We start from the raw sequence: 55,417 nt of genomic DNA, 5'->3' as shown, positions 1-55,417 counted from the left end.
GCGGATCGCGTCGGCGCTGATCTCGTTGGCATGGGCGAAGGCGGTCGTCTCGCCCGATACGGCGCGCAGGCCGAAGCCCGACTGGGTATCATAGCTCGCGGTCTTCAGCCGACCGTCGTCGAAGCCGAAGGCCTCGGTACGGCGATACTGGAGATAGAGTTCCCCATCCTCGGCGCTGGCGAGCGCCTGGGCGGTCAGCTTCAGCGCGGTATCGGGATCAAGGGCGTCGCGGTAGAGCAGGCCGCGCGGATCGGTGACGGGATTCATCCAGCCGATATAGTGGCATGCGCGGCAGAGTCACGCCGCCGCAGCCCGCCGGATCAGAGGCTGGCGCCCGAGGCGATGTCGGGAAGCTGCGACTGGTCCGCGCCGTCGGCAGGTCCGCCGATCAGCACGAAGCGGCGATCACAATAGCCGCAATCGACATAGCCGTGCTCGTCGATCTCAAGGAACACGCGCGGATGGCCGAGCGCGGCGGGGATGCCGGCCTGCGCCCCGTCGCATGCGACGCGGGCGTGGCTGACGCGGGTGACTTCGGGCGGCGGAATCATCGCCGCGCGACTAGCAAAGCGGGGCGCGCGCGGCAATGCGCCACGTCACTCATCCTGCAACACCGCGGCAGCGGCGGAAACGCCCTCGACGCAGGAGCGCCCGGCGGCCTCGATCGCCTCAGCGCCCGCATCCGCGTCCACCGCGTTCAGCAGCGCGCGCACGGCCGGACCGTCATGCCGGCCGAACAGCTTACCGACGTAGAACATCATGATCCCGGCCATTTTCTCCGACATCGCCGGATCGCTGTCGGCCAGCGCATCGGACTTGTTCGACATGGCGAGCGTGCAGATCGCATCGGCGCGATCCTGTGGGTCGATCGCCTGGGGCGCGACGGGCGCGAGCGCGAGGACGAGCGCGGTAACGAACGGCATGCCGGTATTTCCTTCCCCCAAATGGTCGCCCGGTGGTGGCGGCTTGGCCGGGCGAAGGCAAGGGATTTGCTTGCCAAGCGCGGCGCGCGGCCTAATTCGAGGCGCATGACCGAAGCCGCGATCGCCATCGACCAGTTGTGCAAGACCTATGCCGGCGGCAAGCGCGCGCTGGACGGGGTGAGCTTCGATGTGCCGCGCGGGCAGATCTTCGGGCTGCTGGGGCCGAACGGCGCGGGCAAATCGACGCTGATCAACATCCTGGCGGGCCTGGTGAACAAGACGGGCGGCACCGCGCGCATATGGGGCTTCGACATCGATTCCCACCCGCGCAACGCCAAGGCATCGATCGGCATCGTCAATCAGGAGATCACCTTCGACCCCTTCTTCACCCCGCGCGAGACGCTGGAGATCCAGGCCGGGCTCTATGGGGTGCGCAAGGAGCGGTTCGACGCGATGGCGCTGCTGCGCGCGGTGCATCTGGAGGACAAGGCCGAGGCCTATTCGCGCACGCTTTCGGGCGGAATGAAGCGGCGGCTGATGGTGGCCAAGGCAATGGTCCATTCGCCGCCGGTGCTGGTGCTGGACGAGCCGACCGCGGGGGTGGACGTGGAGCTGCGCCAGCAGCTCTGGGCCTATGTGCGCGAGCTCAACGCGCGCGGCGTGACGGTGGTGCTGACGACCCACTATCTGGAAGAGGCCGAGGAGCTGTGCGATCGCATCGCGATCATCAACCACGGCCGCGTGATCACCAACCAGCCGACGCGCGATCTGCTCGCCATGGCGCAGGAAAAGGTGGTTGAGGTGACCGTGGACCGCGACATACCCGGCGCGCCCGCCGACACCTGTTTCCAGAAGATCGAGATGCGCGGCGCGCGCACGCTGGTGATCACCTATCGCAAGGACCAGGCGAACGCGGGCCAGGTGCTGGATGCCGTCCAGCGCGAGGGCTATGGCATCGTCGACGTCTCCACGCGCGAGGCGGACCTGGAGGACGTGTTCCTTAGCCTGACGCGGGCGGCGAATGGCTGAAGTGCCCGAAGCAATCCGGCAAAGCTTGGCCGCCTTGCCGCCGTCGCTGCTGGCTCGCTCAGGCTCGGTATTCTACAGTGGCAAGGAGGCATTCTCAGAGCACCGCGACCTTTATGTCGCTGGGCTAAATCCCGGTGGCGATCCCGTGCGTCAGCGCAACGAAACCATCGAGAAGCATATCGGTGATTTCTGGAAGCGCACTGCGCCTTGGTCCGAATATGTCGATGTATCTTGGGAAGGCGCACAGCCCGGAGCCTGGGGCATGCAGCCGCAGATGCGGCATATGCTACACATTCTGGGGCGCGATCCGAGATTGACGCCATCAAGCAACGCCATTTTTGTACGCTCGACCAATGAAGGGAGCCTAGGCTCAGAACGAGACCTGCTGCTGCAAGCCTGCTGGCCGGTTCATCAAGCGGTATTGGACAGCCTGCGGGTGCGTGTGGTGGTTTGCCTTGGAAAGACCGCTGGCGCTCTATTCCGTAAGAAGATGGATGCGCATAACCCTTTGGACGAAATTCGCGAACGCAACGCAAGAGGGTGGGCAAGCACAGCGCATCAGGCACCAGATGGCCGCATCGTCATCTCCGTAACCCATCCCAGCCGCGCGAGCTGGATTAATCCTGCTTCGGACCCCAGTCCGCTGGTGGCGGAAATGCTCAACATGGCGCGGCCGCGATGACTCGTACCTCCGACATCCTGATCATCGGATCCGGCGCGGCGGGGCTTACCGCGGCACTGAATCTGGCCGACCGGTTCAAGGTGACCGTGCTCGCCAAGGGGCGGCTGGACGAGGGATCGACCGCCTGGGCGCAGGGCGGGATCGCCGCGGTGCTGGAGGAAGGCGACAGCTTCGAACAGCATGTCGAGGACACGATCGTGGCCGGCGCCGGGCTGAACGATCGCGCCACAGTGGAGTTCGTGGTCGAGAACGCGCCCGCGGCGATCGCGCGGCTGGCGCAGCTCGGCGTACCGTTCAACACCGAGGGCAACGCGCTGCACCTGACGCGCGAGGGCGGGCACAGCCACCGCCGCATCGTCCATGTCGACGACGCCACCGGCGCGGCGGTGCAGGCGGCGCTGCTGAAGGCGGCGCACGCGCACCCCAATGTGACGCTGGTGCCCGACATGGTGGTGATCGATCTGGCCACCAGCCGCCACGAGGCGCGCTATTCGGGCGCGGGCAACGTCTGGGGCGTCTATGCCTTCAGCCGGGAGCGGCGGCGCGTGGAGCTGTTCACCGCGCGCGCCACGATCCTGGCGACGGGCGGGGCGGGGCGCACCTACCTCTTCTCCACCGCCCCGCGCGGCGCGACAGGGGACGGCATCGCCATGGCGTGGCGCGCGGGATGCCGCATCTCCAACATGGAGTTCATGCAGTTCCACCCGACCTGCCTCTACAATCTGGAGGTCAAGAACTTCCTGATCACCGAGGCGGTGCGCGGCGAGGGCGGGCAGCTCAAGATCCCCGGCACCGGCCACCGCTTCATGCCCGAATTCGATCTGCGCGCCGAACTGGCGCCGCGCGACGTGGTGGCGCGCGCGATCGACCATGAGATCAAGCGGCTGGGCTTGGATTTCGTCCATCTGGACATCAGCCACATGGGCGCCGATTTCGTGGCGCGCCACTTCCCCACGATCCACGCGCGGCTGCTGGACCTGGACATCGACATGACGCGCGAGCCGATCCCGGTGGTGCCCGCCCAGCACTATACCTGCGGCGGAATCGTGATCGATCGCGACGGCAAGACCGATCTGCCGGGCCTCTATGCTGCGGGCGAATGCACCCAATCGGGGCTGCACGGCGCCAATCGCCTGGCGTCCAACTCGCTGCTGGAATGCTTCGTCTATGGCGAAGCGGCGGCGAGCCACATCGCGGCGCATTGGGGCGATCTGGCCGCGCCGCCCGCGATCCGGCCGTGGGACGAAAGCCGCGTGGCCGATTCCGACGAGGAAGTCGTGATCAAGCAGAACTGGACCGAGATCCGCCGGTTCATGTGGAATTATGTCGGCATCGTGCGCACCACCAAGCGGCTGGAGCGCGCGGCGCACCGCATCAAGCTGCTGCGCGAGGAGGTGGCCGATTATTACGGCCATTTCCGCGTGACCCCGGACCTGATCGAGCTGCGCAACCTGCTCGAATCCGCCGACCTGATCGTGCGATCGGCGCTCCACCGCAAGGAGAGCCGCGGGCTGCACTATACGCTCGATTATCCGGACCTGCTGCCGCTGGCCGAGGATACGGTGCTGGTGCCCTGAGGCTGCGACCGGCTGCGGACAATCCGGAATTTCGCCGCCGCCATTTTCCTGCTGTTCACGCTTCGCCGCTATTGGGACGGAATTCGTCGCGGCGCGGCGATTTTTGGCTTGCTGCGGCATGCGCGTGCGCCGCATGATGCGATCGGGCAAGGGGCAGGTTAACGTGGTGATGTTGAAGCCGTTTTCCGATCTCGCGCGCGCGGTGCCGCTCGATGGGGTGGCCGCGGCATTCCGTCAGTTCGCGGCGCGGGGCAAGGCGCTGGCCGGCGATGCCGCCGCCAAGGGCAAGGCGCTGCCGCTGCGCGATTATGTGCCCGAGATGAAGCCATTCTCCACGCTGGAACGCGCGCTGACGCTGGGCGGGGTGGCGCCGGCGTTCCTGCTCGGCTGCGGCGTGCATGTCGAGCATCGCGAGCGCATCGTGCTGCCGCCGCCCGACTATAGCTATCTTTCGGGCGGACAATCCGCCCCGGCGGCGGCCCCGGCGCCCACCGCACCGGCGCCCGCGTCGCTCAAATCGTCGGTCGCCGCGCTGGTCGGCGGCTTCCAGGGCACCGTGGGCGTGGCGGTGACCAGCGTGGACGAAGGCTGGACCGTTTCCGCCAACGGCGACCGCAAGCTGCCGCAGCAGAGCGTGAGCAAGCTGTGGGTGGCGATGACCATCCTGGACCTGCGCGACCAGGGCCGGCTGACGCTGGACGACAAGATCACCATCACCAAGGCCGATCTGACGCTGTTCCACCAGCCGGTGGCCGCGCTGATCAAGGACGACGCCGGCTATACCGCGACCGTGGGCGAGATCATGCGCCGCGCGATGCAGATGAGCGACAACACCTGCAACGACAAGCTGCTGCGCCTGGCGGGCGGCCCGCAGGCGGTGCGCGACTTCATCGCGCGCAAGGGGCTGGGATCGATCCGCTTCGGCCCCGGCGAGCGCGACCTGCAGTCCGCCACGGCCGGGCTGAAGTGGAAACCGGAATATTCGATGGGCAACGCCTTTGCCCAGGCGCGCGCGCAGCTTGCCCCGGGCGTGCGGCTGGCGGCGTTCGAGGCCTATGTCGCCGATCCGCCCGATGGCGCGGCGCCGGAGGCGATCGCCCAGGCGCTGGCCCGGCTGAAGCGCGGCGAGCTGCTCTCGCCCTCCTCCACCGCCTGGCTGATCGCGACGATGGAAGAGGCCAAGACGGGCAAGGCGCGCGTGCGCGGCGCCGTTCCCGCTGGCTGGAGCTATGGCCACAAGACCGGCACCGGGCAGGACCTGCGCGGCCGCACGGCGGGATATAATGACGTGGGTATCCTGACCGCGCCCAACGGCAAATCCTATGCGATTGCGGTGATGATCGGCGACACGCCACGCCCGATCCCGGACCGGCAGCAACTGATGCAGGCGGTGGCGGCGGCGATCGTGGCGAGCCACGGCTGAGGCGGGGCCTCAGTCCTTCTTCACCCCGATCGCTTTCTTGAGCGCGGCGCTCAACCCGTCCTCATGATCGCCATAGGCTTCAGTCAGCGCCTTTAGCGCGAGCATCTCGTCCTCGGTCTCCAGCACGATCGCGGTGAGCAGGAACCGGTCCACCGCAGGCGCATCGATCACCGCCGCGGCCTTCACATGCGCGAGCTGGGCGGCAGAATAGCTGTAGCCATCCTGGATCCAGCCGAGATCAATGCGCAGCGGCGCGGGGACGGTCTCGTCCCCTTCGGCCGGCTTGGCGCCGAGCACGGCGTTGTCGGTCAGCCCGATCAGCAGCACGACATGCTTGCGCCCCCGCCCGCGCGAGGGCGCCGCGGTGCGGCCGTAGACCAGCCGCGTCGCCTGAAAATAGACCGCGATCTTGGCCTCGCCGTCCTCGCGCGTGCGCTTGAAGCGGATGCGCCCTTCCAGGTCGAAGCCCGGCATGCCGATCACGACCCCGTCGCCGTCCAGCACGGCGCGGCGCACGTGCAGCATGCCCGATTGCTCGCCGCCCTTCTGCTTCGGGAAGCAGGACTGCATCACCCCCACCGCGGACCACACCGCGTTGCGCTTGCGTTGGGCGTCCTCAAGAAACGCCTTGCCCAGCTTGACCACCGTATCGACCGCCAGGCCCGCCAGCTCGTCGCCCAGGCTCTCGATCTCGAAGCCCTTGCCGCCGCCGCAGCCGCTGACGTCGATCGAGGCCGCTTCGATCTCGGCCGCCGGCGGCGCCTGATCGGCATAGGGACGGGCGAGCGGCGCCGGGCCGCAGCCCGAAAGCAGCAGACCCAGCATGGCCGGCAACGCGAATCCGGAAGCGCGCAACGATCGATCGGCAGGACGCATCGTCATTCCCCCGCAGTAGGCCCGGCAGGGAGCGCCCGCCGGACGCGCTTGTCAATGCGGGGATCGCGCTGCGCGTTTTGGCCTCTCGTCCGGCCGCCCGGCGCCTGCTAATCCCCCGCCATGCCCCATCTCTATCTGGTCGACGGCTCAAGCTATATCTTCCGCGCCTATCACCGGCTGCCCCCGCTCACCAACCAGCATGGCGAGCCGGTGGGCGCCGTCTATGGCTATACCACCATGTTGTGGAAGCTGGCGGACCAGCTTCACAAGGCCGATGGGCCGACGCACCTGGCGGTGATCCTCGACAAGGCCGAGGAGACCTTCCGCAACGCCATGTACGATCAGTACAAGGCCAATCGCCCGCCCGCGCCCGAGGACCTAGTTCCCCAGTTCCCGATGATCCGCGACGCCACCCGCGCCTTCAGCCTGCCGTGCATCGAGGAGATCGGATGGGAGGCGGACGACCTGATCGCCAGCTATACCAGGGCGGCGCTGGCGCAGGGATGGCAGGTGACGATCGTCAGTTCCGACAAGGATCTGATGCAGTTGATGACCGATCCCGCGGTCGACATGCTCGATACGATGAACAACCGGCGGCTGGGGCCGGACGATACGCGCGAGAAGTTCGGCGTGGGGCCGGAGAAGCTGGGCGAGGTGCTGGCGCTGATGGGCGACAGCGTGGACAATGTGCCCGGCGTGCCCGGCGTGGGGCCGAAGACCGCGGCCAAGCTGATCCTGGAATATGGCGACGTGGAAAGCGTGCTGGCGGCCGCCCCGTCGATGAAGCCGGGCAAGCTGCGCGACAATCTGATCGAGCATGCGGACATGGCGCGGCTTTCGCGCAAGCTGGTGGAGCTGGCGTCCGACGTGCCGCTGCCCGAGCCGCTGGAAGGCATGGAGCTGAAGGGCATTCCGGAGCCGCCGCTGCGCGCGTTCCTGGCGCACCATGGCTTCAAGTCGCTGCTCGCCCGGCTTTCCGCCGCGGCCGATCCCGCCCCGGCGGGGCCGGCCGAAGCCGCGGCACCCGCCCCGGCCGCGCCCGAGGACCCGCCATGCGACCTCGACGCTTATGAGACCGTCGTAACCGAAGACGCGCTCGACCGGTGGATCGCCGAGGCGCGGCACCAGGGCTGGGTGGCGGTGGATACCGAGACGAGCGCGCTGGACGCGATGCAGGCCGATCTGGTGGGCGTCAGCCTGGGACTGGCGCCCAACCGCGCCTGTTACATCCCGCTCGGCCATGGCGGCACCGACATGTTCGCCGAAAAGCCCGTGCAGCTCGATCGCGGCGCCGCGCTGGCGAAGCTGAAGCCGCTGCTGGAGGATCCGGCGGTGCTCAAGATCGGGCACAATCTGAAATACGACCTGATCGTGCTGGGCCGCCATGGCGTGCGCGTCGCGCCCTATGACGACACGATCGTGATGAGCTTCGATCTGGACGCCGGGCTCCACGGCCATGGCATGGACGAGCTGGCGAAGGAGCATCTCGGCCACCAGTGCATCGCCTTCAAGGAGGTGGTGGGCACCGGCAAGAACCAGCTCGGCTTCCACGAGGTCGACCTGAAGACCGCCACGCGATACGCCGCCGAGGACGCGGACGTGACGCTGCGCTTCTGGCGCCGATTCAAGCCGCGGCTGGCGTGGGAAGGCGCGACGCGCGTCTATGAGATGGTCGATCGCCCGCTGGTGCAGGTGCTGGCCGATATGGAGAGCGCAGGGATCAAGGTGGACGCGGGCGCGCTGGCCCGGCTTTCCGACGACTTCTCGAAGCAGATCGCCGCGCTGGAGGAGGAGATCCACGGGCTGGCCGGGTTCAAGTTCACCATCGGCAGCCCCAAGCAACTCGGCGACGTGCTGTTCGACAAGATGGGCATCAAGGGCGGGCGCAAGGGCAAGTCCGGCGTCTATTCCACCGACGTCAACGAGCTGGAACGGATCGCGGCGGACAAGGATTCGCCGGGGCGCGAGATGGTGTTGAAGGTGCTCGACTGGCGCCAGCTCTCCAAGCTCAAATCGACCTATACCGACGCGCTGCAGGCGCAGATCAACCCGCGCACCGGCCGCGTCCATACCAGCTACAGCCTGACCGGCGCGCAGACCGGGCGCCTCAGCTCCACCGATCCCAACCTGCAGAACATCCCGATCCGCACCGAAGTGGGCCGCCAGATCCGCGACGCCTTCGTCGCCGAGCCGGGCAACGTCATCCTTTCGGCCGACTATTCGCAGATCGAGCTGAGGCTGGCCGCGCATATCGCCGATGTGCCCGCGCTGCGCGACGCCTTCGCCCGCGGCGACGACATCCACAACATGACCGCGATGGAGCTGTTCGGCGAGCTGAACCGCGACACGCGCGCACGCGCCAAGACGATCAACTTCGCCATCCTGTACGGCATCAGCCGCTGGGGTCTGGCCGGCCGGCTGGACGTGACGCCGGACGAGGCGCAGGCGATGATCGACCGCTATTTCGAGCGTTTCCCAGGCATCAACCGTTATATCGCCGACACGCTGACCAACGCGCGCGAGGCCGGATACACCACCACGCTGTTCGGCCGGAAGACCCATTTCCCGCGCCTGAAGGCCACCAATCCCAACGAACGCGCGGGCAGCGAGCGCGCCGCGATCAACGCGCCGATCCAGGGCACCTGCGCCGACATCATCAAGCGCGCCATGGCCCGCATGGGCCCCGCACTGCTAGACGCCGGGCTGCCGAAGGTGCAGATGCTGTTGCAGGTCCACGACGAACTGGTGTTCGAGCTTCCGGAGGGGGATGTGGAGGCGGCAAAGCCCGTCATCGAGCGCGTGATGGCGACCGCCGCCGAACCCGCCGTGCCGCTGAGCGTACCGCTGGGCGTGGAGATCGGCGTGGGGCCAAGCTGGGGCGCGGCGCATTGACCACGACGCAGGCCGACACACAGTCCGACGACCTCAACGCGCTCGCCAAGGGCGGGCGCACCAATATCCTGGGGTTCTTCATCCGCCTGGCCGGGCGGATGCCGTTCCTGTTCATCGCGGGCCGCGTCTATGGCGCGGAGATCACCGGGCGGTTCGCATTGGCGGTGCTGGTGGTGGAGCTGGCGGCGCTGATCGCCACGCTGGGCCTGAAGCGCGGGCTGGCGCAGGCGTTGTCGCACACCGGGCGGCCGCACAGCCATGTCGTGGCCGACGCGCTGGTGGTCGCGCTGTTCGCGTCGGTGTGCGCCAGCGCGCTGCTGTTCGTCTTTCCCGAAGTGATCTACCCCAACAGCCAGCCGACCCAGCTCGAACGGCTGCTGCCCGTCATCGTCTTCGCGCTCGCCTGGTCCGACGTCGCTTTCTCCGCGCTCGCATACCGGCACAATGTGGGCGCGCAGGTGACCGCGCGGGCGATCGTGGAACCCTGGACGATCAGCATCGCGGCGATGGCGTTCAGCTATATCACCATCCAGGAGGGGCTGATCCTTTCCTATGTCGCCGCCACGCTGGCGATGCTGGCGGCGGCGATGGTGCCGCTGATCCGCATGTATGGCGTTCCGGTGGGGTGGAAGCCGCATCCGGTGGAGCTGGCGCAGCTCGCCCAGCGCAACGCGCCGCTGGCGGGCGCCGACGCGATCGAATGGGCTTCGCGCAACATCGATCGCTTCATCCTGGGCCTGCTGTTCCCGCCGGCGTTCGTCGGCATCTATTACATGGCGCAGCAGGTCGCGACGCTGGCGCAGAAGTTCAAGACGACGTTCGATCCGATCCTGGGCCCGGTGGTGACGCGCAGCCTGGCGGCGGGCGACAAGCTGTCGGTGGCGAAGCAGGTGCGGCAGGTGGCCTTCTGGATCATCGCGGTGCAGGCGGCGGTGGCGATCGCGCTGGGCGTCACCTCCGACGGGGTGATGGGGCTGGTCGGCCCCAGCTTCGTCGCGGGATCGGGCGCGCTGTGCATCCTGCTGGCGGCCGAGGTGCTGGCGGCGACGGGATCGGTTTCGGAGAGCGCGCTCGTCTATGTCGCGCGGCACCGCAACCTGATGATCTCGGTCTTCACCCTGGGGCTTCAGGTGGCGCTGAGCTTCGCCTTCGTCTTGCTGCTGCGCGACATGGGCTGGCCCGAGGCATATCAGGCGGTGGGGCCGGCGCTGGCGCTGGCGGTTTCGCTGACGATCGGATCGGTGCTGAAGGGCGTGCTGCTTTCGCGCATGCTGGGCGCCAGCACATCGGGGCTGAGGCTGGGGCTATTCGCGGCGATCGTGGCTTGCGCGGGAACGGGTGTGGCGATCAGCAAGCTGCCCGAATGGGCGCAGCTCACCATCGGCATCCCGCTGATGCTCGCAGCCTATTTCCTCGTCCTGCTGAAAACCGCCTTCGGCGACGAGGACAAGGCGCTGTTCCGCAAGATGCCGCGCGACCAGGATCCGGTGGTGAACGAAATCCCGTGAGGCGCGGTCTCCGCGAATGCTTCCGCTTCGCCGAAACCGGCCTCAGTGGCGGAAGTGCCGCATCCCCGTGAACACCATCGCCAGCCCGGCTGCGTCGGCGGCGGCGATCACCTTGTCGTCGCCGATCGATCCGCCGGGCTGGATCACGGCCGTCGCCCCCGCCTCGGCCGCCGCGAGCAGCCCGTCCGGGAAGGGGAAGAAGGCGTCGGAGGCGACTGCCGAGCCCATCGTCAGCGGCTGGGGCCAGCCCGCCGCCTCGGCCGCTTCCTTCGCGCGGACGGCGGCGATGCGCGAGGAATCGCGGCGGTTCATCTGCCCCGCGCCGATGCCCGCGGTGGCGCCGTCCTTGGCATAGACGATCGCGTTCGACTTGACGTGCTTGGCCACCGTCCAGGCGAACAGGCAGTCCTTCAGCTCCTGATCGGTCGGCGCGCGCTTCGTCACCACTTTGAGGTCGCCAAGCCCGATGCTGCCGTTGTCGCGCGACTGGACGAGCATGCCGCCCGCGATCGACTTCAGCGTCAGCCCCGGGCGCTTCGGATCGGGGAGCGCGCCGGTGATCAGCAGCCGCAGGTTCTTCTTCGCGGCGAACACGGCGCGCGCGTCCGCATCGGCATCGGGCGCGACCACCACTTCGGTGAAGATCTCGACGATCGCCTCGGCGGTGGCGCGATCGAGCGTGCGGTTGACCGCGATGATGCCGCCGAACGCCGACACCTGATCGCACAGGAACGCCTTGCGATAGGCCTCCGCCAGCGTGTCCGCCGTCGCCACGCCGCAGGGATTGGCGTGTTTCACGATCACAACGGTGGGCGGGCCGTCCTTGAACTCGCTCAGCAGCTCCAGCGCGGCATCGGCGTCGTTATAGTTGTTGTACGAAAGCTCCTTGCCCTGGAGCTGTTCGGCCTGGGCGATGCCGCGGCCGCCGCCCTGGGGGAAATAGAGCGCGGCCTGCTGGTGCGGGTTCTCGCCATAGCGCAGCTCCGGCCCCTTGCTGAGCGCCACCGGAAGCGTGGCGGGAAAGGTCTCGCCCTGATCGGCGAAGGCGAACCAGCTTGCGATCGCGGAATCATAGGCGGCGGTGGCGGCATAGGCCTTGGCCGCCAGCTTGCGGCGGGTGGCGAGCGTGGTGCCGCCGGCCTCCAGCTCGGCCATCAGCGCGGGATAATCGGCGGGATCGGTGACGATCGCGACGCTTTCGTGATTCTTCGCCGCCGAACGGACCATCGAAGGGCCGCCGATGTCGATATTCTCGATGATCTCGTCGCGATCGGCGCCCTTCGCCACCGTCTGGACGAAGGGATAGAGGTTCACCACCACGCAATCGATCGGGCCGATGCCGTGCGCCTGCATCGCCGCGACATGCTCCGCGTTGGTGCGCACCGCGAGCAGGCCGCCATGGACCACCGGGTGCAGCGTCTTCACCCGCCCGTCCATCATCTCCGGAAAGCCGGTGAGATCCGAGATGTCGCGCACATCCAGCCCCGCCTCGCGCAGCGCCTTGGCGGTGCCGCCGGTCGAGACCAGCTCCGCGCCATGCGCGGCGAGCGCCCGGGCGAGTTCGACGATGCCGGTCTTGTCGGAGACCGAGAGGAGGGCGCGGCGGACAGGGATGATGCTCATGGCGGCCCCCTCGCGGATCGGCGCGGCGATGGCAAGACCGGCATGGCCGTTACGGGCTAAGTTTGCGGATTTTGACGGCGGTTCCGGCGCGGCGGTTTTGGCCGGGCGGGCGGCGGGCGCTCAGCGGGCGCGGTGGAACACCCAGCTCACATTGGTGCCGCCGGCCGGGGTCTCGGCATTGATCACAAGCTGTTCGGTGGCGACGGGGCGGCCCTGGCCGTCGATCCACACGCTGTCCTCGATCGCCAGCGTGCCGCCGCGGCAGCGGAACTGCCACACAGCGCCGGAGGGGATGCGCAGGAACGCCGCCATCCCGTCCGCCGTCGGCGCGATCTCCACCTGGGGCGAGAGGTGGAAGCGGACGGCGAAGGGCGTCGCACCCTTCTTCCGCCGCCGGTCGGCCGGGAGCAGCATGTCTTCGCCGCGGATATCGTTGCCGTCGCTCGAAAGCGCGATCTGGCGGCGGTGGAGGAAGCCGAAGCGGCGGACATAGCCGTCGTGGCTCGCCTCGATCCGGCTGGAGTTCTCGCTTTCCTGGCGGCTCAGCTCGACCTCGGAAACGCCGCGGCCCAGCGAACCGTCCGGGTGGATGGCGGTGGAGTTGGAATCGCCGATCACCAGCGTGGAATGCGCGGCGGTGGTGCGCAGCCCCTCGCCCAGCGCGGCGGGCACCTGGCGCACCGCCATCCGCGCGCCGCCGCAATTGACGACGATGCGGTGCGCGGCGTCCGACAGCTCGAACGCCAGCGTCGAGGCACAGCCGCCCTCCACCAGCCGGGCGAGCGGCGGCGGGGCGGCATCGACGATCAGCACCGTTCCGGCAGCGGAGAGCCGCTGATAGCCCCATTCGCGCGCCTGGCGCAGCGGCCGGGCGCGCACGCCGCTGGCCTCCACCGCCTGGGCGATCATCTCTCCGGCGATCGGAACGCAGCCCTGCCAGCTCGATAGTCCGCGATCGCCATGACACACGCCGAGCAGCGCCGAGACCATGCGGTTGAGCGCCGAGGTGACGAATGCCGGCGGCTCCAGCCGGCGCGCGGCATAGGCGTTGCACAGCATCGACAACAGCATCACCGCGTCGAGCTGACCCACCGGGGAACGGCCGACCGTGCCGCCGTCCTCGAACATCGAAAGCTTGAACGCGCGATTGAGCCCGGTCTCGCCGAACGCGCGGCGCGGATCGCCGCCGGGGATCAGCAGCCCCGCCACCAGCACCCCGCACCAGGCGGCGATGCGCGGCACGCCCGCCGTCACCCGGTCCGCCGCGCGATCCAGGTGCCGCGCGCCCCGCGCCAGCGCGTGAAGCACGCGCGACTTATAGACCAGGTCGTTGCCCGAAAGGATCATCGGCGCATGCGCCGTCCACGCCAGGATGCGCCGCCCCCAAAGGTCCGCGCGCCAGGCGGGATCGGCTACCTTGTCGGCATGGGCATCCAGCCAGCGCCGCATGATCGCCTCCGCGATCGGCGCGGCATGCGCGCGGGTGGTGACGGTGGAGAGATCGCGCAGCCAGTCGAAGGCGTGGAGATGCTCGGCAAAGGCCTTCGACACGTTGAGCCGCGCGAAATCGAGCGTGTCGATGCGCAGCTCCTCGCCCCGGAACGAAAGCACGCCATCGAGCAGCGCGTTGCCGCGCGCGGCATCGCCCAGGAACGGATCGTCGACGACCGCGATGAGCTTCAGCGGATGGCGGCCGCGCAGCTTCATCCGGTAGATCGGCGTGCGCCAGGCGAGGCGGCGAAACCGCTCGGCGACGCGATCGGCAAGGCTCAGCCCGCGATCGCCGCCCAGCCGGATCAGCCGCTTGCCCGCTTCGACCCCGTCGGGACCGGGGCCGCCGGCCGGATCGCTCACCCGCCCCTCAGCGCGGCGATATTGGCGGCATAATGTTCCGCCCCGCCTTCGAAGCTGGCGGTGCCCGCCACCAGCACGTTCGCGCCCGCCGCGATCGCCAGCGGCGCGGTGACGCGATCGATGCCGCCGTCCACCTCCAGATCGATGTCGCGCCCGCTGGCCGTGATCCGCGCGCGCAGGGCGGCGATCTTGTCAAGCGAGGATTGGATGAACTTCTGCCCCCCGAAGCCGGGGTTCACGCTCATCACCAGGATGAGATCGAGCAGGTCCATCACATGATCGACCGCGCTGACGGGCGTGGCAGGATTGAGCACCACGCCGGCGCGCTTGCCCAGCGCCTTGATCGTCTGGAGCGTGCGGTGGAGGTGCGGCCCGGATTCGGGATGGACCGAGATCACGTCCGCCCCGGCATCGGCAAACGCCTGGAGGAAGGGATCGACCGGCGCGATCATCAGATGGACGTCGAAGACCTTCGCCGAATGCGGGCGCAGCGCCTTAACCACCGACGGGCCGATGGTGATGTTGGGCACGAAATGGCCGTCCATCACGTCCACATGGATCCAGTCCGCCCCGGCCGCGTCGATCGCGCGCACTTCCTCCCCCAGACGGGCGAAATCGGCGGACAGGATCGAAGGGGCGATACGAACGGCGGACATGACGAATCCTTAGGCACGCCGCGAGTCGCGCGCAACGCCGAAACCGTCTCAGCCGCGGCGAAGGCGCGCGATGAAGAAACCGTCCAGCCCGCCGCTTTCCGCCAGCATGCCGGGCAGGGTGCGCACCGTGCCGTCCGCCAGCGGCGCAATGCCCGCCGGAAGCTCTTCAGCACGTACCGGGTCCATCGCGAATTCGGGATGCTCGGCCAGGAAGGAGACGAGCTGCGCCTCCCCCTCGGCCGGCTCCAGCGAGCAGGTGGCGTAAACCAGCGTGCCGCCCGGCTTCACCCATCGGGCGGCGCGATCGAGCAGCCGGGCCTGGAGCGCCGCCGTCTCCGCGATCAGCGCGGGGCGGACGCGGTGGAGCACGTCCGGATGGCGGCGGAAGATGCCTGTGGCGCTGCACGGCGCATCGAGCAGCACGGCGTCGGCGGGTTCGCCCGGTTGCCATTCGAGCAGATCGGCGACGGCGACCGCGGCCGGCTGACCGGTGCGGGCGAGATTCTCCGAAAGTCGCGCGAGACGACTTTCGGAAATATCGACCGCGGTCACTTTCCATCCCGCAGCCGCGAGCTGAAGCGTCTTGCCCCCCGGCGCGGCGCATAGATCGAGCGCGGAGCCCGCGCCCGGACCGATCAGCCGCGCGGGCAGCGATGCGGCGACGTCCTGCACCCAGAAGCGCCCTTCGGCGAACCCCGGCAGCGCGGTGACGGCCGTGCCCGCCGGAAGCCGGGCATGGCCGGGGAGCAGGACTGTCGCGCCTTCCGGCGGCGGCACGCCCGGCGCCAGCGACAGATCGAGCGGCGGCGGCGCGGCGACGGCGCGCGCGGCGGCCTGCACCATGGCGTCACCCCAGGCGGCAGCCCAGCGCTCCGCCACGGCATCGGGCAGCGCCGGCACCTCCGGCAGCGCAACGCCCTTGCGCGTCAGCGCGCCGAATACGCCATGCACCAGCTTGCGCGGGCCGCCGTCGACCAGGGGCAGCACCGTGGCGATCGCGGCATGCGGCGGCGTGCCCAGCGCCAGCGTCTGGACCAGCGCGATGCGCAACGCGAAACGCGCCTTGGCATCCTGGGGCAGCGGATTGCGCGTGGCCGAATCGATCAGCGCATCGAGATCGGGCAGGCGCCGCAGCGCCTCCACCGCTATCGCATGCGCCAGCCCGCGATCATTGGGCGGGAGCCCCGCGCCGGCGCGCACCAGCTCCGCCTCCAGCGCGATCCCGCGACGCAGCACCGCGTCGAGCAGCCGCAACGCCGCGCGCCGTGCCGGTACACCTGCGCCGTCCTGCGCACCCCTTGGCTTGACCTCTTTCCGCATCGCGCCGATTTGGAGGGCAACAGCGCAAGAGGCAATGATGGGCAAGCGCCCCGAACACGTAAAACCGCCGGAATATCTGTCGCCGAGCCCGCCCGTGCCCGAGCCGGAGGCGGTGCGCCCGCGCGACGACGATCCGCTGGGGCAGGATCCCACCCGCTATGGCGATTGGGAGCTGAAGGGCATCGCGGTCGATTTCTAGACGCCGGGCCGGGTAGCGTTCGGCCCGGCCGTCGCTGCCGCCCGTCTCACGCACCTTCCTCGCGCAGCGGGCGCGCGAGCAGCGCCTCTACCACGGTGCGCAGCGCCGCGCCCTCCAGCAGCGCGCAGACCGCCTGCGTCACCGGCATGTCCACCCCCGCCTCCGCCGCCGCCTCGCGCAGCACTGGGGCGGTAAAGGCGCCCTCCGCCACGGTGGTGCGGTTGGCGAGCATCTCGGCCGCGCTGCGGCCCTGACCGAGCCCGATGCCGAGCGAGAAGTTGCGGGAGCTGGTGGACGAGCAGGTGAGTACCAGATCGCCCAGGCCCGAAAGCCCGGCCAGCGTCTCCGGCTGGGCACCGCGGGCGACGCCGAAGCGCGTCATTTCGGCAAAGCCGCGCGCGATCAGCGCGGCGCGCGCATTCTGCCCCAGCCCCGCGCCCTCCACCACGCCGCAGGCGATGGCGAGGACGTTCTTCACCGCCCCGCCGATCTCCGCCCCGACGACGTCGGACGAACCATAGATGCGGAAGCCCGGCCCGGCGAGCCGCGCGGCCAGCCGGGCGCGCAGCCCTTCGTCCTCGCACGCCAGCGTGACTGCGGTCGGCAGCCCCTTCGCCACCTCATGCGCGAAGGTGGGGCCGGAAAGCACCGCGCTGGGCGCCGCCGGATGCACCTGGCGCGCGACCTCGCCCACCAGCAGCCGCGTGCCCGCCTCGATCCCCTTGGCACAGAGCACCAGCGGCACATCGGCTAGCGGCGCAGCGGACAGCACGGCGCGGACGTGCTGCGCCGGGGGAACCACCAGCGCGGCTTCGACCCCGGCCAGCGCGTCCAGATCGCCGGTCGCGCGGATCGAAGCGGGCAGCGGCACGCCCGGCAGGAACTGGGGATTGCCCTGGCCCGCGTTGATCGCCGCCACCACCTCCGACTCGCGTGCCCAGAGCAGCACGGATTGCCCGCCCCGCGCCGCCACCGCCGCAAGCGCGGTGCCCCAGGCGCCGCCGCCGATCACTCCTATCCGCATCGCGTGATCCTCATGCCTTCACTCCGGCGCCGCGCACCTTCTCCGCGTCGGGATCGAGCGGCCAGCGCGCGCGGGCGGGCACGTCGAGCGGATCGCTGAACCCGGCTGCGAACCGCTCCGCCCCCGCCCAGGCGATCATCGCTGCGTTATCGGTACACAGCCACAGCGGCGGCGCTACGAAGCGCACGCCCTGCTCCGCCGCCAGCTCCTGAAGCGCGCCGCGCACCGCCCGGTTCGCCGCCACGCCGCCCGCGACGACCAGCGCCAGCACCTTCACCTTGCCCAGCGCGATGCGCGTGCGATCGATCAGGCAATCGACCACCGCCTGCTGGAACGACGCGGCGACATCCTCCGGCGGATAATCGTTCGCGATCCGCGCCACCGCACTCTTGAGCCCGGCGAAACTGAAATGCGGCTCGCCCGAACCGACCAGCGGGCGCGGCAACGGGATACGCGGCGTTCCGCGTGACGCGGCCTCCTCCACTGCCGGGCCGCCGGGAAAGCCGAGGCCGAGCATCTTGGCGGTCTTGTCGAACGCCTCGCCCGCCGCGTCGTCGATGGTGGTGGCCAGGCGGCGATAGGCGCCCACGCCCTCCACCAGCAGCAACTGGCAATGCCCGCCCGATACGAGCAGCAGCAGATAGGGGAATCCGAGATCCGGATCGGCCAGCCGCGGCGACAGCGCGTGCCCCTCCAGATGGTTGACCGCGATCAGCGGCTTGCCCGCCGCGAGCGCCAGCGCCTTGCCCGTCACCAGCCCCACCATCACCCCGCCGATCAGCCCAGGGCCGGCCGTTGCGGCGATCGCATCGACATCGTTCAGCGAAACCCCGGCGTCGGCCAGCGCGGCCTCCACCAGCGGCCCCAGCGCCTCCACATGCGCGCGCGCCGCGATTTCCGGCACCACGCCGCCATAGGGCCGATGCTGCGCCTCCTGCCGGGCCAGGCGGTGCGCCCGCACCTCGCGCGCGCAACTCACCAGCGCGGCGGCGGTCTCGTCGCAACTCGATTCAAGCCCCAGGATCAGCGCCATTGCATCCCTCTAGGCCGATGGCCCATTAGCACAAGCCATGAAGCCCTTTCGTATCGGCACGCGCGGATCGCCGCTCGCACTCGTCCAGGCCAATATGGTGCGCGATGCGCTGATCGCCACGCACGGCTGGGCGCCGGAGGCGGTGGAGATCGTCACCGTGCGCACCACCGGCGATCGCGTGCAGGATCGCGCGCTGGCCGATATCGGCGGCAAGGCCTTGTGGACCAAGGAGCTGGACGGCGCGCTGATGGACGGCGGGATCGATTGCGCGGTGCATTCGATGAAGGATGTCGAGACCTTTCGCCCCACGGGAATCGTGATCGCCGCGATGCTGCCGCGCGCCGATGTGCGCGATCGCATCCTGGGCGCCGAAAGCGTGGCGGCGCTGCCCCGGGGCGCGCGCGTGGGCACCAGTTCGCCGCGCCGCGCCGCGCAGCTCCGGCGGCTGCGGCCGGACCTGAACATCGTGCTGTTCCGCGGCAATGTGGACACGCGCATCGCCAAGCTGGCGGCTGGCGAGGCCGAAGCGACGCTGCTCGCCGCGGCGGGGCTGGCGCGGCTGGGGCGCGACGTGGGGCATCCGGTGCCCGTCGAGACGATGCTGCCAGCCCCCGCCCAGGGCGCGGTGGGGATCGAGGCGCATGCCGGCGACGATCGCGCGCTGGGGCTGATCGCCGCGATCGGCGATCCGGCCACCCATGCCTGTGTCAGCGCCGAGCGCGGGCTTCTCGCGGCACTGAAGGCCGGATGCCATTCCCCGGTGGGCGCGCTGGCGACGATCGAGGGCGCGGTGCTGACGCTGCGGGCCGAGCTGTTGAGCGAGGACGGCACGGGCCATGTCCATACGCAGGAAGCCGGCGCACCGGGCGATCCGGAGCTGCCCCGCGCCATCGCCCGCGACCTGCTGGACCGCGCCCCGCCGGAGGTGCGGCGGCTGTTCGCGGCATGAAGGCGCGGGCGTGAGCCGGCCGATCGCGGTGCTGCGGCCCGAGCCCGGCAACCGCGCGACCGCCGATGCGATCGCGGCGCGGGGGCGGCACGCGATCCGGCTGCCGCTGTTCGAGGTTGTGCCCGTGGCATGGCAGGCGCCCGATCCCGCGGGCTTCGACGCGCTGATCCTGACCAGCGCCAACGCACTGCGCCGCGGCGGCGCCGGGCTGGCGAAGCTGGCCGCGCTACCGGTCTATGCCGTGGGCGAGGCGACAGCGGCGGCAGCGCGGAGCGCAGGCTTTTCAGTGGCGATGACGGGCAGCGCCGGGGCCGCTGAACTGATCGCCGGGGCCGGCGCCGCGGGCGTGCGGCACGCGCTACACCTGGCGGGGCGCGAACGCAGCGTGGAGCCGGGCGGGATCGTGGCGTCGGCGATCACCGTCTACGCCAGCGACCCGCGGCGAATAGCGCCCGAGGAGGCCGCCGCGCTGGCGGGAAGCGTCGCCATCGTCCAGTCGCCTCGCGCCGCCGCGCTGCTTGGGGAAATCGCCGTGCGCGAGGGGCTGGCGCGCGAATCGATCGCGCTGGTCGCGGTCAGCGATCGGGCCGCCGCCGCCGCCGGGACCGGCTGGGAACGCATTCTCGTGCCGCCCGTGATGACGGCGGAGGCATTGGTGGAGGCGGCCGTCTCGCTCGCCGATTGACCCCCGCCGCGGGGGCGCCATAAGGGCCTGCATGACCGCCGATGACGAGCCTCTCGAACCGGCGCGGCGCGCCGCACGCCCGGGCAGCGGCGTCACCGTTGGCGTGCTCGCCTTCGTCGCCGGGGCTGCCGCCATGGGCGGGGCCGCCTGGATGCTGGGGCTGCGCCCGGCGCCGCCGCCGCCCCCGGCGCCGGCAGTGGCCGCACCCGCGACTCAGCCGCACGCCGCGCCTTCGCCCGTGCTGCCGGCCGCGACCGACGTCGCCACGCTTTCGGCGCGCGAGACCGAGCTTGCCGGCAGGCTCGACCGGATCGAAACGCGCCTGCGCGAGGCCGACGAGGGCGCGCGCACTGCCGAGAGCAAGGCGACCCAGGCCGAACGGCTGTTGCTGGCCGCGTCGGTGCGGCGCGCGATCGAGCGCGGCCTGCCGCTCGGCCCGCTGGAAATCCAGCTCCGCCGCCGCTTCGGCGAGACGGAGGGGGATGCGGTGGCGACGCTGGCGCAGGCGGCCGCCCAGCCCGTGACGCTGGAAGATCTGCGGCTGGCGCTGGAAACGATCGCGCCGCGGCTTTCGAGCGCGCCGGGCGAGGGCTGGCTGGCGGGAATGCGGCGGCTGATCGGCGATCTGGTGGTGCTGCGCCAGTCCGATTCGCCCAGCCCCCGCCCCGCCGACCGGCTGCGCCGCGCCCGCCGCGCGCTGGACGAGGGCCAGGTGGAGGCGGCGCTGGCAGAGATCGCGCACATGCCGGGCGCCGGTGCCGCCGCGAGCTGGCTTGACGCCGCGCGCCGCTATGTCGCCGCCCGCGAAGCCTTGCGCCGCATCGAGGCGGCGGCCATGGCAACTCCCGAAACGCCACGATGACGACATGAGAGGGCAGAATGGCTGAGATGGGCCGGTTCGACTGGCAGGACCCGTTCGCGCTCGACGCGCAGCTTACCGACGAAGAGCGGATGGTGCGCGACGCCGCGCGCGATTACGCGCAGGGCGAGCTGCTGCCGCGCGTCACCAGCGCCTTTCTGGAGGAACGGTTCGACCGCGAGATCATGTCGGAGATGGGCGCGCTTGGCCTGCTGGGCGCGACGATCCCGGAAACCTATGGCGGCGCCGGGCTGGGCTATGTGTCCTATGGCCTGGTCGCGCGCGAGGTGGAGCGTGTCGATTCGGGCTATCGTTCTGCGATGAGCGTGCAGAGCTCGCTCGTGATGCATCCGATCCACGCCTATGGCACCGAGGAGCAGAAGCGGAAGTATCTGCCCAGGCTCGCCACCGGCGAATGGGTCGGCTGTTTCGGGCTGACCGAGCCGGATGCCGGATCGGACCCCGGCAGCATGCGCACCCGCGCCGAGAAGATCGACGGCGGATACCGGCTGACCGGATCGAAGATGTGGATCACCAATTCGCCGATCGCCGACGTGATGGTCGTCTGGGCGAAGAGCGCGGCGCATGGCGGCGGGATCAAGGGATTCGTGCTCGAACGCGGGATGAAGGGGCTTTCGACCCCCAAGATCGAAGGCAAGCTGAGCCTGCGCGCGTCGATCACCGGCGAGATCGTGATGGACGGCGTGGAGGTGCCCGACGATGCGCTGCTGCCCGAGGTTCAGGGGCTGAAGGGGCCGTTCGGCTGCCTCAACCGGGCGCGCTACGGCATCGCCTGGGGCGCGATGGGCGCGGCCGAGGCCTGTTTCCACGCGGCGCGCCAATATACGCTGGATCGCGCCCAGTTCGGCAGGCCGCTGGCCGCCAACCAGCTCGTCCAGCTCAAGCTGGCGAACATGCAGACCGAGATCGCGCTGGGCCTGCAGGCGGCGCTGCAGGCGGGGCGGATGTTCGACGCGGGCACGCTGGCGCCCGACACGATCAGCATCATCAAGCGCAACAACTGCGGCAAGGCGCTGGATATCGCCCGCGTCGCGCGCGACATGCATGGCGGCAACGGCATTTCCGCCGAATTCCATGTGATGCGCCACGCGATCAACCTGGAAACCGTGAACACCTATGAGGGCACGCATGACGTGCATGGGCTGATCCTGGGACGCGCGATCACGGGCATCGCCGCCTTCTGATGCGGCCGCTGGAGGGCATCCGCGTCCTGGAGCTGGCGCGAATCCTGGCCGGCCCCTGGTGCGGCCAGTTGCTCGCCGATCTGGGCGCCGAAGTGATCAAGGTGGAGCGCCCGGGCGAGGGCGACGACACCCGGCACTGGGGGCCGCCGTTCCTGATCGGGCCGGACGGCGCGAACCTGGACGCGGCCTATTACCATTCGTGCAACCGCGGCAAGCGCAGCATCGCCGTGGACCTGACCACCACGGAGGGCCAGGCGCGAATCCGCGAGCTGGCCGCGCAATCGGATGTGGTAATCGAGAACTACAAGGTCGGCGGGCTGGTGAAATACGGGCTCGATCCCGCCAGCCTGCGCGCGCTGAACCCGCGGCTGGTGATCTGCTCGATCACCGGCTTCGGCCAGACCGGCCCCTACGCCCATCGCGCGGGATATGACTTCATCGTCCAGGGGATGGGCGGCTTCATGTCGCTGACCGGCGAGCCGGACGGGCCGCCGCAGAAGGCGGGCATCGCCTATGCCGACATCTTCACCGGCGTCTATTCGGCGGTGGCGATCCTGGCGGCGCTGCGCCAGCGCGACGCGACCGGCAGCGGCGCGCATATCGACATGGCGCTGCTCGACACCCAGGTCGCCGTGCTCGCCAACCAGGCGCTGAACTGGATGGCTTCGGGCAAGGTGCCGCACCGGATGGGCAACGGCCACGCCAATCTGGCGCCCTATCAGGTATTTTCGGCGCGCGACGGCGAGCTGATCATCGCGGTGGGCAATGACGGGCAGTTCCGCAGGCTCTGCGCGGTGCTGGGCCTGCCGCTGGCCGGGGACCCGCGCTTCGCGACCAATCCGGGACGGGTGACCAACCGGCCCGAGCTCGCCGCGCTGCTGCAGGAGGCGATCGGCGGCTGGGCCAAGGCCGATCTCTACGAGGCGCTGGAGGCCCAGGGCGTGCCCGCCGGGCCGATCAACCGGCTGGACGAGGTGTTCGCCGATCCCCAGGTGGTCGCGCGCGGGATGCGCGTGGCGCTGGAGGGGCTGCCGGGCGTCGCCAGCCCGATCGTGATCGACGGCGAGCGGATGGTGGCCCGCAAGCCAAGCCCGCCGCGGCCCGCGAACGACGTCTAAAGCGGCTTCCGTTTCGCCAGGCCAGCGCCGCGGCCGATTTCAGCGCCGGACCAGTTCGGCCGCGCGCAGCGTGGCAGCGCGCGTATCGGCGGCCAGCCGCTTCACCTCGGTCGCGACGACGGCGAAGCCGCGCCCGGCCTCGCCCGCGCGGGCGGCCTCGATCTGGGCGTTCAGCGCCAGCATGTTGATGCGGCTGGCGATATCCTCGATCGATCCCATGATCTCGCCCAGCATCTCGCGCGCCTCCGCCTCGCGGGTGCGCGCATGGGTGATATCCGACGCGATCTTGACGATCTTGGTCACCTCGCCGGAAGGGCCGAACATCGGGGAATAGGTGGCCTGCAGCCAGATCCCCTGCCCGTCGCACGCGATGCGGCGGCACTCCCCGGAATGGAATTCGCCGTCGCGCAGCTCCTGCCAGAAGGCGGCATATTCGGCGCTGTTCGCGAACTCGGGATCGCACAGGATGCGATGATGCTGGCCGACCAGCGCATCGGAATCATATCCGGTGACCGTCAGGAAGTTGCCGTTGGCGTGAAGGATCACCCCGCGCGTGTCGAACTCCGCCACCAGCAGCGATCGATCGATGGCAGCAAGCTTTCCGCCGTGATCGCCGGCGCTATAAAATTCCGGATTGTACGATGCCATGAGGACCCGAGGTTATATTGTTACACAACTGATGCCGTTGTCCGCCATTTTGGATGGATTTCAAGCCGCGAAACTACGTGTTTTGACGAAGTGGCATCAAAGTTGCGCAATCAACGCCTGCGCCGCGGCGGGCGCACGGACCTTTCCGCCATGGATGAAGAACATGAAGGTCTCGCGCGGGATCGCCGGCGGGGGCGCGGTTTCGACATAGGGCAGACCATCCGGAACGCCGCCCGACGCCCATAGCCTGGCCGCCTCGGCCCATTTCGCCAGATCCGGATCGGGGTAGCAGCGCGGATTATCGTCGCTTCCGCTTTCCAGCCGGGCATAGACGAAGCTGGCGGTCACATCCGCGATCGCGGGATATTCGGGCGAATCGGCGAACACGATCGCCGCACCCGCATCGCGGCACATCGCGACGAATTCGGGCGTGCGGAAGCTCTCGTGGCGCACCTGGATCGCATGGCGCAGCGCCACACCCTCATGCGATGCGGGCAACAGCTTCAGGAATGCGCCGAAATCGGCCGCATCGAATTTCTTGGTGGCCATGAACTGCCACAGGATCGGGCCCAGCCGGTCGCCGAGCGCGACGATGCCCTGCCCCACGAACTTCGCCACCGATTCGTCCGCGTCCGCCAGCACCTTGCGGTTGGTGCAGAATCGCGATGCCTTCACCGCGAAGACGAATCCGTCGGGCACCGTGGCGGCCCAGCCCTCGAAGGTCTGCGGCTCGAAGCTGCTGTAATAGGTGCCGTTGATCTCGATCGCGGTCAGCGCGCGGCTGGCGAATTCCAGCTCCTTCTTCTGGGAAAGCCCGGCGGGGTAGAAGGTCCCCCGCCACGGCTCGAACGTCCAGCCGCCGATGCCGGCGCGGATGGGGGCGGAAGACGATGGACTGGACATGCCGGGCACCTGATCGAGAAGGATGATTAGGAACATAACCGGAACCATTACCCATGGGAAGCACGGCGCTGGACAGCGCGGGCGGCAGATCCTAGCCTGCGATAACTCGGACAATTGCCGATGCGATACCGGAGGAGAGGGAGAGACGATGCCGGTGACCCGCCGTGACCTGGCCGTGGCGCTTGCCGCCGCCGTGACGCTTTCGGCCGCCGCCGGGGCGACCCGCGCCCTGGGGGTGCTCGGCCCCGCCGTGTGGGACTGGCAGGCGATGGAGGCCAAGGCCACCGATGTCGGCGCGCTGCGCAACCTGGTCCGCCAGCCCACCGCGACGCTTGCCGAGCTGGAGATGCACGTCACCACGCTGAACCCCGGCCTTTCGAGCCATCCGCCGCACACCCATCCGAACGAGGAGCTGGTGATCGTCAAGGAAGGCACGGTGGAGGTGCTGAGCGGTGGCTCCTGGAAGCGGATCGGCCCCGGATCGGTAGTGTTCAACGCCAGCAACGCGCCGCATGCGCTGCGCAATGTGGGCGATGGGCCGGCGACCTATCATGTGATCAACTGGAAGACCGCGGCCACGCCCGCGTGCTGAGGGGAGGAAGGGCATGGATCCGATCGATCGCCGCGCGATGCTGGGCGGAGCCGGCATGGCGGGGCTGGCCGCAGCGCTCTCCGCGAGCGCGCAGGCGCAAACCGCGGCGCAGGGCAACGCCGTCTCCGCCGAACAGGCGCCCGCCGCACCCGAGCCGGAGGCGAAGCACCGTATCCGCTTCGGCGTGATCGGGCTGGATCACGCGCACATCTGTTCGATGACCGATGCGATGATCCGCGGCGGCGGCACGCCCGTCAGCTTCTTCGCCACCGATCCGGCGCAGATCGCGACCTTCGCCAGGCGCTATGGCAACGGCGTGGCGCTCGCGAAGAGCGCCGAGGCGATCCTGGCGGACAGGAGCATCCAGCTCATCGTCGCCGCGCCCGTGCCGGATCAGCGCGCGCCGCTGGGCATCCGCGCGATGGAGGCGGGCAAGGACTATCTGGGCGACAAGCCCGCGATCACCACGCTCGATCAGCTCGCCCGGGTTCGCGAGACGATCCGGCGCACGGGCCGCAAGTTCGCGATCATGTATTCCGAACGGCTGGAGGTGCGCGCGGCGGTTCAGGCCGGGCATCTGGTCGCGCAGGGCGCGATCGGCAAGGTGGTCCAGACGGTCAACCTGGCGCCGCACCGGGTCAACGCGCCGAGCCGGCCCGGCTGGTTCTGGGACAAGGCGCGCTATGGCGGCATCCTGACCGATATCGGCAGCCACCAGGCCGACCAGTTCCTGTTCTACACCGGATCGAAGCGGGCGCAGGTGATCGCGGCGCAGACCGGCAACCTCCATTGGCCGGACAAGCCGGACTTCGAGGATTTCGGCGACATGATCGCCACCGGCGACGGCGGCACCGGATATATCCGCGTCGACTGGTTCACGCCCGACGGGCTGCCGACCTGGGGCGACGGCCGCCTCTTCATCCTGGGGACCGATGGCTACATCGAGCTGCGCAAATATGTCGACGTTGCCGGGCGGCCGGGGGGCAACCACCTGCTGATCGCCGACAAGGCAGGCGTGCGATACATGGATTGTTCGAAGGTGCCGCTGCCCTTCGGCCCCCAGTTCGTGACCGATGTGGTGGAGCGCAGCAGCATCGCGCAGGACCAGGAACAGGCGCTGCTCGCCGCCGAGCTGGTGCTGACCGCCCAGGCGCGCGCGACCCGGCCGGTGACGCCATGACCCGGGCAGGAGACGCGAAGATGACCAGCCGGCGCACCGTGCTGAAGGCCGCGGCGGCCTTTCCCGCGATCGTTCCCGCCAGCGTGTTCGGCCGCAACGCGCCGTCGAACCGGATCGCCGTGGGCGCGATCGGCGTGGGGCGGATCGCGCGGATCCACGACATCAAGGAAGTCCAGAAGCATGACGACACCCATGTCGTGGCGGTGTGCGACGTCGATTCCAGGCGGCTGGGCGCAGGCATGCAGCTTGTCGACGACCGCTATGCGGCCAAGCTGGGCAAGCCCTATTCGGGCACGCGCGGATACGCCGACTATCGCGAACTGATCGCCGATCCCGCGATCGACGCGGTGCTGATCTCCACCCCCGATCACCAGCACGCGCCGATCGCGATCCGGGCCGTGCGCGCGGGCAAGCACGTCTATCTCCAGAAGCCCGCATCGCTGACCATCGCGGAGGGCCGGGCCATGACCGATGCGGTGAAGGCGTCGGGCAGGCTGCTGCAGATCGGATCGCAGCAGCGCGGCGAGGACCCGTGGCCGCAGTTCCGCCGCGCGTGCGAGCTGGTGCGTAACGGCCGGATCGGGCGGCTGCGCCATGTCGAGGTCGGCCTGCCCGGCGATCCTTCGGGGCCGGAAGCGCCGACGATGCCGATTCCGCCCAACCTGGATTACGACGCCTGGCTGGGCACCACCCCCGAGGTCTATTACACCGAGACGCGCGTGCATCCGCAGGACAGCTTCGAAAATCGCCCCGGCTGGCTGCGTTGCGAGCAGTTCGGCGCCGGGATGATCACCGGCTGGGGCGCGCATCATATCGACATCGCCCATTGGGGCATGGACATGGAGCATTCCGGCCCGGTCGAGATCTGGGGCAAGGCGGCGTTTCCCGCGTCTGGCCTGTGGGATGTCCACGGTCCGTTCGAGACACATGCACGCTATGCCAACGGGGTGACGATGACCGTGTCGGGCGCGCTGCCCAACGGCGTGAAGTTCATCGGCGACGGCGGCTGGATCTTCGTCACGCGATCCGGCCCGGTGACCCCCAGCGATCCCGGCGGGCAACAGGTCGATCCGCTGACGGCGGGCGATTCGCGAATCCTGGAAAGCGTGATCGGCCCCGGCGGGGTGCATCTGCCCAAGTCCGCCGAGCAGCATCGCAACTGGCTGGACGCGATTCACGGCACCGCGCCGCTGAGCGCGCCCGCGGAGACCGGCCACCGCGCCTGCACCACCTGCCTGCTCCACTGGATCGCGATGAAGACCGGGCGGAAAATCCGCTGGGACCCTGAGAAGGAGCAGATCATCGGCGACCCCCAAGCCGCGAAGATGCTGAGCCGCCCGCAGCGCGCGAAATGGGCGGTATAGGATCGCGGCCGCGCCGGGCGGCGAAAGCTCGCCATGACGGCACGCTGGAGCGGGCGAAGGGATTCGAACCCTCGACCCCAACCTTGGCAAGGTTGTGCTCTACCCCTGAGCTACGCCCGCTCTGGCGTGGTCCCGCGGAAGCCGCGGGCCGGGTCAAGGCGGCGGCCTCTAGCATCGGTCCCGGGGCGGGGCAAGCCCCCCGATCGCACTTCCGAAAGGACTTGGCCTCGGCCCTGCGAACGCCCACATAGTCCCCACCTGAACGCTATCAATTGGAGCCTGTACGTGGCCACGGGACTGACCACCGCCGAACGCGAAGCCGTCGATGCCTTTCGCCGCGACGTCGTCGAGCCTTCGATGACGAAGCTGGTGATCATCGATTTCTGGGCGGAATGGTGCGGCCCGTGCAAGCAGCTCACCCCGGTGCTGGAGAAGGTTGCCGCCGAATATGCCGCGCGCGGCGTGGCGCTGGCCAAGATCGATGTCGACAAGAATCAGTTCGTCGCCGCCCAGTTTCAGGTGCGCTCGATCCCCACCGTCTATGCGATGTTCCAGGGCCAGCTCGTCGCCGACCTGAGCCAGGCGCGCACCGAGACGCAGCTTCGCACCATGCTGGACCAGATCCTGCGCCAGATCCCCGTGAGCAGCGAGGCGCAGGAGGCGGAGGCCGAGCTGGAGCCGCTGATCGCGATGGGCGAGGAAGTGCTGGCCGCGGGCGATACCGAGCGCGCGCTGGGCATTTTCGAGGAGCTTTCGGCGCTGGCGCCCGAGCATCCGCTGATCGCCGCGGGCCATGCGCGCGCGCTGCTGGCGCTCGGCCGGACCGATGAGGCGGAGGCAGCGCTCGCCGCGCTGCCGCCCGAGGCGGCGAAACATGCCGAGGTGGAACGCGCCCGTGCCGCCATCTCGATCGCGCAGGAGGCCAAGCCGGTCGACGACCTCTCCGGCCTGGCCGCGCACGCCGCCGCGAACCCGGAGGACATGGAGTCGCGCTACGAGCTGGCCGGCGCCCAGATGGCGGCGGGCGATCACGCCGCCGCCGCCGACACGCTGCTGGCGATGATCGCCGCCGACCGCGAGTGGAACGAGGGCGCCGCCCGCCAGCGGCTGCTCAAGCTGTTCGAGGCGGTGGGGCTGGAGGACCCGTGGGTTTCGGCCCAGCGGCGCCGGCTCTCCGCGATCCTGTTCGGATGAGCACGCGGATATCGGTGTTTCCGCTGGCGGGGGCGCTGCTTTTCCCGCGCATGTTCCTGCCGCTGCATATCTTCGAGCCGCGATACCGCGCGATGGTCAGCGATTCGCTGGCGCGCGACCGGCGGATCGGGATGATCCAGCCGCGCACCAGCCAGGAGCCGCCCGAGCTGTTCGGAACCGGCTGCGTCGGCCGAATCGCGGAAGTGGACGCGCTGCCCGACGGCCGCTTCGATATCGTGCTGGAAGGGTTGGCGCGGTTCCACATCCTGCGCGAACTGGATGTCGCCACCCCGTTCCGCCAGGTGGAGGCCGAGCTGGAGGAGGCGGGCGAAGGCGGCGTACTATCGCTGGGCGAGCGCGCCAGCCTGGAGATCGAATCGCGCCGATTCGCCGATGCGCAGGGCTATGCAGTCGATTGGGAGGCGGTGGCGCGGCTGGACGACGAAGCGCTCGTCAACGGCATCGCCCAGATCGCGCCGTTCGACGTCGCATCAAAGCAGGCGCTGCTGGAAGCCGATTCGCTGGGCGATCGCGCCGCGCTGATCGTGCAGCTCATGCAGTTCTACGGCCGCCACGGCGACGACGGGATCATGACGCTGCAGTAACCGCCGGTAGAAACCGTTCGCCCTGAGCCCGTCGAAGGGCGAGTGCCAGGCGGCGGGACGGCAGGCGCCGGTCCCGCTACGAGAGCCAACCCCGGCGCTAGACCGTCATCCCCTGCAACAGCTTCGGCACGTCGCCGCTCTCTCCGCGCGCCTCGGACATGAAGAAGCGCTTGAGCGGCGGCAGCTTGTCGACCGCCGAGAGGCCGAAACGGCGGACCGCGGCGGGCGCCCTGCCGGGAATGCCGAACAGCCGCGTCAGCCCGTCGGTGGCGGCGGCCACCATGAAGGTGTCCAGTCCCCGCCAGCGCTGATAGCGCGCCAGGAGCTGGCCATCGCCCAGGTCCATCCCCAGCCGCTTGCCCTCCACCAGCACCTCGACCAGCGTCGCCACGTCGCGGAAGCCCACGTTCACGCCCTGCCCCGCGATCGGATGGATGCCGTGCGCCGCGTCGCCCACCAGCGCCAGCCGTTCGGCGGTGATCCAGGCGGCGTGATGGAAGCCCAGCGGATAGGAGGAGCGGCGGCTGAGCGGCCCCAGCCGGCCCAGGAACCCGCCCATCTTCTTCTCCGCCTCGGCCAGCCAGGCGCGGTCGGAAAGCGCGAGCATCGCCGGCGCATGGCCTTCCCTAACCGTCCATACCACCGCGGAGCGATGGCCGTGCGCATCGTCGGGAAGGGGCAGGATCGCGAAGGGGCCTTCGGGATAGAAGATCTCGAACGCGATATTCCCGTGGCTGCGTTCGTGCCCGATGGTGGAGATCAGCGCGGCGTGATCATAGGTCCAGCGCGCGACGCGCAGCCCGGCCGCCTCGCGCGTCGGCGAGTTGCGCCCCTCCGCCGCCACCAGCAACGCGGCGCGCACCGTGCTCCCGTCGCTCAGCCGGGCGGTGACGCCATGCGGCCCGCGATCGACCGAGAGCGCCCGCGTCTGCATCCGCACCTCCGCCAGCGGCGCGGCCAGCGCGGCCTCCAGCAGCGCGGTGCGCAGCACCCGGTTCTCGAACATATGGCCCAGCGCGCCATCGCCCTCGTCCGGCGCGAAATCCAGCTTGCCGGGCTCCAGCCCGTCGGAAACGCGGATGCCCTGGATCGGGCAGCCCCTGCCCACCAGCCGTGCGGCCACCCCGATGCATTCGAACATGCGCATCGGCGCGCTGGCGATCGCGGAAGCGCGGCCGTCATGCTCCGCCGCCAGGATCGCCGCGGGATCGGCGGGGTCCACCACGATCGACGTGATGCCGTGCGCATCGAGCGCCGCCGCGAGCGCGCTGCCCACCAGCCCGCCGCCAAGGATGAGGACGTCCGCGCTATCGATCGATCTGGCCATGGCTGGAGCCCTAGCACGAACCGGCGCAGGTGACAGCAGGGACGGCCCCGCCCGTTCCAACGCGCCCGTCGCGCGAATCTTGACGGCGGAGTCCGGGTACGCGATGATTCCCGCGCACCCCTGACATTATTGGAGGCTGGGCCATGGCGACCCGGGCAGAGGCAGCGCTTTGGCGCGAGACGATGAAACAGGGCGTGCGGCGCGGCGCCGCGGTGATCGGCGGCGCGGCGGTGGCGGCGGCGATGCTGATGCTGCTCGCCACGCTGGTGAGCTATAACCCGCAGGATCCTTCGGCCAACACCGCGTCCGGCGGACCGGCGGAGAACATGCTGGGCACGCCCGGCGCCTGGATCGCCGATATGGCGCTGGCGGTGCTGGGCTGGCCGGTCGTGCTGCTGCTGCCCGTGGGGTTCAGCGTGGCCAACCGGCTGTGGCGCGACCGGCCGGTGGGCGATTGGGCGCGAATGCTGCGCGGGGCGGCGGCCGGCGCGCTGCTGGTGGCGGTGGCGCTGGCGCTGATCCCGGTCGATCGCTTCTTCGGCTTCGGCGAGCGTTTTCCCGCGGGCATGGGGGGCATGGCTGGGCTGGCGGTCGCGGGCGGGATTCGCTGGGCGCTGGCCTTCATCGGCCATCCGGCCGCGGCGCTGTGGATCGGCTATGCGATAGGGCTGTTGTTCGCGGCCGCCGGGCTGTGGTTGTGGTGGCGGACGCTGGATTTCAGCGTGCCCGAGCGCGTGTTCCGCATGCCGCAGCTCCCCTTCCGCAGCGCCGAGCCGGCCGAGGAGCCGGCTCCGCAGCGCGGCGCTGCCGCCGATCAGCCCAAACCCCAGCCGCGCAAGGTGGCGATGCCGGAGACGCGCCCCGGCCCGGTGATCGCCGAGCGCAGCGTCGCGCCCGCGCCTCCCCGTGCCAAGCCCCCGGCGCAGACCAGCCTGGATTTCAAGGACAGTTTCAAGCTGCCGCCGATCGACCTGCTGGCCGCGCCGCCGCCCAACAAGAATGCGGCGGTGGACAAGGCCGCGCTGGAACGCAACGCCCGGCTGCTGGAAACCGTGCTCGACGATTTCCACGTGAAGGGCCAGATCGTGGAGGTGCGCCCCGGCCCGGTGGTGACGATGTACGAACTGGAGCCCGCCAGCGGCATCAAGGCGAGCCGCGTCATCCAGCTTGCCGACGATATCGCGCGCAACATGAGCGCGATCAGCGCTCGCGTGGCCACCATCCCCGGGCGCAGCGTGATCGGCATCGAGCTGCCCAACGCCAAGCGCGAGGCCGTGAACCTGCACGAGCTGATCTCCAGCCATGCGTTCGAGGACCAGAACGCGACGCTGCCGCTAGTGCTGGGAAAGAACATCTCGGGCGAGCCTGTGGTCGCCGATCTGGCGCCGATGCCCCACCTGCTCGTGGCCGGCACCACCGGATCGGGCAAGTCGGTGGGGCTCAACTGCATGATTCTGTCGCTGCTTTACCGGCTGACGCCGGAGCAGTGCAAAATGATCATGATCGACCCGAAGATGCTGGAACTCAGCATGTACAAGGGCATCCCCCACCTGCTCGCCGATGTCGTGACCGAGCCGCAGAAGGCCGTGCGCGCGTTGAAATGGGCGGTCGAGCAGATGGAGGACCGCTATCGCATGATGGCGCACGCCAATGTCCGCAGCCTGGCCAGCTTCAACGACAAGGTGCGCCAGGCCAAGGCCAAGGGCCAGAAGATCGGGCGCAAGGTGCAGACCGGCTGGGACCCCGACAGCGGCAAGCCGATCTATGAGGAGGAGACGCTCGACCTGGTGCCGCTGCCCCAGATCGTGGTGATCGTAGACGAGCTGGCCGACCTGATGATGACCGCGGGCAAGGAGGTGGAGTTCCTGATCCAGCGGCTGGCGCAGAAGGCGCGCGCGGCGGGCATCCACCTGATCATGGCGACGCAGCGCCCCTCGGTCGACGTCATCACCGGCGTGATCAAGGCGAACCTGCCGACTCGCATCAGCTTCCACGTCACCAGCAAGATCGATTCGCGCACCATCCTGGGCGAACAGGGCGCCGAGCAGCTCCTGGGCAAGGGCGACATGCTCTATATGTCGGGCGGCAAGCAGCTCATCCGCGTCCACGGCCCCTTCGTCAGCGACGATGAGGTGCAGGCGGTGGCCGATTACTGGCGAGAGCAGGGCGCGCCCGACTATATCGCCGCGGTGACCGAGGAGCCGGAGGACGGCGGCTTCGCGCTCGACGGTAGCCCGGAGGGCGACGACAGCCCGGAGGAGCAGCTCTATCGCCGCGCCGTCCAGCTAGTCGCGGAGAGCCAGAAGGCCTCCACCTCCTGGCTCCAGCGCCAGCTCCGCGTCGGCTACAACTCAGCCGCGCGGCTGATCGAGCGGATGGAACGCGACGGGCTGGTATCGAAGCCAGACCATGTCGGCCGCCGCGAAGTGCTGATGGATACCGACGGGCGGCCGTTGTAACAGGGCCTGCCGGGATCGATCGCGCGCCCGGCGGGTTCACCGGCCATTCAAGCCGCGCTTCCTAGCTGGAAGCGGATAAAATCCGGAGATTCCTGTGTTTCGCCTGACCGCCGCCCTTCCTCTCGCCCTTGCCGCCCCGGCCCTGGTTTCCGCCGCGCCGGCCGGAGAGCTCGCGCTGGTGCAGACGCATCTGCAATCGGTGAGCAGCATGACCGCCTCCTTCAGCCAGACCGACCGGCTGGACCGCACCGTGACCGGCACGATGACGCTGAAGCGTCCGGGCAAGATCCGCTTCCAATATCAGAAGGGCGTGCCCCAGCTTATCGTCGCGGACGGCAGCTCGCTCTACTTCGTCGATTATCAGGTGAAGCAGGTGCAGCGCTGGCCGATCGGAAATTCGCCGCTGGCCGTGCTGCTGAACCCGAAGCGCGACATCACCAAATTCGCCAAATCGCTGCCCACCCGCGATCCGCGCGTGCTTTCGATCGAGGTGCATGATCCGGCGCATCCCGAATATGGCCGCATCACGATGATCTTCCATCGCAACGCCGCGGCGCCGGGCGGGCTGATGCTCCAGGGCTGGGTGGCGCTCGATTCGCAGAACAACCGCACGCAGATCCGGCTTTCGAACCAGAAGTTCAACGTCGCCGTGGCCGATGGCGCGTTCCGCTGGGCCGATCCGCGGCGCGGCGGCCGGCCCTGAAGCGCGGGCCTGCACATTTCTGCACCCGCCTGAACGCCGTTCATGTTGGCGACAGCTTTATCCGACTAGAACAGTAGGTGCGGACACGAGGCGTACCTGGGATTTTCCCCCTGTTGCCCAGGATCTCGTTTCCCGCCTGCGTGACGAACGCTAGGTCGGCCCTCGCTCCATTGCCCCCGGAGCGAGGGCCTTTCCTTTTTCGGGCGCAAAGCCGGGGTCCGCAGGCTGGCACGGCGGCGCAAAAGCGCTACATCGCACGGCGATGAAGATCGCTTCCTGGAACATCAACTCCGTCCGTTTCCGCATCGGCATCGTCGAGCAGTTCCTGCGCGAGCAGGCGCCCGACATCCTGTGTCTTCAGGAAACCAAGGTGATCGACCCCGATTTCCCCCACGCCCCGTTCGAGGCGCTGGGATACCGGCACAACTTCATCAACGGCCAGCGCATGCACCATGGCGTGGCCATCCTTTCCAAGGTGCCGCTGGTGGAGGACGACCGGCTTGACTGGCAGGCAAACGGAGAGGCCCGCCACCTGGGCGTGCGGCTGCCCAATGGCGTGCGGCTGGAGAATGTCTATGTACCCGCGGGCGGCGACATCCCGGACCGGGAGCTGAACCCCAAGTTCGGCCAGAAGCTGGATTTCATCGAACGGATGACGCGCTGGTCCGAGTCGCTGCGCGGACCGGCGATCCTGACCGGCGACTTCAACATCGCCCCGCTGGAATGCGACGTGTGGAACCACAAGGCGCTGCTCGACGTAGTCAGCCACACCCCCGTCGAGGTGGCGGCGCTGGGCGGATTGCAGGCGGCGCACGGCTGGGTGGACCTGGGCCGCAGCTTCATCGCCGCGCCGGAGCGCTACTATACCTGGTGGAGCTATCGCGCGAAGGACTGGGAGGCATCGGATCGCGGGCGGCGGCTGGACCATATGTGGGCGAGCCCCGAGGTGGCGAGGGCCGCCACCGCGCATCGCGTCCATGAGCCGTGCCGGAGCTGGATCAAGCCTTCGGACCATGTTCCCATCGTCACCGAGTTCGATTTTTGACCGATCCGCACGCCACGGCCCGGGCGATCGATGCGCTGCGGCGGGGCTGGCCGGTGACGGTCGGCACGCTGGCGCTGTTGCCCGTCGAGACCGCCGATCCCGCGCGGCTGATGGCGTTCGATCCCGATTCGAGCGCGCCGTTGTTGATCTCGGCGGGCCGCGCGGCGACGCTGAAACTGACCAATCAGAAGGACGCGGCGGACGGCCCGGTGCTGGTCGCGCGCACGCCATGGCTCGATTTCGACACCGCCACCGCGCTCGCCGATCCGCAACTCGATCTCGCCACGCCGATGAAGGGGCCGTTCCACGCGCTGCCGATCGCGGACGCGGGGGCCGCGGCAGCCGCGCTCCAGCTTGCCCGGATCGCCGGTCTGTTGCCCGCCTTCTTCGCATTGCCCGGCGCCGCCCCGGGACTGACGGCAGAAGACATCGCCGCGCATGAGGACGCCGCACGGCTGCGGCTGGCGTCGCGCGCGCGGCTGCCGGTGGCCGCCGCCGAGGATGCCGAGATCGCCGCATTCCGTTCGGACGACGGCGGGCAGGAGCATGTCGCGCTGCTGATCGGGCAGCCCAACGGCAATCCCCCGCTCGTCCGGCTGCACAGCGAGTGCCTGACCGGCGACGTGCTGGGCAGCCTGAAGTGCGATTGCGGGCCGCAGCTCGACGCCGCCATCGCCGCAATCCGCGCGGGCGGATGGGGCATCCTGCTCTATCTGCGGCAGGAGGGGCGCGGCATCGGGCTGATCAACAAGCTGCGCGCCTATGCGCTGCAGGATCAGGGCTTCGACACGGTGGACGCCAACACGCGGCTGGGCTTCGCGGTCGATGCGCGCAACTTCGCCGTCGCCGCGCAGATGCTGAAGCTGCTCGGCCAGCCGCGCGTGCGGCTGCTGACCAACAATCCCGACAAGGTGGCCGGACTGGAGGCCGCAGGTGTGGCGGTGGCGGAGCGCGTGCCGCACAAGCTACCGCCCAATCCGCACAACGAACGCTATCTCGCCACCAAGCGCGACCGGACGGGGCACCAGCTCTGATGCGCTATTTCGTGGATGCCGAATACAACGGCTTCTGCGGCCCGATGATATCGCTGGCGCTGGTTCCGGAGGCCCCCGGGCTGGCGCCCTTCTACGAGTCCACCGGCTGTGCCGATCCGACGCCCTGGGTATCCGAACATGTGCTGCCGGTGCTCCACACCACGCCGGTCGAGCGATTCGAGCTGGGACGGCGGCTGGCCGAATATCTGGCGTCCGATCCCGATCCTCTGCTGATCGCCGACTGGCCCGAAGACATCGCCCACGCCGCGATGGCGCTGGTCGCGGGGCCGGGGCGGCGCCATGACGTCAGTCACGTGCGCTTCGAGCTGTGCGACGCCTTCGGCTTCGACGCGGCGGCACTGAGCACGGTTCCCCACAACGCACTGCACGACGCGGTCGCGCTGCGCGACTTCATGCTGCACCGGGAGGCGCGCGAGCCGCGCTGAGTCACGCCAGCAGCCGGGCGACCTCCGCGAAGTCATGCGCGATCTCGGTCACGCCCAGCGCCCGCAGCCGATCGGCATGGCCCAGCCCGCAGTGCATGCCCGCGCACAGCCCGATGACATGCGCGCCCGAGGCCACCGCACCGGTGACGCCTACCGGAGAATCCTCCAGGATGACGCAGCGCGCGATATCCACCCCCAGCGTCTGCGCCGCGAGCAGATAGACGTCGGGCGCCGGCTTGCCGCGCGCCACATGCTCGCGGCCCGAGAAGATCCGGCCGCCAAAGGCATCGCGAATGCCCATGTGCGCCAGATGCGTCTCGATCCAGTGTACCGAGCTGGACGAGGTGATGGCACGCGGCAAAGCAGGCGGAAGCGCCCGGACGAACGCGATCGCCCCGGCAACCTCGGCCAGCCCCTCCTCGATCGCGCGCCGGTCCTCGATCGCGCGGGCTTCGTGGAAATCGTCCGGGATCGCGCGGCCGATCCACGCCTCGATCGCGCCTAGGAAGTCGGCGCCCGCCAACCCCATGAAGTTGTTCATCGACTCCTCGGGCGTGGTGGGGTGCCCGATGCCGGTGAGATATTCGGCGATCTGTGCGTTGCCGGCATATTCGCTCTCCAGCAGCACCCCGTCGAAATCGAACAGGATCGCATCGAAGCGGACCGCGATCGGCGCGCTCATCCGCGCTCGCCGAACAGTGCGGTGCCGACGCGGACATGCGTGGCGCCCAGCGTTACCGCGGTTTCATAGTCGCCGGACATCCCCATGCTGAGCTCGTCGAGCCCGTGGTCGCGCGCCAGCTTGGCGAGCAGCGCGAACCAGGGCGCGGGCTCCAGCCCCGCAGGGGGCACGCACATCAGCCCGGCCACCGGCAGCGCGGCGGCCCGCGCCTCCGCCAGCAACGCGGGCAGGTCCGCAGGGGTGCATCCGCCCTTCTGCGGTTCATCGTCCAGCTTCACCTGCACGAAGCAGGCGGGGCGACGGCCCGCCTTGTCCATCGCCCGGCCAAGCACCGCGACCAGCGACGGCCGATCGACCGAGTGGATCGCGTCGAACAGGCGCACCGCGTCCTCGGCCTTGTTCGACTGGAGCTGGCCGACCAGATGCAGCTCGATTCCGGGGGTCTCGTCACGCAGCGCGGGCCATTTGGCGGCGGCCTCTTGCACGCGATTCTCGCCGAACACGCGCTGGCCGGCGGCGATCAGCGGGCGGATCGCCGGCGCATCATGCGTCTTGGAGATCGCAACGAGCGTGACGGAATCGGGCTTGCGGCCGGCAAGCCGTGCGGCGCGCGCAATCCGGTCGCGGACCGTGGCGATCCTCGTGCTGGCATCGTCTGAAAGCATGGGCGCCGCTATAAGGGCGGCGATGCAGCGCCGCCACCCCCCCTTGCCCCGCCTGTGGCTGATGACCGACGAGCGGATGGGCGAACGGCTGTGGGACGTGCTGGAGCGGCTGCCGCGCGGCGCGGGCGTGATATTCCGCCACTATGCGCTGCCGCCAGCCGAACGGCGGGCGCTGTTCGCACGGGTTCTGCGTACGGCGCGGCGGCGGCGGCTGGTGCTGCTGCGCGCGGGAGGCATGCCGATGCGCGGCGAAATGGGCACCCACGGCCGGCGCGAGCGCAGCCGCGGGCTGCGCAGCTTCCCGGCGCATGACCGGCGCGAGGCGATCGCCGCGGTCCGCGCGGGCGCTGACCTGCTGCTGGTGTCCCCCGTCTACCCCACCCGTTCGCATCCGGGGGCACGCACGCTGGGGCGCGTGGGGCTGGGGCAGGTCATCCGCGAGACCGGAACGCCGGTAATCGCGCTGGGCGGGATGAATGCGGCGAACGCACGGGGGCTGCGCGCGCTGAACATCCATGGCTGGGCAGCGATCGATGCCTGGACCGGCGGCTGATTCGGCGAAACCCGCCCGAATCGGGCCGGACGAGCGAATCAGCGGCTGCGAAGATGGCGACGCGCCAGCGCGTCAGAAGCGGATCGCGGTGCCCACATAGACCGCCTGGCTATCCTGGCGATCGTCGGAGAAGCGCGGCAGGCGATCCCGATCGGTCTTGTAGCGCATGCCGGCGGTGAGATCGAGGTTGCGGGTCAGCGAGAGCGAGCCGCCGACGTCGATCGAGCTGCTCGCATTGTCGCCGATCAGCGCGGTGGCCGGCCCCTGAGCGCGCTCCCCGGTGCCACGCAGACGGTTGCTGGAGCCGCTGCGCTTGCCCGAATAGGTGAGCGGACGATCGCTCGCCGCGGGCAGGCCGGCAATATCGGTCTTGGCCAGATCACCGGATACGGCAAAGCGCTTCCAGCCGACCGACGTGCCGAGATTATAGGTGATCGGCACGACGCTGATCGACGGAGTCGAGGAGATCGAACCGCGCTCCGCCCCGCGCACGCCGCGGCTGGAGATCGCGCGAACCGCCACCGTCACCGCGCGGGTGCTGCCCGGGCGCGATTCGGAAGGGGTGAAACGATAGCTGCCGCGCTGCGGCTCGCTGCGCGCAAGCACGGCGGCGAGCTTGGCATCGGCGGCTGCCGGGGTGAAGAAACCCACCGCCGCGGCCGGATCGCCGGAAATGCGCGAGTTGACGCGGGACAGCGCGCTATCCTGCGCGCGGAGCGAAGGGGCGACGAGCATCGCCGCAGCGCCGACCGCCGCGAGCGAGATTCCCGCCATCCAACGCTTGTTCCGCATTGCCATCCCTCTCACATGGCCCCGAACACTGCGATTCGGAACCCCGGTTTATCACCTGGGGCCATTTTCTTGCCCCAGTGTTGCACCGGACCCACATAACGGCTCGCGCGCGACTCGCCTTGCTCCCGCCACATCAGCTTCTATAGATGCGCCACGCGCTTAGCCAATCCTTGCTGATCATGTTAGGAACGTCTTGATGAACCGCCTGTTGCGCACCGCGATCCTGGGGTCGCTTCTTCTTCCCCTCGCCGCGTGCTTCGGCGGGCGCGAGCGGCCGAACGCCGATATCGCCGCCGCGCAGGTGACGACGATCGGCGTCAATTCCTATCTGTGGCGTGCCAGCCTGGATACGCTGAGCATGATGCCGCTGCTGCAATCCGATTCGAACGGCGGCGTGATCATCACCGATTGGTACGCGAACCCCAATTCGCCGAACGAACGGGTGAAGTTCACTGTTTCGATCCTGGACCGCGACCTTCGCGCCGATGCGCTGCGCGTCTCCGGCCTGCGCCAGGTGAACCAGAACGGCCAGTGGGTCGAGCTGCCGATGCAGGCGGCGACGGTTCAGAAGATCGAGGACATCATCCTGACGCGCGCCCGAGACCTGCGCCGCGCCGCGATCGCCGAGGATTGATGCGGGTTTGATTCTGGGAAGCGCCAGCCCGCTCCCGCATCCGGCCGCCCGGCGGCATCGCCCGACCGGCGGCGGGGTGCGGAAGCGCGTTGGCGCTGACTCTTCCGAAGGAACAGAAACTTGTCGCGTTTCAACGCGCTGAAGGCCGATGCCCATTGGCAGAAGGTGTGGGACGATCGCCGCACCTTCGCCGCCGACGATTCGTCGCCCAAGCCAAAATCCTATGTGCTGGAGATGTTCCCCTATCCTTCGGGGCGCATCCACATGGGCCATGTCCGCAACTACACCATGGGCGACGTGCTGGCACGCTTCCGCCGGATGCGCGGGTTCGAGGTACTGCACCCGATGGGCTGGGACGCCTTCGGCATGCCGGCCGAGAATGCCGCGATGGAAAAGAAGGTCCATCCACGCGGATGGACGCTGGAAAATATCGCGACGATGAAGGCGCAGCTCAAGCGCCTAGGCTTCGCGCTGGACTGGACGCGCGAGCTGGCGACGTGCGAACCCGATTACTACGGCCAGGAACAGGCGCTGTTCCTGGACCTGTACGAATCGGGCCTGGTCTATCGCAAGGAATCGGCGGTCAACTGGGACCCGGTCGACATGACCGTGCTCGCCAACGAGCAGGTGATCGACGGGCGCGGCTGGCGATCCGGCGCGCTGGTGGAGCGGCGCAAGCTGAGCCAGTGGTTCCTGAAGATCACCCAATTCGCCGACGACCTGCTGGAAGGGCTGAACGGCCTGGAGCATTGGCCCGACAAGGTGAAGCTGATGCAGGAGAACTGGATCGGCAAGTCCGAAGGGCTGCAGTTCCGGTTCAAGCTGAACGGCGAAACCGCCGGCGCGGACGAGGTGGAGGTCTTCACCACGCGGCCGGACACGATCTTCGGATCGAGCTTCGTCGCGATCGCGGCGGACCACCCGATCGCCCAGGCGCTGGCGGCGGCCGATCCCGAGGTCGCGGCCTTCGTCGAACTGTGCAAGGCCGGCGGCACCAGCGCCGCCGAAATCGAGACGCAGGAGAAGCTGGGCCTCGACACCGGCATCCGCGCCAGCCATCCCTTTGATTCCAATTGGCAATTGCCGGTGTACATCGCCAATTTCGTGCTGATGGACTATGGCACCGGCGCCGTGTTCGGCGTGCCCGCGCACGATCAGCGCGATTTCGAGTTCGCCAGCAAATACGGCCTGCCGATCCGCCGCGTCGTCTCCGAAGGCGACAAGACCGCACCCGAATTCCACGATGCGGAGGCCTACACCGGCCCCGGCACGCTGGTGAACAGCCATTTCCTCGACGGGATGGACGTGCCCGACGCCAAGCGCGCGGTGATCACCCGCGCCGAAGCCGGCGGATGGGGCACGGGCACCACCGTATGGCGCCTGCGCGACTGGGGCGTCAGCCGCCAGCGCTATTGGGGCACACCGATCCCGATGATCCACTGCGAGGGCTGCGGCGTCGTTCCCGCACCGCGCGAATCGCTGCCGATCGAACTGCCGCAGGACGTAAGCTTCGACGTGCCCGGCAATCCGCTGGACCGGCATGCGACGTGGAAGCATGTCGATTGCCCCAAGTGCGGAAAGCCCGCGCGGCGCGAAACCGACACGCTCGACACCTTCGTCGATTCGAGCTGGTACTTCATCCGCTTCGCCAGCCAGCCCAAGGACAAGCCGTTCGACAAGGCGATCGCCGAACAATGGCTGCCCGTCGGCCAGTATATCGGCGGCGTGGAGCATGCGATCCTGCACCTGCTCTACGCGCGCTTCTGGACGCGCGCGCTCAACCACATGGGCATGATCGACGTGACCGAGCCCTTCGCGGGGCTGTTCACCCAGGGCATGGTGACGCACGCCAGCTATTACCAGATCGAGGAAAGCGCCGAGGGCGTGGAGCGCAAGCTCTACTTCGAGCCCTCGCAGATCGCGCGCCGCGGCGACGGCACGGCATTCCTGACCGGCACCGACGAGGATGTGATCGTCGGCCGCGTCGAGAAGATGTCGAAATCGAAGAAGAACACCGTCGATCCGACCGAGATCGTCGACCAATATGGCGCGGACGCGGTGCGATGGTTCATGCTTTCCGATTCGCCGCCCGAGCGCGACCTGGAATGGAGCGAGAGCGGGATCGAGGGCGCCTGGCGCTTCGTCCAGCGGCTGTGGCGCCTGTTCGACGGGCTGGCCGAGTGCGCGGACGCGGAGGGCGCCGACAAGGATCTCGACAAGAAGCTCCATCGCGCCATCGCCGGCGTGGCGCAGGATATCGAGGCGCTGTCGTTCAATAAGGCGGTGGCCAAGCTGTATGAGCTGGTCAACGCGATCGAACGCGCCCAGCCCTCCGCCTCGCGGACCGCGGCGGTCCGCACGCTGGCGCGAATCGCCGCGCCGATGGTCCCGCACCTGGCCGAGGAGGCCTGGGCGGCGATGGGCGGCGAAGGCCTGATCGCCGACGCGCCCTGGCCCGAGGTGGACCCCGCGCTGCTGGTCGACGACGAGGTGACGATCGCAGTCCAGGTGAACGGCAAGCTGCGTCATACGTTGGTGATGCCCAAGGGTTCGGCTAAGGATGTGCTGGAGGCGGCCGCGCTGGCCGCGGACAATGTCGTCCGGACCTTGGATGGAAAGGCGCCCAAGAAGGTGATCGTCGTGCCCGACCGGCTGGTGAACATCGTCGCATGAAACCCGGCGCGATCCGAACCGCCGCGGCGATCGCAATGGCCGTCGCGCTGCCCGGCTGCGGGCTGAGCCCTTTGTACGGCGGCGGGGCCGATGGCCCGGTGCAGTCGACCTTCGCCGCGATCGAGGTCGCCCCGATCGACGGCCAGTCGGGCTGGCTGGTCGGCAACGCGCTGCGCGACCGGCTGACCGGCGCGAGCGGCGGTGCGCGCTATCGCCTTGAGGTGAAGCTGGACGACCAGATCGCCGGCCTGGGCGTGCGCCGCGACGATTCGGTCGCGCGCGAACGCCGCACGCTGCGCGCGCGATACCAGTTGATCGATCTGACCACCGGCGCGGTGGTGCTGGACGCCACGGCGGGATCGGATGCCGGCATCGACGTGGTCGGATCCGAATATGCGACCATCGCCGCCGAGCGGACCGCGCTCGAGCGGCTTTCGGGCAATGTCGCGGACCAGATCGTCGCGCGGGTCGCCCGGTTCGCCCAGACCAGCAAGTGAAGGCCAGCGCGGCGCAGATCCGCTCAGCGCTGGACGCGCCCAACCCGGCGACCCGGCTCTACCTGCTCCACGGCCCCGATGAGGCGGGTGCGGAAGAACTGGCGGCACGGCTCGCCCGTGCCCTGGGGCCGGAGCTGGAGAAGATCGACATCGAGCCCAAGGCACTGCGCGAATCGCCCGGACGGCTTGCAGACGAAGCCGCTTCGATGTCCCTGTTCGGCGGCGCCCGGCTGATTCGCGTGCGCGGCGTGGACGAATCGGCGGCGGAGGCGGTGTCGCTGCTGCTCAATGCCGAACGCGGCGGCAATCCCGTGGTGGCGATCGGCCCGGGGCTCAAGGCGAGCGGCAAGCTGGTCAAGCTGGCGATCGCTGCGCCCTCCGCGATGTCCTTCGCCTGCTATCTGCCGGAAGGAATCGAGGTTTCGCGGCTGGCGACGATGATCGCGCGCGAACATGGCCTGCGCCTGTCAGGCGACGTGCCGCAGCGGCTGGCGACAGGATGCGGCGGCGATCGCGCGATCCTGACCCGCGAGATCGAGAAGCTTGCGCTCTATCTCGACGCCGCGCCAGAACGTCCGCGCGATGCCGACGGGCGCGCGCTCGATGCGATCGGCGCGGACCTGAGCGACGCCGAGACCAGCGATGCGATCGAAGCGGTGCTCGACGGGCGGGTGGCCGATATCGGCGAGGCGCTCGCGCGGCTGGACGAGGCCGGAATTGGCGGAATTCCGCTGCTGCGTCAGCTCGCGCGCCGCCTGGTGACGCTCGCGGAGCTTCGCGCAGACGTCGACAAGGGTCTATCCATCGACGAAACTATTGAAAAACATAGAATATTCTTCCGAGAAAAGCCCGCGACCACGCGCGCGCTACGCCGCTGGAACGCCAGCAACCTCGCGCGTGCGATCGAACGGGTGCGCGAGGCCGAGCGCGGGCTGATGCGCTCCGCGAGCGCGGGCGAGGTGACGGCCGACGCCGAATGCGTCGCAATCGCACGCGCCGCGGCGCGCGCACGCGGCTGAAACCCCGGCAACCATAGCAGTACCGCCAGTCCGATTTCAGATTCGCTCGCCGCTCAACCGCTGGCAGACCATGTCGAGCTGGTCGAGCGTCGAATAGGTCAGCGTAAGCGTGCCGCCCTTCGGCCCATGCGCGATCCGCACATGGAGCCCCAGCACGTCGCCCAGGTGATTTTCCAGCGCTTCGATATCGGCGTCGCGCACCGTACCTGGCCCCTTGCGCCTGCCGCCCGCCGGCTTGGCCTCGCGCGCGAGCTTCTCGGTATCGCGAACCGACAGCCCCTTCTCGACCACCTGGCGCGCAAGCTTCTCCGCCTCCGGCGCACCAACCAGCGCGCGGGCGTGGCCCATGTCGAGCGCGCCCTCCATCACCATTTCGCGAACCACTGCCGGCAGTTCGAGCAACCGGAGCAGATTCGCGACATGGCTGCGCGACTTGTGGACGATCTTGCCCAACACCTCCTGGGTGTGTCCGAATTCGGAGATCAGCCGCGCATAGCCCTCGGCCTCCTCAATCGCGTTGAGGTCCTGCCGCTGGATATTCTCGATCAGCGCGATCTCGAGCGTCTCGACGTCGCTCAGTTCGCGGACGACGACGGGCACCTCGTGCAGCCGCGCGCGCTGGGCCGCACGCCAGCGCCGCTCGCCCGCGACGATCTGATAGCCCTTGCCATGCGGGCGGACGAAGATCGGCTGGATCAGCCCGCGCGCGGCGATCGAGCGCGCCAGCTCGTCGAGCGCCTCCTCATCGAAATGACGGCGCGGCTGGCCCGGGTGCGGGCTTAGCGCGCTGACCGGCAGCATCCGGATCCCCGAGTTCGCCTCCGGCGAGCCGCTGACCGGCTCCTCACGGACGTTGTCGCCCAGCAGGGCGCTGAGCCCCCTGCCCAGCCCCGGCTTCGGCTTGCGGGAAGCGGACGGCGCGGGCGCGGCCGGGGATGCGGCGGTCGTATCGTTCATGCGGCCTTCTTGTATTTGTTCAGACGCTCGATCACCTCACGGGCGAGCGCGATATAGGCTTCGGAGCCGGAGCAGCGGTGGTCATAGATCAGCGCCGGTACGCCGTGGCTCGGCGCCTCGGATAGGCGCACGTTGCGCGGGATCACCGTTTCGAACACCACCTGCCCCAGCACGGCGCGCACATCGTCCGACACCTGGTCGGTCAGCCGGTTCCGCCGATCATACATGGTGAGCACCACGCCGAGGATCGAAAGCCCGGGATTGAAGCGGCTGCGAATGCGCTCGACCGTGTTGAGGAGCTGGCTGAGCCCCTCAAGCGCGAAGAACTCGCATTGCAGTGGCACGAGCAGGGCGTCCGAGGCGACCATCGCGTTGATCGTGAGCAGGCCCAGCGACGGCGGGCAATCGATCAGCACAACGTCCCAGCGCGTCCCCCGGTCACGCGCCAGCGCCGCGTCGAGCCGGTGTGTCCGCGCCTCGAACTCGATCAGCTCGATCTCCGCGCCCGACAGATCCTGCGTCGCCGGAACGATATCGAGCCCCGGAACGCGCGTTGGGATGGCGACATCGACGAGATCGGAATCCCCGACCAGCAGGTCGTAGCTCGAATGCTCCCGTTCGGCCCGCGAGATGCCAAGCCCGGTGGAGGCGTTGCCCTGCGGATCAAAGTCGATCAGCAGCACCCGCCGCCCGATCGCCGCCAGCGCCGTCCCGACGTTGATCGCGGTGGTGGTCTTGCCCACCCCACCCTTTTGGTTCGCAATCGCGATGCAGATCATCGAGCACGTACCCCTTGCGCGACCACGATGCCCGAATCCGCATCGGTGATGCTTGGTTCCACGTGAAACGCACCCTGCCACGCGCGGCGCGCCTCTGCTACCTCCGATTGCGCGTTCCGGCCTTTTGGCAGCACCCAGACTGTGGATGAATCTGTGCAATGCGCTGTGGAGTGGAAGAGCGAGGGCAATGCCGCAACCGCGCGCGCCGAAATGACGGCCGCGGGGCGGGCTGGCTGCCAGCGCTCGACCTTGTCGGCCACGAGAGTGACCCGGGAAGAGAGCCCCAGTTCCTCCGCCGCCTGCCGGAGGAAATCGATCCGTCGGGCACGAGGCTCGACCAGGACCACAGGGCGGGTTTCATCCAGCAGCGCAATAACCATCCCCGGAAGCCCAGGCCCGCTGCCCACATCGACCCAGACCCCCTCGCCGGCATCGCGAGCGAGGGGGAGAAGCTGGGCGGAATCGACCAGATGGCGGCCCCAGATCACCGGAATCGTCGAAGCGGCGATCAGATTCTGGCGCTTATTCTCCGCCGCTAGCAGCGCCGCGAACCGCTGCAACATGGTTTCACGTGGAACACCGAAGCGCTCCCGCACCCATTGGCGTGCCTCTTCCTCGGTCATGCGGCGGGCCTCCGGGCATGGAGCAGGATCGCCGAGAGCGCCGCCGGAGTGATCCCGCGCAGCCGTGAAGCAGCCCCAAGCGTCTCCGGACGAGCGGCCGAGAGCCGTTCCACCATCTCGTTCGAGAGGCCCGGAATGGCCGCATAATCCAGTTCGGGCCGCAGCCGCACCGCATCGTTGCCGCGCAGTTCGGCCACCTCCCCATCCTGCCGCTCTAGATAGGGAGCGTAGCGGGCGTCCTCGACATACTCCGCCAGCAATCCCCGTTCAGCGACGAGTCCGGGCGCCAGATGCCCTGGCTCCACCCCTGCAAAGCGCAGCCATTCCCGCGCGGCCCGGCGGGCGCCATCCTGAGCCACCGCCGCGCCACGGCCGCGCAATTCGCTTGCCGTCACCATATGATCGAACGCCGCGTCCAGCTCTGCCAGAGCCTCCTCCCGCCGCGCCATCCAGGCGCTACGCTCCGGCCGCAGGCACCCTAGCGCGCGGGCGGCCGGCCCCAGCCGGCTGACCGCATTGTCCGCCCTCAGACGCAGCCGGTATTCGGCGCGCGCGGTGAGCATCCGATAGGGCTCGGTAACCCCTTGCAGCACCAGATCGTCGACCATCACGGCGAGATAGCTGGTCGCACGATCTAGCGCGAGCGGCGCAATCCCCAGGGCATGGGCCGCTGCGTTCAGCCCGGCGACGAGCCCCTGCGCCGCCGCCTCTTCATATCCCGTCGTCCCGTTGATCTGCCCCGCGCAGAACACGCCGTCGATACCGGGTAACGCCAGCCGCATATCGAGCGCGCGGGGATCGATATGATCATATTCCACGGCGTAGCCGGGCGTGACGATCGCCGCACGCTCCAGTCCCGGAACAGAGGCTACCATCGCCTCCTGCACGTCCACCGGCAGCGAGGTCGACATGCCGTTGGGATAGACCAGATGGGTACACAGCCCCTCCGGTTCCAGGAATATCTGGTGTCCGTCGCGATCGCCGAAGCGATGGATCTTGTCCTCGATCGAAGGGCAATAGCGCGGCCCCTGCGCATCGATCGCCCCGCTGAAGAGCGGCGACCGGTCAAGACCGCTGCGGATGGCGTCATGGGTCCGCCGGTTGGTCCGGGTCACCGCGCAATGGAGCTGCGGAAGCGTGCGGCCAATTGTGAGCGGCGACATCGTCCAGGGGTCGTCATCGCTCGGCTGCTGATCCAGCCGTGCCCAGTCGATGGTTCGCCCGTCCAGGCGCGGCGGCGTTCCCGTCTTGAGGCGCGACATCGGAAGGCCGAGCGCGCGAAGCTGCGCCGCGATCCGGTGCGCCGCCGCCTCGCCGATTCGCCCGCCCTCAAGACGCTCCTCCCCCCGGAATATCCGGCCGCCGAGGAACGTGCCGGTCGCCAGCACCACCGCGGCCGCACCCAGTCGGGTTCCGTCCGCGAGCGTCACACCCGTCAGCCGCTCGCCCGCCATCTCCAGAGCTGCCGCTTCACCCGCGATCAGCGTCAGATTCTCCTGCGCGGCGAGCATCGCCTGGATGGCTGCAGCATAGCGTTTCCGGTCCGCCTGGACGCGCGGGCCCTGAACCGCGGTGCCCTTCGATCGATTGAGCATCCGATAGTGGATCGCCGCCGCGTCCGCCGCCCGCGCGATCAGCCCGTCAAAGGCGTCCACCTCGCGCACCAGATGGCCCTTGCCGAGGCCGCCTATCGCAGGGTTGCACGACATGGCGCCGAGCACGGCGAGATCGAAGCTGACCAGCGCGGTGCGGGCGCCGCGGCGCGCGGCCGCTGCCGCCGCCTCCGTCCCGGCATGACCGCCGCCGATGACGATAACGTCGAAGTCCATGCGCGGCGGCTAGTCCTCCCGCACGCGCGCGTCAAAGCCGTTCCACGTGGAACCGGCTATTTGCCGATGCAGAAGCGCGCGAACAGCGCGTCGAGCATCGCCTCCGTCCCCGCCCTGCCAGTTATCGCGTCGAACGCCCGGCGCGCGGCGCGAAGCCGCTCCGCCACCAGCAGAAGATCGGCCTCCATCGCTGCCCCGGCGAGCGATTCGGCCGCCGCCTCTGCCAGGCCGCGCTGCCGCATGTTGAGCGCGAACATGTCGGGTGGCGGGATAAGCGCGGATGCCACCTCCGCCATTCGCTCCCAGAGCGCTTCGACCCCGAAACCGCTATGTACGGAAACGGGGATGTCCTTGGCCGCAACCGGTCCCCGCCCCTCCGCATCGGCCCGTGCATGGATCCATATAGTGTGCGGATGTGCGGGCGGCGGATCGTCGCCAAGCCAGAGCAGCAGGTCAGCGCCATCGATCGCTTCACGCGCCCGCGCGATGCCGATCGCCTCGATCGCGTCGCCGGTATCCCCGGCCAGGCCCGCGGTATCCGTAAGCAGCCACGCGATGCCGCCGCGGATCACGGGCGCCTCGATCCGGTCCCGCGTGGTTCCGGCCTGAGGCGAGACGATCGCGGCATCGCGCTCCGCGAGCGCATTGAGCAGCGTCGACTTGCCCGCATTGGGCGGCCCGGCGAGAACCACCCGGATACCGTCGCGCATGCGCTCGACCGGCGGCCGCGCCGCGACCGCGCCGATCTCGGCACCCAGCTCCACCGCGGCGGCGCGGATCCTGGCGAGGATCGCGCCTTCGTCCACGTCGTCCTCGTCGGAATGGTCGAGCACCGCCTCCGCCGACGCAGAGATGCCGAGCAGCCGCTCGGTCCATCCCTCCACGGCGCGGCGCACCGCTCCCTCGGCCGATCGCATCGCCAGGCGCCGCTGGCCCTCCGTCTCGGCCATCAGCAGATCGCCGAGCCCCTCCGCCTCGCTCAGATCGATCCGGCCATGCGCCAGCGCGCGGCGGGTGAACTCGCCCGGCTCCGCAAGGCGCAAGCCAGGCAACCCCGCCAGAACCCGCTCCACCGCACGGACGACGGCGCGGCCGCCGTGAAGGTGCAGCTCGGCCAGGTCCTCGCCGGTCGCGGTGGCCGGTCCCGGAAAGAGCAGCACCAGCGCGCGATCGAGCTCACCGCCGCCGGCAGGATCGCGAAGAACGCGCAGCGCGGCGTGCCGCGCCTTGGGTAACCCGCCCGCCAACAGGCGCACGGAATCGAAAGCTCGCGGACCGCTCAGGCGCATCACCGCGACTGCGGCCGGCGGGGCGCCGCTGGAAAGCGCGAAGATCGTATCCATCGCGATCAGGAGGAGGATTTGCTTCCCTTGCCCCCCGTCCCCGTCGCGGATTCGAACATGCCGCGCCAGAAACTGAGCCCCGCCTCACCCATGGGACCCCAGCTACGCATCATGGCGTCAAGTGCTGCCTCAGGATTTCCTTGTTTTTCAATAGCTTCCATCATCATCGTCATGTAGCGATCATGGATGGGCGTCAGATCCGGCAGCCCGATCGCGCGTCGTGCCTCCTCGGGCGTGCAATCGACTTCGACGTTGATCTTCATGGCCGCTTCTCCGCTTGAGCGCCTGGGCGGCGCACTGCTAGGCATTCCCCATGTATGCGCGCGACCATGCCCTGATCGCAACGCCCCTGGGCGCGATTCGCGTGGATGGCGACGATCGGCGGATCACCGGCATCCGGATCGGTGCCGAAGGGGCTGCCGCCGCTGGCGCCTCCACCGCGGTGCGCATGGCGGCGGAGCAGCTCGAACAATGGTTCGCCGGGGAGCGCCAGGACTTCGCGCTACCGCTGGAGCCGATGTCCACGCCACGCGGCGAAACGCTGCGCGCCGGGCTGGTCGCAGTCCCCTATGGCGAGACGATGAGCTATGGGGCGCTTGCCCGCCAGCTCGGCTCGGCGCCCAGGGCGATCGGCCAGCTCTGCGCGCGCAATCCCTTTCCGGTCGTGGTCCCCTGCCATCGCGTGCTGGCGGGTGGCGGCGCGCTCGGCAATTATTCGGGGGGCGAAGGCCCCATAACCAAGCGCTGGCTGCTCGATCACGAACGCCGGCATGCGGGAGGAACCCTGTTATGACCATGATCCGGATCGATACCATCGACGGCAGCGGCAGTTTCGACGCCTATTGCGCAGAGCCAGCGGGCACGCCGCGCGGCGCCATCGTGGTCATCCAGGAGATCTTCGGGGTGAACCCCGGCATCCGCCAGAAATGCGACAAATGGGCCGACGCCGGCTATCTGGCGATCGCGCCCGACCTGTTCTGGCGGCTCCAGCCCGGCATCCAGCTCGATCCCGACGTGCCCGAGGAGTTCCAGCAGGCGCTGGGATGGATGGGCAAGTTCGATCAGGATGCGGGGATCCGCGACATCGAAGCCACGATCCGCGCCGCCCGCACACGGGCTGGCGGCGCGAAGGTGGGCGTGGTAGGCTATTGCCTGGGCGGTCGGCTCGCCTTCATGACCGCCGCACGCACCGATGCCGATGCCAGCGTCGGCTATTATGGCGTCGGGATCGACGGGCTGCTGGGCGAGAAACACGCCATCGCCCGCCCCGTGCTGCTCCATGTGCCCACCGCCGACCATTTCGTCGGGCCGGAGGCTCAGGCCGCGATCCACGCCGGGCTGGACGATCATCCTCAGGTGACGCTGTTCGATTATCCGGGCGAGGATCATGGCTTCGCCGCCGAGATGGGCAAGCGCCGATCCGAAGCGGCGGCACAGCTTGCCGACTCGCGCACCGCGGAGTTCTTCGCCAGCCACCTCGGCTGACGCCCCGGTGCCGGCCCTCACCGCCAGCCTCCTCGCCTATGCAGGCGCGGCGCTGGCGGAGATCGCCGGGTGCTTTGCCTTCTGGGCATGGCTCAAGCTGGGCAAGTCCCCGCTATGGCTCGTGCCCGGCCTGATGTCGCTGGCGCTATTCGCCTGGCTGCTGACCTTCATCGACAGCCAGCACGCCGGCCGTGCGTTCGCCGCCTATGGCGGGGTCTATATCGCTGCGGCGCTTTGCTGGATGTGGGTCGTCGAAGGTTCGCGGCCCGATCGCTGGGACCTGATCGGCGCCGCCGTCTGCCTGGCCGGAGCTGCCGTGATCCTGTGGGGACCGCGCGGCTCCGGCTGAGGAAGAATCAGGTAAACAGGCTGACGATCCCGGGCGTCTGGTGCCCACCCACCCAGCCTTCGTAGATCATGCGGAACGCGACGAAGACGATCACCGCCAGGCCGATATAGGCGATCCAGCGGTAGCGATCGATGATCTGCGCGATCAGGTTTGCCGCCAGCCCCATCAGCGCCACCGACAGCAGCAGGCCGACCACCAGAATGCCCGGGTGCTCACGCGCCGCACCAGCGACCGCCAGCACATTGTCCAGGCTCATCGATACGTCGGCGACCGCCACGGCCCAGGCCGCGCTGGCAAAGCTGCGCGCCGGCTTCAGGCCGGAATGCTCGTCGCCCTTGATCTCTTCGGAACCCGGGCTCTCGTGCCCGGCACGAATCTCACGCCAGAATTTCCAGCTCACCCACAGCAGCAGCAGGCCGCCGGCGAACACCAGCCCCACCATGCCCATCAGCCAGGTGACGATCAGCGCAAAGGCGATGCGCAGCACCAGCGCCGCGCCGATACCGATCAGGATCACCTTCTTGCGATGGTCGGCCGGAAGGCCCGCGGCCAGCGCGCCGACGACGATGGCATTGTCGCCGGCCAGCACCAGATCGATCATCAGCACCTGGCCGAAAGCCGCCAGTGCCGCGGGATCGCCCAGGTTCGAGAAATCCTTGACGATATGCGACCACATCTCGCCCAGCGATCCCGGGCCCAGATGCGCGGAAGCGGCGGCGAGAAGTTCGAACATCGCCGGACTGCCTTACTGGTTCATCGAATCGAAGAAGTCCTCGTTGGTCTTCGAGTCCTTCATCTTGTCGAGCAGGAATTCCATCGCGTCGATGGTGCCCATCTGCATCAGGATGCGGCGCAGCACCCACATCTTCGAAAGCTTGGCCTTGTCGACCAGCAGCTCTTCCTTGCGCGTGCCGCTCTTGCCGACATCCAGCGCCGGGAAGATGCGCTTGTCCGCAACCTTGCGGTCCAGCACGATCTCGGAGTTTCCGGTGCCCTTGAACTCCTCGAAGATCACCTCGTCCATGCGGCTGCCGGTGTCGATCAGCGCGGTCGCGATGATCGAGAGCGATCCGCCCTCCTCGATATTGCGCGCGGCGCCGAAGAAGCGCTTCGGCCGCTGGAGCGCATTGGCATCCACGCCGCCCGTCAGCACCTTGCCCGAGCTCGGAACCACTGTGTTGTAGGCGCGGCCGAGGCGGGTGATCGAATCGAGCAGGATCACCACGTCTTTCTTATGCTCGACGAGGCGCTTGGCCTTTTCGATCACCATCTCGGCGACCTGCACATGGCGCGTGGCCGGCTCGTCGAAGGTCGAGGACACGACCTCGCCCTTCACCGAACGCTGCATGTCGGTGACTTCCTCCGGTCGCTCGTCGATCAGCAGGACGAGCAGGAACACCTCGGGGTGATTGTCGGTGATCGCCTTGGCGATATTCTGCAGCATCACCGTCTTGCCGACGCGCGGCGGCGCGACGATCAGCGTGCGCTGCCCCTTGCCCTGCGGCGACACGATGTCGATCACGCGCGCCGACTTGTCCTTCACCGTCGGATCGGCGGGATCGAGCGTCAGCTTCTGATCGGGGTAGAGCGGCGTCAGATTGTCGAAATTGACCCGATGGCGCACCGCCTCCGGATCGTCGAAATTGACCGAGACGAGGCGGGTCAGCGCGAAATAGCGCTCGCCGTCCTTGGGCGCGCGGATTTCGCCTTCCACCGTATCGCCGGTACGCAGGCCGAACTTGCGGACCTGGTTGGGCGAGACATAGATGTCGTCAGGGCCCGCCAGATAATTGGCCTGGGCGCTGCGCAGAAATCCGAATCCGTCCTGCAGCACCTCGATCGTGCCTTCGCCCATGATCTGCTCGCCATTCTCGGCCTGGGCCTTGAGGATCGCGAACAACAGATCCTGCTTGCGCAGCGTGGATGCTCCCTCGACGCCAAGCTCTTCGGCCATCTCGACCAGCTCGGCGGGGGATTTCTTCTTAAGGTCCTTCAGATGCATGAATGGATTCCAGGCGTGGAACGGGGAGGATAGCGTCGGTCGGCGAAGCTGCGCGCGGGCGATGCTGAATAAGGAGGGACGCGCCCGGAAGTTCCGGAAGCGCCGTCAGGAATTAGGTTCGCCACCTGTCCAAGTCAACCGGGATCGGCACGCGAATCAGAAGGGCTTCACCACCGCCAGGATCACGATCAGCACCACCGCCAGCGCCGGCACCTCGTTGAGCATCCTCAGGCTGCGCGTGGGCAGCGTTCCCGCCCCGCCCGCCAGCTTGCGCGCATAGCCCAGCGCCCAGCCGTGGAAGCCCGACAGGCCCAGCACGAGCAGCAGCTTGGCATGCAGCCAGCCCAGCCCCGGTTGGCCGTCGAACAGCCCCGAATTGATCGCCAGCACGATTCCAAGCGTCCAGACGACGACGATCGACGGATTCAGGATCATGCGCGCCAGCAATACCTCGCGCTCGCGCCATTTCTCCGCCTCCGGCGTGCCCAGCGCGTCCTGATGATGCACCAGATAGCGGGGGAACAGGAAAAGCCCGGCCATCCAGAAGATGACGAAGATGATATGCGCCGCCTTCACCCATACATAGGCAAGGCCCAGGAATCCGGTCATCGGCCGCCCTTCCGCACATGCGCCACCAGTTGCTCGACATGCGCGATCGGCGTGTCCTGCAAAATGCCATGGCCCAGGTTGAAGACGTGCGGGCGATCGGCAAATGCCGACAGGATGCGGTCCGCGGCAGAGATCAGCGCTTCCCCGCCCGCGATCAACGCCAGCGGATCGAGGTTGCCCTGCACCGGCATGCCGGCAGGCAGCGATGCATGCGCCCATTCCGGATCGACCGTCTCGTCCACGCCCACCGCGTCCACGCCCGTCTCGCGCGCATAGGCAGGCAGTTTGCCGCCCGCGCCCTTGGGGAAACCGATCACCGGCACGTGCGGTACGTGTTCGCGCAGCGCCGCCACGATCCGCGCGTTGGGCGCGATCACCCAGCGTTCGAACTGCGCGGGGCTCAGGCTGCCCGCCCAGCTATCGAAGAGCTGCACCGCCTCGACGCCCGCGGCGATCTGGCCCAGCAGATATTCGATGGTGCTCGCCACGATCCGGTCGACCAGCGCCTCCATCAGCGCCGGATCGGTGTAGGCCAGCCGGCGGGCCTCCGCCTGCTCGCGGCTGCCCTGGCCATTGATCATATAGGTGGCGACGGTCCACGGGCTTCCCGCAAAGCCGAGGAAGGTCGTCTCCGGCGCCAGTGCGGCGGAGACGAGGCGCACCGTCTCGTAGATCGGAGCGAAGGCGGCGGAATCGGGCACGAACCCGTCGAGCACGGCGCGTGCATCGATCTTGGGCGCCAGCCGCGGCCCCTCACCCGTTTCGAACCACAGCTTCTGGCCCAGCGCCATCGGCACGATCAGGATGTCGGAAAACAGGATCGCACCATCGAAGGCGAAGCGGCGGATCGGCTGGAGCGTGATCTCGGCTGCAGCGGCGCTGTCGTTCACCAGCGCCAGGAATCCGCCCTTCTCGGCCCTCAGCGCGCGATATTCGGGCAGGTAACGGCCGGCCTGGCGCATCAGCCACATCGGCGGAACCGGCTGGTGTG

56 protein-coding genes and 1 tRNA gene (2 of these 57 only partly in view) are annotated in these 55,417 nt (G+C 68.9%); 30 read left to right on the top strand and 27 right to left on the bottom strand.

Going from position 1 to position 55,417, the window contains the following annotated elements; genetic code table 11:
- The 3 genes in view from tldD to OM513_RS02705 are tightly spaced (at most 53 nt apart) and all read right to left on the bottom strand, a layout consistent with a single transcriptional unit that may run on beyond the window.
- Positions 1-267 carry the start of a metalloprotease TldD gene (gene tldD, locus OM513_RS02715; protein ID WP_264942599.1) on the bottom strand. It extends 1,161 nt beyond the left edge of the window, so the window shows 267 of its 1,428 coding nt (coding positions 1-267); it begins with the start codon at positions 265-267; its stop codon lies beyond the left edge, outside the window.
- A 53-nt stretch (positions 268-320) separates the two neighbouring features.
- A complete protein-coding gene (locus tag OM513_RS02710) occupies positions 321-551 on the bottom strand; it encodes a zinc-finger domain-containing protein (protein WP_264942598.1) in 231 nt (76 codons plus the stop codon).
- Positions 552-596: 45 nt separating this feature from the next.
- A complete protein-coding gene (locus OM513_RS02705; protein WP_264942597.1) occupies positions 597-923 on the bottom strand; it encodes a hypothetical protein in 327 nt (108 codons plus the stop codon).
- Positions 924-1,028: 105 nt separating this feature from the next.
- Here OM513_RS02705 and OM513_RS02700 point away from each other — a divergent pair, with 105 nt between their 5' ends.
- The 4 genes from OM513_RS02700 (at position 1,029) to bla (ending at position 5,634) form a co-directional block, all read left to right on the top strand.
- Complete coding sequence (locus OM513_RS02700) at positions 1,029-1,952, top strand: ABC transporter ATP-binding protein (RefSeq protein ID WP_264942596.1); 924 nt, start codon at positions 1,029-1,031, stop codon at positions 1,950-1,952.
- Positions 1,945-2,634 (top strand): uracil-DNA glycosylase family protein, encoded by a 690-nt coding sequence (locus tag OM513_RS02695; protein WP_264942595.1) that lies wholly within the window; start codon positions 1,945-1,947, stop codon positions 2,632-2,634. The genes OM513_RS02700 and OM513_RS02695 overlap by 8 nt, the downstream gene beginning before the upstream one ends.
- Positions 2,631-4,211 (top strand): L-aspartate oxidase, encoded by a 1,581-nt coding sequence (nadB, locus tag OM513_RS02690; protein ID WP_264942594.1) that lies wholly within the window; start codon positions 2,631-2,633, stop codon positions 4,209-4,211. Before OM513_RS02695 ends, nadB begins: the two co-directional genes overlap by 4 nt.
- A 118-nt stretch (positions 4,212-4,329) precedes the next feature.
- Positions 4,330-5,634 carry a class A beta-lactamase gene (bla, locus tag OM513_RS02685; RefSeq protein WP_264942593.1) on the top strand — a complete coding sequence of 435 codons (1,305 nt, stop codon included), beginning with the start codon at positions 4,330-4,332 and terminating at the stop codon, positions 5,632-5,634.
- A gap of 9 nt (positions 5,635-5,643) precedes the next feature.
- On the opposite strand, the gene OM513_RS02680 is transcribed toward bla, so the two are convergent.
- Entirely contained in the window at positions 5,644-6,459 is an 816-nt protein-coding gene (locus OM513_RS02680) for a hypothetical protein (protein ID WP_264942592.1), read from the bottom strand.
- A gap of 171 nt (positions 6,460-6,630) precedes the next feature.
- On the opposite strand from OM513_RS02680, the gene polA reads away from it, so the two are divergent.
- Positions 6,631-9,402 (top strand): DNA polymerase I, encoded by a 2,772-nt coding sequence (polA, locus tag OM513_RS02675; protein WP_264942591.1) that lies wholly within the window; start codon positions 6,631-6,633, stop codon positions 9,400-9,402.
- Positions 9,399-10,910 carry a lipopolysaccharide biosynthesis protein gene (locus OM513_RS02670; RefSeq protein ID WP_264942590.1) on the top strand — a complete coding sequence of 504 codons (1,512 nt, stop codon included), beginning with the start codon at positions 9,399-9,401 and terminating at the stop codon, positions 10,908-10,910. The genes polA and OM513_RS02670 overlap by 4 nt, the downstream gene beginning before the upstream one ends.
- Positions 10,911-10,952: 42 nt before the next feature.
- Here the strand turns inward: OM513_RS02670 and purH are convergent, their stop codons facing one another.
- The 4 genes from purH to OM513_RS02650 all read right to left on the bottom strand — a co-directional run bounded on the left by purH (position 10,953) and on the right by OM513_RS02650 (position 16,363).
- Positions 10,953-12,533: a bifunctional phosphoribosylaminoimidazolecarboxamide formyltransferase/IMP cyclohydrolase gene (purH, locus tag OM513_RS02665; RefSeq protein WP_264942589.1), complete on the bottom strand. Its 1,581-nt coding sequence runs from the start codon at positions 12,531-12,533 to the stop codon at positions 10,953-10,955.
- A 120-nt stretch (positions 12,534-12,653) separates the two neighbouring features.
- Positions 12,654-14,387, bottom strand: a complete 1,734-nt coding sequence (locus OM513_RS02660) for a heparinase II/III family protein (protein ID WP_264942588.1) — start codon at positions 14,385-14,387, stop codon at positions 12,654-12,656.
- Positions 14,384-15,043, bottom strand: coding sequence for a ribulose-phosphate 3-epimerase (gene rpe / locus OM513_RS02655; protein WP_264942587.1), 660 nt, complete (start codon positions 15,041-15,043; stop codon positions 14,384-14,386). The genes OM513_RS02660 and rpe overlap by 4 nt, the downstream gene beginning before the upstream one ends.
- A gap of 48 nt (positions 15,044-15,091) precedes the next feature.
- The gene (locus tag OM513_RS02650; protein WP_264942586.1) at positions 15,092-16,363 is read right to left on the bottom strand and encodes an RsmB/NOP family class I SAM-dependent RNA methyltransferase; all 1,272 of its coding nucleotides are present in this window, start codon (positions 16,361-16,363) and stop codon (positions 15,092-15,094) included.
- 37 nt (positions 16,364-16,400) lie between these two features.
- On the opposite strand from OM513_RS02650, the gene OM513_RS02645 reads away from it, so the two are divergent.
- Positions 16,401-16,562 carry a DUF1674 domain-containing protein gene (locus OM513_RS02645; protein WP_264942585.1) on the top strand — a complete coding sequence of 54 codons (162 nt, stop codon included), beginning with the start codon at positions 16,401-16,403 and terminating at the stop codon, positions 16,560-16,562.
- A 46-nt stretch (positions 16,563-16,608) separates the two neighbouring features.
- Here OM513_RS02645 and OM513_RS02640 read toward each other — a convergent pair whose 3' ends face one another.
- Together OM513_RS02640 and tsaD are read right to left on the bottom strand one after the other, a co-directional pair.
- Positions 16,609-17,586 (bottom strand): NAD(P)H-dependent glycerol-3-phosphate dehydrogenase, encoded by a 978-nt coding sequence (locus OM513_RS02640; protein ID WP_264942584.1) that lies wholly within the window; start codon positions 17,584-17,586, stop codon positions 16,609-16,611.
- A 10-nt stretch (positions 17,587-17,596) separates the two neighbouring features.
- Complete coding sequence (gene tsaD, locus OM513_RS02635; protein ID WP_264942583.1) at positions 17,597-18,619, bottom strand: tRNA (adenosine(37)-N6)-threonylcarbamoyltransferase complex transferase subunit TsaD; 1,023 nt, start codon at positions 18,617-18,619, stop codon at positions 17,597-17,599.
- A gap of 37 nt (positions 18,620-18,656) precedes the next feature.
- Here tsaD and hemC point away from each other — a divergent pair, with 37 nt between their 5' ends.
- From hemC to OM513_RS02610, 5 genes are read left to right on the top strand one after another with little or no spacing between them, the layout of a single operon-like run.
- A complete protein-coding gene (gene hemC, locus OM513_RS02630) occupies positions 18,657-19,568 on the top strand; it encodes a hydroxymethylbilane synthase (protein ID WP_264942582.1) in 912 nt (303 codons plus the stop codon).
- 10 nt (positions 19,569-19,578) lie between these two features.
- The gene (locus OM513_RS02625) at positions 19,579-20,253 is read left to right on the top strand and encodes a uroporphyrinogen-III synthase (protein ID WP_264942581.1); all 675 of its coding nucleotides are present in this window, start codon (positions 19,579-19,581) and stop codon (positions 20,251-20,253) included.
- 31 nt (positions 20,254-20,284) lie between these two features.
- On the top strand, positions 20,285-21,115 hold the full coding sequence (locus OM513_RS02620) for a hypothetical protein (protein ID WP_264942580.1): 831 nt from the start codon (positions 20,285-20,287) through the stop codon (positions 21,113-21,115).
- A gap of 17 nt (positions 21,116-21,132) precedes the next feature.
- Positions 21,133-22,317 carry an acyl-CoA dehydrogenase gene (locus tag OM513_RS02615; protein WP_264942579.1) on the top strand — a complete coding sequence of 395 codons (1,185 nt, stop codon included), beginning with the start codon at positions 21,133-21,135 and terminating at the stop codon, positions 22,315-22,317.
- On the top strand, positions 22,317-23,435 hold the full coding sequence (locus OM513_RS02610) for a CaiB/BaiF CoA transferase family protein (protein ID WP_264942578.1): 1,119 nt from the start codon (positions 22,317-22,319) through the stop codon (positions 23,433-23,435). The genes OM513_RS02615 and OM513_RS02610 overlap by 1 nt, the downstream gene beginning before the upstream one ends.
- A 39-nt stretch (positions 23,436-23,474) precedes the next feature.
- On the opposite strand, the gene OM513_RS20765 is transcribed toward OM513_RS02610, so the two are convergent.
- Entirely contained in the window at positions 23,475-24,083 is a 609-nt protein-coding gene (locus OM513_RS20765) for a methyl-accepting chemotaxis protein (RefSeq protein WP_319951592.1), read from the bottom strand.
- A 96-nt stretch (positions 24,084-24,179) separates the two neighbouring features.
- Positions 24,180-24,986 carry a DUF72 domain-containing protein gene (locus tag OM513_RS02595; protein ID WP_264943020.1) on the bottom strand — a complete coding sequence of 269 codons (807 nt, stop codon included), beginning with the start codon at positions 24,984-24,986 and terminating at the stop codon, positions 24,180-24,182.
- 154 nt (positions 24,987-25,140) lie between these two features.
- Between OM513_RS02595 and OM513_RS02590 the strand changes: the two genes are divergently transcribed.
- From OM513_RS02590 to OM513_RS02580, 3 genes are read left to right on the top strand one after another with little or no spacing between them, the layout of a single operon-like run.
- Entirely contained in the window at positions 25,141-25,578 is a 438-nt protein-coding gene (locus OM513_RS02590; RefSeq protein WP_264942577.1) for a cupin domain-containing protein, read from the top strand.
- A 13-nt stretch (positions 25,579-25,591) separates the two neighbouring features.
- Positions 25,592-26,758 carry a Gfo/Idh/MocA family protein gene (locus tag OM513_RS02585; protein ID WP_264942576.1) on the top strand — a complete coding sequence of 389 codons (1,167 nt, stop codon included), beginning with the start codon at positions 25,592-25,594 and terminating at the stop codon, positions 26,756-26,758.
- A 20-nt stretch (positions 26,759-26,778) separates the two neighbouring features.
- Positions 26,779-28,122: a Gfo/Idh/MocA family protein gene (locus OM513_RS02580; protein ID WP_264942575.1), complete on the top strand. Its 1,344-nt coding sequence runs from the start codon at positions 26,779-26,781 to the stop codon at positions 28,120-28,122.
- Between the two features lie 45 nt (positions 28,123-28,167).
- On the opposite strand, the gene OM513_RS02575 is transcribed toward OM513_RS02580, so the two are convergent.
- Positions 28,168-28,242, bottom strand: a tRNA-Gly gene (locus OM513_RS02575).
- Between the two features lie 165 nt (positions 28,243-28,407).
- Between OM513_RS02575 and OM513_RS02570 the strand changes: the two genes are divergently transcribed.
- Together OM513_RS02570 and OM513_RS02565 are read left to right on the top strand one after the other, a co-directional pair.
- Positions 28,408-29,316 (top strand): tetratricopeptide repeat protein, encoded by a 909-nt coding sequence (locus OM513_RS02570; RefSeq protein WP_264942574.1) that lies wholly within the window; start codon positions 28,408-28,410, stop codon positions 29,314-29,316.
- Complete coding sequence (locus tag OM513_RS02565; protein WP_264942573.1) at positions 29,313-29,921, top strand: LON peptidase substrate-binding domain-containing protein; 609 nt, start codon at positions 29,313-29,315, stop codon at positions 29,919-29,921. Before OM513_RS02570 ends, OM513_RS02565 begins: the two co-directional genes overlap by 4 nt.
- 97 nt (positions 29,922-30,018) lie before the next feature.
- On the opposite strand, the gene OM513_RS02560 is transcribed toward OM513_RS02565, so the two are convergent.
- The gene (locus tag OM513_RS02560; RefSeq protein WP_264943019.1) at positions 30,019-31,236 is read right to left on the bottom strand and encodes an FAD-dependent monooxygenase; all 1,218 of its coding nucleotides are present in this window, start codon (positions 31,234-31,236) and stop codon (positions 30,019-30,021) included.
- 155 nt (positions 31,237-31,391) lie between these two features.
- Between OM513_RS02560 and OM513_RS02555 the strand changes: the two genes are divergently transcribed.
- The 5 genes from OM513_RS02555 to OM513_RS02535 all read left to right on the top strand — a co-directional run bounded on the left by OM513_RS02555 (position 31,392) and on the right by OM513_RS02535 (position 36,935).
- Positions 31,392-33,707 carry an FtsK/SpoIIIE family DNA translocase gene (locus tag OM513_RS02555; protein WP_264942572.1) on the top strand — a complete coding sequence of 772 codons (2,316 nt, stop codon included), beginning with the start codon at positions 31,392-31,394 and terminating at the stop codon, positions 33,705-33,707.
- A gap of 103 nt (positions 33,708-33,810) precedes the next feature.
- A complete protein-coding gene (locus tag OM513_RS02550) occupies positions 33,811-34,410 on the top strand; it encodes a LolA family protein (protein ID WP_380916261.1) in 600 nt (199 codons plus the stop codon).
- Positions 34,411-34,672: 262 nt separating this feature from the next.
- Entirely contained in the window at positions 34,673-35,455 is a 783-nt protein-coding gene (locus OM513_RS02545; RefSeq protein WP_264942570.1) for an exodeoxyribonuclease III, read from the top strand.
- Positions 35,452-36,489 carry a GTP cyclohydrolase II gene (gene ribA / locus OM513_RS02540; RefSeq protein WP_264942569.1) on the top strand — a complete coding sequence of 346 codons (1,038 nt, stop codon included), beginning with the start codon at positions 35,452-35,454 and terminating at the stop codon, positions 36,487-36,489. Before OM513_RS02545 ends, ribA begins: the two co-directional genes overlap by 4 nt.
- The gene (locus OM513_RS02535) at positions 36,489-36,935 is read left to right on the top strand and encodes a hypothetical protein (RefSeq protein ID WP_264942568.1); all 447 of its coding nucleotides are present in this window, start codon (positions 36,489-36,491) and stop codon (positions 36,933-36,935) included. Before ribA ends, OM513_RS02535 begins: the two co-directional genes overlap by 1 nt.
- 1 nt (position 36,936) lies before the next feature.
- On the opposite strand, the gene OM513_RS02530 is transcribed toward OM513_RS02535, so the two are convergent.
- Both OM513_RS02530 and OM513_RS02525 read right to left on the bottom strand, forming a co-directional pair.
- Positions 36,937-37,617 (bottom strand): HAD family hydrolase, encoded by a 681-nt coding sequence (locus OM513_RS02530; RefSeq protein WP_264942567.1) that lies wholly within the window; start codon positions 37,615-37,617, stop codon positions 36,937-36,939.
- Positions 37,614-38,282 carry a YggS family pyridoxal phosphate-dependent enzyme gene (locus tag OM513_RS02525; protein WP_264942566.1) on the bottom strand — a complete coding sequence of 223 codons (669 nt, stop codon included), beginning with the start codon at positions 38,280-38,282 and terminating at the stop codon, positions 37,614-37,616. Before OM513_RS02525 ends, OM513_RS02530 begins: the two co-directional genes overlap by 4 nt.
- Positions 38,283-38,304: 22 nt before the next feature.
- Between OM513_RS02525 and OM513_RS02520 the strand changes: the two genes are divergently transcribed.
- A complete protein-coding gene (locus OM513_RS02520) occupies positions 38,305-38,835 on the top strand; it encodes a thiamine phosphate synthase (RefSeq protein WP_264942565.1) in 531 nt (176 codons plus the stop codon).
- A gap of 72 nt (positions 38,836-38,907) precedes the next feature.
- Here the strand turns inward: OM513_RS02520 and OM513_RS02515 are convergent, their stop codons facing one another.
- Positions 38,908-39,627: a hypothetical protein gene (locus tag OM513_RS02515; protein WP_264942564.1), complete on the bottom strand. Its 720-nt coding sequence runs from the start codon at positions 39,625-39,627 to the stop codon at positions 38,908-38,910.
- Between the two features lie 196 nt (positions 39,628-39,823).
- On the opposite strand from OM513_RS02515, the gene OM513_RS02510 reads away from it, so the two are divergent.
- The 4 genes from OM513_RS02510 to holA all read left to right on the top strand — a co-directional run bounded on the left by OM513_RS02510 (position 39,824) and on the right by holA (position 44,450).
- A complete protein-coding gene (locus OM513_RS02510; RefSeq protein ID WP_264942563.1) occupies positions 39,824-40,261 on the top strand; it encodes a DUF3576 domain-containing protein in 438 nt (145 codons plus the stop codon).
- A 120-nt stretch (positions 40,262-40,381) separates the two neighbouring features.
- Positions 40,382-42,934: a leucine--tRNA ligase gene (gene leuS / locus OM513_RS02505; protein ID WP_264942562.1), complete on the top strand. Its 2,553-nt coding sequence runs from the start codon at positions 40,382-40,384 to the stop codon at positions 42,932-42,934.
- A 35-nt stretch (positions 42,935-42,969) separates the two neighbouring features.
- On the top strand, positions 42,970-43,431 hold the full coding sequence (gene lptE / locus OM513_RS02500; RefSeq protein WP_264942561.1) for an LPS assembly lipoprotein LptE: 462 nt from the start codon (positions 42,970-42,972) through the stop codon (positions 43,429-43,431).
- A complete protein-coding gene (gene holA / locus OM513_RS02495) occupies positions 43,428-44,450 on the top strand; it encodes a DNA polymerase III subunit delta (protein WP_264942560.1) in 1,023 nt (340 codons plus the stop codon). The genes lptE and holA overlap by 4 nt, the downstream gene beginning before the upstream one ends.
- Positions 44,451-44,486: 36 nt before the next feature.
- Here holA and OM513_RS02490 read toward each other — a convergent pair whose 3' ends face one another.
- Genes OM513_RS02490 through OM513_RS02465 form a run of 6 tightly spaced genes read right to left on the bottom strand, consistent with a single transcriptional unit; the run spans position 44,487 to position 50,244 of the window.
- On the bottom strand, positions 44,487-45,407 hold the full coding sequence (locus OM513_RS02490; protein WP_264942559.1) for a ParB/RepB/Spo0J family partition protein: 921 nt from the start codon (positions 45,405-45,407) through the stop codon (positions 44,487-44,489).
- A complete protein-coding gene (locus OM513_RS02485; protein ID WP_264942558.1) occupies positions 45,404-46,186 on the bottom strand; it encodes a ParA family protein in 783 nt (260 codons plus the stop codon). The genes OM513_RS02490 and OM513_RS02485 overlap by 4 nt, the downstream gene beginning before the upstream one ends.
- Positions 46,183-46,809: a 16S rRNA (guanine(527)-N(7))-methyltransferase RsmG gene (gene rsmG / locus OM513_RS02480; RefSeq protein ID WP_264942557.1), complete on the bottom strand. Its 627-nt coding sequence runs from the start codon at positions 46,807-46,809 to the stop codon at positions 46,183-46,185. The genes OM513_RS02485 and rsmG overlap by 4 nt, the downstream gene beginning before the upstream one ends.
- Positions 46,806-48,638: a tRNA uridine-5-carboxymethylaminomethyl(34) synthesis enzyme MnmG gene (gene mnmG, locus OM513_RS02475; RefSeq protein WP_264942556.1), complete on the bottom strand. Its 1,833-nt coding sequence runs from the start codon at positions 48,636-48,638 to the stop codon at positions 46,806-46,808. Before mnmG ends, rsmG begins: the two co-directional genes overlap by 4 nt.
- A gap of 56 nt (positions 48,639-48,694) precedes the next feature.
- On the bottom strand, positions 48,695-49,981 hold the full coding sequence (mnmE, locus tag OM513_RS02470; protein WP_264942555.1) for a tRNA uridine-5-carboxymethylaminomethyl(34) synthesis GTPase MnmE: 1,287 nt from the start codon (positions 49,979-49,981) through the stop codon (positions 48,695-48,697).
- Between the two features lie 5 nt (positions 49,982-49,986).
- Complete coding sequence (locus tag OM513_RS02465; RefSeq protein ID WP_264942554.1) at positions 49,987-50,244, bottom strand: DUF6489 family protein; 258 nt, start codon at positions 50,242-50,244, stop codon at positions 49,987-49,989.
- Positions 50,245-50,294: 50 nt separating this feature from the next.
- On the opposite strand from OM513_RS02465, the gene OM513_RS02460 reads away from it, so the two are divergent.
- The 3 genes from OM513_RS02460 to OM513_RS02450 are packed head-to-tail and all read left to right on the top strand — an operon-like array spanning position 50,295 to position 51,815.
- Positions 50,295-50,774, top strand: coding sequence for a methylated-DNA--[protein]-cysteine S-methyltransferase (locus OM513_RS02460; RefSeq protein WP_264942553.1), 480 nt, complete (start codon positions 50,295-50,297; stop codon positions 50,772-50,774).
- Positions 50,771-51,466, top strand: coding sequence for a dienelactone hydrolase family protein (locus tag OM513_RS02455; RefSeq protein WP_264942552.1), 696 nt, complete (start codon positions 50,771-50,773; stop codon positions 51,464-51,466). The genes OM513_RS02460 and OM513_RS02455 overlap by 4 nt, the downstream gene beginning before the upstream one ends.
- Positions 51,467-51,473: 7 nt before the next feature.
- A complete protein-coding gene (locus tag OM513_RS02450) occupies positions 51,474-51,815 on the top strand; it encodes a YnfA family protein (RefSeq protein ID WP_264942551.1) in 342 nt (113 codons plus the stop codon).
- Between the two features lie 7 nt (positions 51,816-51,822).
- Here OM513_RS02450 and OM513_RS02445 read toward each other — a convergent pair whose 3' ends face one another.
- The 4 genes from OM513_RS02445 to hemE all read right to left on the bottom strand — a co-directional run.
- Positions 51,823-52,548: a TerC family protein gene (locus OM513_RS02445; protein WP_264942550.1), complete on the bottom strand. Its 726-nt coding sequence runs from the start codon at positions 52,546-52,548 to the stop codon at positions 51,823-51,825.
- A gap of 12 nt (positions 52,549-52,560) precedes the next feature.
- On the bottom strand, positions 52,561-53,817 hold the full coding sequence (rho, locus tag OM513_RS02440) for a transcription termination factor Rho (protein ID WP_264942549.1): 1,257 nt from the start codon (positions 53,815-53,817) through the stop codon (positions 52,561-52,563).
- Between the two features lie 156 nt (positions 53,818-53,973).
- Complete coding sequence (locus tag OM513_RS02435) at positions 53,974-54,426, bottom strand: CopD family protein (protein WP_264942548.1); 453 nt, start codon at positions 54,424-54,426, stop codon at positions 53,974-53,976.
- Positions 54,423-55,417, bottom strand: the 3' portion of a protein-coding gene (hemE, locus tag OM513_RS02430; protein WP_264942547.1) for a uroporphyrinogen decarboxylase. It continues 22 nt past the right edge of the window; the window shows 995 of its 1,017 coding nt (coding positions 23-1,017); the start codon falls outside the window, past its right edge; its stop codon occupies positions 54,423-54,425. The genes OM513_RS02435 and hemE overlap by 4 nt, the downstream gene beginning before the upstream one ends.

The sequence above is a fragment of the Sphingomonas canadensis genome (assembly GCF_026013525.1).
GTDB lineage: Bacteria > Pseudomonadota > Alphaproteobacteria > Sphingomonadales > Sphingomonadaceae > Sphingomonas > Sphingomonas canadensis.
This window is presented reverse-complemented; position numbering and strand designations above follow the sequence as displayed.

Excerpts from the sequence above, each read along its gene's own strand:
- OM513_RS02710 (WP_264942598.1), bottom strand. The coding sequence starts at position 551 with ATGATTCCGCCGCCCGAAGTCACCCGCGTCAGCCACGCCCGCGTCGCA.
- OM513_RS02705 (WP_264942597.1), bottom strand. The coding sequence starts at position 923 with ATGCCGTTCGTTACCGCGCTCGTCCTCGCGCTCGCGCCCGTCGCGCCC.
- OM513_RS02700 (WP_264942596.1), top strand. The coding sequence starts at position 1,029 with ATGACCGAAGCCGCGATCGCCATCGACCAGTTGTGCAAGACCTATGCC.
- OM513_RS02695 (WP_264942595.1), top strand. The coding sequence starts at position 1,945 with ATGGCTGAAGTGCCCGAAGCAATCCGGCAAAGCTTGGCCGCCTTGCCG.
- nadB (WP_264942594.1), top strand. The coding sequence starts at position 2,631 with ATGACTCGTACCTCCGACATCCTGATCATCGGATCCGGCGCGGCGGGG.
- bla (WP_264942593.1), top strand. The coding sequence starts at position 4,330 with ATGCGCGTGCGCCGCATGATGCGATCGGGCAAGGGGCAGGTTAACGTG.
- OM513_RS02680 (WP_264942592.1), bottom strand. The coding sequence starts at position 6,459 with ATGCTGGGTCTGCTGCTTTCGGGCTGCGGCCCGGCGCCGCTCGCCCGT.
- polA (WP_264942591.1), top strand. The coding sequence starts at position 6,631 with ATGCCCCATCTCTATCTGGTCGACGGCTCAAGCTATATCTTCCGCGCC.
- purH (WP_264942589.1), bottom strand. The coding sequence starts at position 12,533 with ATGAGCATCATCCCTGTCCGCCGCGCCCTCCTCTCGGTCTCCGACAAG.
- rpe (WP_264942587.1), bottom strand. The coding sequence starts at position 15,043 with ATGTCCGCCGTTCGTATCGCCCCTTCGATCCTGTCCGCCGATTTCGCC.
- OM513_RS02650 (WP_264942586.1), bottom strand. The coding sequence starts at position 16,363 with ATGCGGAAAGAGGTCAAGCCAAGGGGTGCGCAGGACGGCGCAGGTGTA.
- OM513_RS02645 (WP_264942585.1), top strand. The coding sequence starts at position 16,401 with ATGGGCAAGCGCCCCGAACACGTAAAACCGCCGGAATATCTGTCGCCG.
- OM513_RS02640 (WP_264942584.1), bottom strand. The coding sequence starts at position 17,586 with ATGCGGATAGGAGTGATCGGCGGCGGCGCCTGGGGCACCGCGCTTGCG.
- tsaD (WP_264942583.1), bottom strand. The coding sequence starts at position 18,619 with ATGGCGCTGATCCTGGGGCTTGAATCGAGTTGCGACGAGACCGCCGCC.
- hemC (WP_264942582.1), top strand. The coding sequence starts at position 18,657 with ATGAAGCCCTTTCGTATCGGCACGCGCGGATCGCCGCTCGCACTCGTC.
- OM513_RS02620 (WP_264942580.1), top strand. The coding sequence starts at position 20,285 with ATGACCGCCGATGACGAGCCTCTCGAACCGGCGCGGCGCGCCGCACGC.
- OM513_RS02615 (WP_264942579.1), top strand. The coding sequence starts at position 21,133 with ATGGCTGAGATGGGCCGGTTCGACTGGCAGGACCCGTTCGCGCTCGAC.
- OM513_RS02610 (WP_264942578.1), top strand. The coding sequence starts at position 22,317 with ATGCGGCCGCTGGAGGGCATCCGCGTCCTGGAGCTGGCGCGAATCCTG.
- OM513_RS20765 (WP_319951592.1), bottom strand. The coding sequence starts at position 24,083 with ATGGCATCGTACAATCCGGAATTTTATAGCGCCGGCGATCACGGCGGA.
- OM513_RS02595 (WP_264943020.1), bottom strand. The coding sequence starts at position 24,986 with ATGTCCAGTCCATCGTCTTCCGCCCCCATCCGCGCCGGCATCGGCGGC.
- OM513_RS02585 (WP_264942576.1), top strand. The coding sequence starts at position 25,592 with ATGGATCCGATCGATCGCCGCGCGATGCTGGGCGGAGCCGGCATGGCG.
- OM513_RS02580 (WP_264942575.1), top strand. The coding sequence starts at position 26,779 with ATGACCAGCCGGCGCACCGTGCTGAAGGCCGCGGCGGCCTTTCCCGCG.
- OM513_RS02565 (WP_264942573.1), top strand. The coding sequence starts at position 29,313 with ATGAGCACGCGGATATCGGTGTTTCCGCTGGCGGGGGCGCTGCTTTTC.
- OM513_RS02555 (WP_264942572.1), top strand. The coding sequence starts at position 31,392 with ATGGCGACCCGGGCAGAGGCAGCGCTTTGGCGCGAGACGATGAAACAG.
- OM513_RS02545 (WP_264942570.1), top strand. The coding sequence starts at position 34,673 with ATGAAGATCGCTTCCTGGAACATCAACTCCGTCCGTTTCCGCATCGGC.
- OM513_RS02535 (WP_264942568.1), top strand. The coding sequence starts at position 36,489 with ATGCGCTATTTCGTGGATGCCGAATACAACGGCTTCTGCGGCCCGATG.
- OM513_RS02530 (WP_264942567.1), bottom strand. The coding sequence starts at position 37,617 with ATGAGCGCGCCGATCGCGGTCCGCTTCGATGCGATCCTGTTCGATTTC.
- OM513_RS02525 (WP_264942566.1), bottom strand. The coding sequence starts at position 38,282 with ATGCTTTCAGACGATGCCAGCACGAGGATCGCCACGGTCCGCGACCGG.
- OM513_RS02520 (WP_264942565.1), top strand. The coding sequence starts at position 38,305 with ATGCAGCGCCGCCACCCCCCCTTGCCCCGCCTGTGGCTGATGACCGAC.
- OM513_RS02515 (WP_264942564.1), bottom strand. The coding sequence starts at position 39,627 with ATGCGGAACAAGCGTTGGATGGCGGGAATCTCGCTCGCGGCGGTCGGC.
- OM513_RS02510 (WP_264942563.1), top strand. The coding sequence starts at position 39,824 with ATGAACCGCCTGTTGCGCACCGCGATCCTGGGGTCGCTTCTTCTTCCC.
- lptE (WP_264942561.1), top strand. The coding sequence starts at position 42,970 with ATGGCCGTCGCGCTGCCCGGCTGCGGGCTGAGCCCTTTGTACGGCGGC.
- OM513_RS02490 (WP_264942559.1), bottom strand. The coding sequence starts at position 45,407 with ATGAACGATACGACCGCCGCATCCCCGGCCGCGCCCGCGCCGTCCGCT.
- OM513_RS02485 (WP_264942558.1), bottom strand. The coding sequence starts at position 46,186 with ATGATCTGCATCGCGATTGCGAACCAAAAGGGTGGGGTGGGCAAGACC.
- rsmG (WP_264942557.1), bottom strand. The coding sequence starts at position 46,809 with ATGACCGAGGAAGAGGCACGCCAATGGGTGCGGGAGCGCTTCGGTGTT.
- mnmG (WP_264942556.1), bottom strand. The coding sequence starts at position 48,638 with ATGGACTTCGACGTTATCGTCATCGGCGGCGGTCATGCCGGGACGGAG.
- mnmE (WP_264942555.1), bottom strand. The coding sequence starts at position 49,981 with ATGGATACGATCTTCGCGCTTTCCAGCGGCGCCCCGCCGGCCGCAGTC.
- OM513_RS02465 (WP_264942554.1), bottom strand. The coding sequence starts at position 50,244 with ATGAAGATCAACGTCGAAGTCGATTGCACGCCCGAGGAGGCACGACGC.
- OM513_RS02460 (WP_264942553.1), top strand. The coding sequence starts at position 50,295 with ATGTATGCGCGCGACCATGCCCTGATCGCAACGCCCCTGGGCGCGATT.
- OM513_RS02455 (WP_264942552.1), top strand. The coding sequence starts at position 50,771 with ATGACCATGATCCGGATCGATACCATCGACGGCAGCGGCAGTTTCGAC.
- OM513_RS02445 (WP_264942550.1), bottom strand. The coding sequence starts at position 52,548 with ATGTTCGAACTTCTCGCCGCCGCTTCCGCGCATCTGGGCCCGGGATCG.
- rho (WP_264942549.1), bottom strand. The coding sequence starts at position 53,817 with ATGCATCTGAAGGACCTTAAGAAGAAATCCCCCGCCGAGCTGGTCGAG.
- OM513_RS02435 (WP_264942548.1), bottom strand. The coding sequence starts at position 54,426 with ATGACCGGATTCCTGGGCCTTGCCTATGTATGGGTGAAGGCGGCGCAT.